The following is a 54671-nucleotide window of genomic DNA, read 5'->3' on the forward strand; positions in this document are numbered from 1 at the left end:
GTACGTTTACCTATTGATTTCATGACATTCTCCAATTGGTTACTGGAAAAGTGTCAACCTTATTTAGGACGGGTCACAATAAAGAAAAAAGCCAGCAAAGCTGGCTTTAAAATCCTAAGCTCGCCGCAATGTCATTTTTGCGGTCAAAAACCCATTGGCTATCAAATGGTCCCCAGTCTGATAATTGGTAGTAGCCATCATTATGACGTCTACCATCCTGAACAAACATGAGTTCAATACCAATTCCCGGAAGCGCTTTAATCACGTCCTGAATAGTACGACGTGGCCATCCCGTTTTCTCAATAAGTTTAGGCACATTAGGCCGCTCAAGGCTTTCCACTAACAAGGCTAAATACAAACGCCTAGCAAAAACAGGACTCAATTCCATTGATACCTCCTAATCAATACAGGACTCATTATTTCTTTTTTGCCTCGAAACGTGTTGCGTTTGATCAATAACTTTTCAATACCATGCAAATCAGAGCGTATTTTCTTGTCACGAACCCTTTTGTCACGAGGCTGGCTTCCTGTTAGGATTTGGCAAACAACGATAATTCAGCCTATATACACAAGCTTGGCTTTGTAACCCTCGCGGTTGCAGGTTCAGTAAGTGGGGGAGATAAAGGAAAAGTACTAATGACTATTATGTATGGCATCCCAAACTGCGACACAATCAAGAAAGCGCGTAAGTGGCTTGAAGCAGAAGGTGTCGAATACCAGTTTCACGATTATAAAAAGCAAGGGATCGACGCTGAACTCGTCAAGGAGTTTTGCCTATCGCTTGGTTGGGAAAATGTGTTAAATAAACGCGGCACAACCTACCGTCAACTTAGCCAAGAGCAGAAAGACACGTTGAATGAAACCAACGCTATCGCTTTATTGGTTGAACAGCCTTCAATGATTAAGCGTCCGATTGTGCGCCATAACGACAAACTAGAACTCGGCTTCAGCACTGCGAACTACGCGGCTCTTTTTGGTCAATAATTTTACTTAATAAACCGTTTCTTTTTTTAACAAGGATTTCAAGGATGACAGATAGCCCAGTTTTGGCTCTCGCAAAAGATTTAATCAGCCGCCAATCGGTAACCCCAATCGACGCAGGTTGCCAAGATTTAATGATTCAACGCTTAAAAGCACTCGGTTTTGAAATCGAATCTATGGTGTTTGAAGATACAACTAACTTCTGGGCTCGCAAAGGTACTGAAGCACCGCTATTTACCTTCGCAGGGCATACTGACGTAGTTCCAGCTGGTAAGTTAGAGCAATGGCATACTCCACCATTTGAACCAACCATTATTGATGATCATCTGCATGGACGTGGCGCTGCAGATATGAAAGGTTCACTGGCTTGTATGATTGTTGCAGTGGAACGTTTCCTAGCTGAAAATCCAAACCACAAAGGTTCAATCAGCTTTTTGATTACTTCTGATGAAGAAGGTCCGTTCATTAATGGCACAACTCGCGTTGTGGATACGTTAGTAGAACGTAATGAAATGATTGATATGTGTATTGTTGGCGAGCCATCAAGCACATTAAAAGTCGGTGATGTGGTAAAAAATGGCCGTCGTGGTTCGATTACTGGAGACATCACCATTAAAGGTACTCAAGGTCACGTGGCTTATCCGCACCTAGCGAATAACCCAGTGCATCAATCTCTTCCAGCTCTTGCTGAACTGGCAACAGTGAAATGGGATGACGGCAACGAATATTTCCCGCCAACCAGCTTCCAAATTCCAAACGTGCATGCAGGAACTGGTGCATCGAATGTCATTCCAGGTGAGTTCAATGTTCAATTCAACCTGCGTTTCAGTACGGAATTAACCGCTGAAGAGATCAAACGTCGCGTTCATTCAACTTTGGATGCTCACGGTCTGGATTATGACCTGAATTGGACACTGAATGGACTACCATTCTTAACAGATACTGGTGAACTGCTTGATGCCGTGGTTAAAGCTGTTAATGAAGTGAATCATCAAGAACCACAGTTGCTTACAACTGGTGGTACTTCTGACGGTCGTTTCATTGCTCAAATGGGTGCACAAGTGGTGGAACTTGGTCCTGTGAATGCCACTATCCACAAAGTGAACGAGTGCGTCAGCATCCATGATCTTGAACTGTTAACCGACATGTACCAAAAAACGTTGGAAAACCTTTTAGCGTGATGGAGAAACTATTCGCGTGATAATGACCGCTGAGCAATTAACAGGTAAAACTGAATCCCATTTAACGGAAGTGTTGGTTGGACAGAAATATTTTCTCGTCCATCCTGCTGTTAAAGATGATTTGCTGTCACTCAAAGAGGCAGCAGATAAAGAAGGTTTTAACTTCAATATTGCCAGCGGCTTTCGTTCCTTTGAACGCCAACTGGCGATCTGGAATCGAAAAATGTCAGGCGAAGCAAATCTCCTTGATGAAAACAGCCAAATCATCGAGTCGCAAAATCTGAGTGATGAGCAAAAAATCGCAGCGATTTTGCGTTGGTCTGCGCTACCGGGTGCAAGTCGTCATCATTGGGGAACTGATTTTGATGTCTTTGACAGAAATACCATCCCAAGTGAAGGTGGTTTGAAACTGGAACCCTGGGAGTATTTACAAGACCACCAGCAACCTTTTTACCTCTGGTTGCAAACTCATTTAGTTGAGTTTGGATTTTTCTTCCCTTATCAGGAAAATGGATCAGGTGTCGCTTTTGAACCGTGGCACATCAGCCACAACAAAGCGGCTCAGGCGTGTTTACAACAACTCACTTTAGATCAATTGTCTACGCAACTGGATTCTGCGCCCATTTTAGGGAAAGAGTGCGTGCGCCAAGAGCTTGCAAAGATCTACAATCAATACATCACTAACATCAGCACTCGTTAACGGCAATCAGCATGATAGAGTTTCTTTTTAACCCGTGGGTCATCTCAATAGTCATCGTCAGTGTGGTGATCGGTAATATTGCTGCATTGAAATACACAGCGAATATGAAATACGGTCAACAGAAGAAAAAAAGCGATTTAGACAAACTGAATGAGCTTGATAAGCAACAACACCAAGACGACAACCAGCACAAACAATAAAGGACGCAAAAGCGTCCTTTATTTTATCTAACGAGTACTCAGCATTATTTCTTATCAATTACCGCTGCGAGTACTGGAACCATATCTTTCAATAAGGCTTCTTCAACAGGCTTGCCTGATGAATCAGTCACGTTAATCGAAGTACGGTTACCTAAATCACCAAATAGGAAGGTGTAAGTTCCCGATTTTAGCGCAGTAGGTTTGACGCCAATCTCTTGCCAGAACTCATCATCCGGTGACGCATATTTCGCTTTTATCGTACCTTGAGACTGACTACGTTCTTCAATCGTAAAGCCCATATGAGGCAGAATATTTGGTAAACGAGGCCAAAGCACATCGTAAGAAGAACGCGCAATAATCACAGGTAGACCACTACGGTCTGCACCCATTGAAATTGGAATCTGTTTAACCAGCTCTTGTGCTTTTCGCGCAGCTTCTTCACGAGCGTCAAGATCATAACGAGTCGTCATTAAATTCGTCATCAAAGCGTTGTAACGCTCTTTATTGGTGGTTGAAACTCGCATCTGCTTGCCATCTTCACGCCAATCAATCAGTGACACTTTGAAGCCGTAGCGATTATTGTCTTCAACTCGAGTCACTTCATAACGAGCGCCCAGCTCGACATCTTCATCTTCTGCCACCCAAGAAACCCAATCTGTTTCAATTCTGTCATTGGTTTGAGAAAGCATATTGATTTTACGCTCAGCGATCACTTTTAAGACCGTATCCCAAACTTTATCCACTTCATCCTTACGAACCATCCACAGTGAAACTTCACCTTTTTGGCGTTCTGCACGAGCACCAGGGATTAATTCCAGAACTTGTTGCGGTGGACGAATATCAACGGTTTGGCCTACACCGCCATGATAGTTCCCCTGCGGGATCTCAAAATTTGGGTAAAACTCTGGAGTCGCTCCCTCTGGTAGCTGCCACTCACTGAAGCTTTTCGTCTCTAGGTAGGTAAAATCATCTTTGGCTTGACGGCGATGTGTCGAATTTGAACAAGCACTTAAAACCAAAACAGCTAGTGAACTAATAACTAGCTGACGCGTAAACTTCATTGAAACTCCTAAAATGCACCGAGGTGTAAAAACACCTCGGCATTGTATGGAAAGCGCCTTAAAAAATACAGGCTTCAGTCATTGCTTGGGCAACAACTGGTTGAGCTTGTTCAGAAAGAGGTGTTAAAGGTAGACGTAGATCACCAAAAGAAATCAAACCCAGTTTATGAGCGGCCCACTTAACTGGAATCGGGCTTGATTCCACAAACAGATTTTTATGCAAAGGCATCAAACGTTGATTAATGGCTTCTGCTTCGTCAAACTTACCTTCCAGCGCTAGATGCGTCATGTTCGCCATGTCTGCGGCTGCAATATTGTTAGTTACCGAAATAACGCCTTTACCACCCAGTTTAATAAACTCTAAACCTGTCGCATCATCACCGCTAAGCAGAATGAAATCATCCCCACAAAGCTCACGATGCAGTGCTACACGGCTTAGGTCACCTGTAGCATCTTTAATTGCAACGATGTTGTCTAACTTAGATAGTCGAGCCACTGTTTCCGGTTTCAAATCAACTGCCGTACGACCGGGTACGTTGTACAGAATGATTGGCACTTCTGTCTGTTCAGAAATGGCTTTGTAATGCTGGTACAAACCTTCTTGTGTTGGCTTGTTATAGTATGGAGTCACACTTAGAACACCGGCAATACCCGTATTGTTGAGCAAACGGCTGAAAGTAATGGATTCGTGAGTCGCATTTGCTCCAGTACCCGCAATCACTGGAATACGGCCATTGGAATACTCAACAATCTTCTCTACAACTTTGACATGCTCTTCGATGGTCAGTGTGGATGATTCACCTGTCGTGCCTACGGCAACGATAGCATCGGTACCAGCGTCAACATGGTAGTCAACAAGCTTCTTCAGACTTACAAAGTCGACTTCGCCATCTTGGGTAAAAGGTGTAATTAACGCTACGATACTTCCTGAAAACATGTCTATCTCCATAAATAAATGCTTTCTGCATGGTACTGCATGGGAGTTGAAAAACACAAGAGGCTAAGAATGCCTAAATGCTCCTTAAGAGTGAATATTTATCACATGTTGGAGCTTTCCCCCATTCAATCTCTTATTGGCTATTGTATATAAGCAATCCTTCCACTTGTTAGAGGTCGGTCATATTTAAATGGTCACTATCTCGCACGCTTATCTCTATACTTAATTTATGGAGTGGTTATCCCAAAAATGAGTTGGCAATTCAGAGGCAGAGCGGGTGTTTTAGCCTGATAAGTATAGATAACGATGTAACCTAAGCGCCTCAATTGCAATAACAGAATTGTCACGTTAATTAACAAAGGAAAGTAACCGCATCATTGGGTTAATTAGTGAAAAGTTGTGCTAACATGCCAGAAAATAACAAAGCGAAATATCAATATGACTCAACATCTTGTGATCACCGCAGTAGGAACTGACCGCCCAGGTATCTGTAACCAAGTTGCGAAATTAGTAACGCAAGCTGGCTGTAATATCGTAGACAGTCGAATTGCCTTATTTGGAAAAGAATTCACATTGATCATGCTGTTGTCAGGCAATGCCAATAGCATTACCCGAGTGGAGACAACGCTGCCACTACTCGGACAAGAACAAGATTTGATCACTATTATGAAGCGAACGTCACCACATGATCAGCAATCCAATGATTATATCGTTGAAGTCTATGTGGAATCGGACGACCGACTTGGTTTAACTGAGCAATTCACTCAATTCTTTGCAGACCGAAACATCGGAATGGCATCGCTCAGTGCACAAACCATCAGTAAAGATAAGCTGCAGCGTAACAAAGACCAATTCCACATTGCCATTACCGCTCACGTAGATTCGGAATATAACCTTATGCAGCTTCAAGAAGAATTTGAAGCGCAATGCACAGCTCTTGATGTACAAGGTTCGCTTAATTTTATAAAAAGCAGTCAATAAGGAAGAACAATGAACACTTTAACAGCAGGCGCGCCAGCTCCGGCGTTTTCACTATTAGACCAAGATGGTAATCAAGTTACCCTATCTGACTTTGCTGGCAAAAAAATCCTGTTTTATTTTTACCCAAAAGCCATGACGCCAGGCTGTACTGTTCAGGCACAAGGGCTACGTGATGTGAATGCTGAACTTGAAGCAATGAATGTGGTGGTACTGGGCGTGAGTATCGACCCTGTCGCTCGTCTTGGTAAATTTATCGCTCGCGACAATCTTAACTTCACCTTATTGTCAGATGAAGATCATCAGGTTGCTGAACAGTTCGGCGTCTGGGGAACCAAGAAATTTATGGGTAAGGTATATGATGGCCTGCACCGCATCAGTTTTCTGATTGACGAAAACGGTGTTATTGAACATGTCTTCGACAAATTTAAAACCAAAGATCACCATGAAGTGGTACTGAACTATCTAAAAGAAAAGCAGGCTTAATCTTTTACTGCTTTAAAAAAGCTCGAACAAAAAAGTAAAGGCCGGCAAAAATGCTGGCCTTTCTATTGAACATCTCAAGAGAGATTAGACGATAAACTTACCAAGAATCGCATCTTGCTCACGCACATTTTCTGTCTGAACTTGCATTGCGATGTTGGCTTCTTCAGCCGATTCCGAAACCTGTGTCGACAAGTCCTTGATCTTCACCGTGTTGTTATTGATTTCTTCAGCCACTAAGCTCTGTTCTTCTGCTGCTGAAGCAATTTGCATGTTCATATCGCTGATATGTTGAATTGCGCCATGGATTTTCTGCAATGCAGCATCCGCTAACTGAGCTTTGCTCACCGCTTCCTCTGCTGTTGCTTTACTTTCATGCATAGCCACAGATACTGAGTTCGCCCCTGCTTGAAGCTGTTCAATCATATTGCGAATTTCAGTGGTCGATTGTTGCGTACGTTGCGCTAGAGTTCGAACCTCATCCGCTACCACTGCAAAGCCTCGACCAGAGTCCCCCGCACGTGCAGCTTCAATAGCAGCGTTCAGTGCAAGCAAGTTAGTTTGGTCAGCAATGTCGTTGATAACTTTAAGAATCGTTTCAATGTTGGCAGTTGCAGATTCGAGACCTTTAACTTCCTCTACGGCCTGTTCAATGCGTGCTGACAGCATATCAATAGATGATGTCGTGTCACCCACCACTTTAGAACCTTCTTGAGTAGCATCATCTGCATCTTTTGCCGCTGAAGCCGCTCCTTGAGCATTATTTGCTACTTCCATTGCGGTTGCGGCCATTTCGTTCATAGCCGTCGCTAGTTGCTCAAGTTCGTGAAGCTGAGAACTCATGGCTTCAGAAGAAGAATGAACACTGCCCATGGTCTGTTCTGCACCACGTTTGATCTCTTCACCAATAGCTTTAGATTGTTTGATTTGGTTCTGCAATGTTTCCGTGAACGTATTGAAGTCCATCGCCAACTCAGCAAATTCTTTATCTGTATCCGTGCTTAAACGCTTGGTTAAATCACCCTGACCAGAAGCCACATCTTTAATCGCATGATTAAGCGTATTAAGTGGACGCATCAAGAATTTAATCAACACGGTCAAAATGATAATGCTAAGAATCACACCGATAATGGTGTAGATAATCGCACTATTTCTTAGATTATCAACCGTGGCGAACGCTTTTTCATTGTCGACTAGTGCTCCGACAAACCAGTTTTGACTCGGTAAATAGGTCAAACTAAGAAGAAAGCTTTTACCTTCAATATCGATATCTTGAGAGCCTTCTTTAATATCAATCTTCGGTAAATAAGTGGAAATGTTTTTGCCGTTATATTCTGCATTTGGGTGAGCAACGGTCATGCCATCAGAAGTAATGATGAATAGCTTACCTGCGTCAAATAAGTCAATTTTATTAACCATTTCAGCAAGCCCATTGAGCTTAAGGTCATAGAACATAGCACCAGTGAACTTACCTTGATTGTAAACTGGAGTTGCAATTGAGATGATCATTTGTTTTGTAGAGACATCTACATAGGGCTCTGTAACGGTTAATTTACCGTCTCTTTTGGCATCAATATACCAAGGGCGTTTGCGCGGATCATAACTGCTGTCGGGTTCCCAGCCATCATCGTTTTCAACCACTTTACCATCAATGTCGTAACCTAAACCAACAGCAAGAAAACTACTCTTGAGCTTTTTGGTTTCCAGCACACTTTTCACATAGTCACGATTTTCGGGATCTAACTGAAGAATATCTGTTGTTGATTGGGCGAGCGATTTCTTGCTCTCCATTTCCGACGTTACGGTATCCGCAACACCTTCGGCCATTCCTTTAATACTGCCGCCGATTAAATTCGATACTTCCTTTCGAACAGTGCTTACCTGCTGAATAGATAGTAAAGATGCTGTTACCAGCAACAATACCGATGATGCGGCCACAATCTTTTGACTAAATCTCATACGTCCCTCGTTGCACACTTGTGATTATGTGGTGTTCGTCACTTTATCGACAAAAAAAGTGATAACTTAAGCAATTTCTTTATTAGTTATATGTATTGCAACCGACGCATGTTTAATACTAATCTCAAATAGTAAAAAAGCCCAAAAATATTCAACTTTTGGGCTTAATAAATTCTCAGGGTAACGTTTAGTTATTCAGGTTTTGCTGAAGGCTGTTCTTCGCTACTAGGAAGCGCATTCCACACGGCTTTTACCAAGGTAGCGAGCGGTATTGCAAAAAATACTCCCCAGAATCCCCACAAGCCACCAAACACTAAAACCGCAACTATGATGGCAACAGGGTGCAAGTTTACCGCTTCAGAAAACAGCACCGGCACTAATACGTTACCATCCAAAGCTTGGATGATGGCGTAAGCAATCAGCAGATAATAGAACTGCGAGGTCAATTCCCACTGGAACAAGCCAACAATCGCAATTGGCACCGTAACTGCGGCAGCACCTATGTATGGAATCAATACAGAGAATCCAACAGCCACAGAAAGCAACACGGAGTAACGCAAATCTAAAACGGCGAAGGTAACGTAACTCACCGTGCCTACGATAATGATTTCCAGCACCTTACCGCGAATATAGTTAGAAATTTGTTGGTTCATTTCCACCCAAACTTTATTCGCAAGATTACGGTTACGCGGCATTATGCCACTTGCCATTTTGAGCATTTCACGTTTATCTTTGAGCAGAAAGAACACCAACAGTGGTACTAGGATCAGATAAACACCCAAAGTAGCGAGGCTGACTAACGAAGCCAGAGAACCTTTTACCAAAGACTCGCCCATACCTATCGCTTTGTCCTTGGCGTTATTCATAATTGATTCAACAATCTGTAAATTCGCCAGTTCAGGATAACGTTCAGGCAGTGTCGCTATCAGCTTTTGAAGACCGGTATACATCTTCGGTATGTCTGCCACTAAGTTAGCAACCTGATCCCAGATGGTAGGAACCAAGCCAAACAAAGCTAAAAACATCACACCGACGAAAAGCAAGATGACAAGAATAACCGCTAAGGTGCGTGGCACTTTCCAGCGGCAAAGCTGAGCAACCGGCCACTCAAGCAAATAAGCCAAAACAATAGCAACAAGCAATGGTGCTATCAGATGTCCGAAAAAGTAGATGGTGATGAAACCGAAGAAAAGAATCGCAACCAGACTTACGGCGTGCGGGTCAGAGAAACGCCGTTGATACCAACGACTAACCATTTCGAACATGTAACGATGTCTCCTTTACAACTATGAGTGAGTTATATCCATCACATTTAACGCTTTGGCAAAGATAATTCTGCTTAAGCAGATAGCTTTCTATATCTTTGAATGAGCTCGAATCACTAATGAGGATGGTTACCGAATCACCAGCTTCAAGCTGGGCAGTGTGACGTTTAGCAAGTAATAATGCCATTGGACATCGCTGTTGACGTAAATCGAGAATATTCGGTTCCATTCTTCGGCTCAATCCTTAATATATGACAGACATTGTATCGGCTTTTCCACTACGCGCCACTCTTAATATCCTAAGTTGTAGGGTCACTAAGTATTGGTTATTTATCTCTCGGGTTAACGCATAATACGTTGCAGTTTACGGTACAGTCATAGCGACTGAAGACTGAATCGTGGAAACCAATTCAAGCGGACAATGTCCTAATGGAAAATGATATTGGAGTATCAACAAAGAACATGATGTTAAAACGTACTCGTTCATTCGTTTGCCTATGTATATCAACGGCGTTATGTGCGCCTTCGCTGTCTTACGCTAACAATATAGAGCTTCCTGACATTGGTACCGTAGCGGGTTCAACTCTGACCATAGACCAAGAGCTGATCTATGGTGACGCTTATATGCGTATGCTTAGAAGCAGCAAGCCTATCGTGAATGACCCTGTGATTAACGAATACATTGACACACTTGGTCACAAATTAGTTGCGAATGCGGACGATGTAAAAACACCGTTTACCTTCTTCATGATCCGTGATCGAAATATCAACGCATTCGCCTTTTTCGGTGGTTACGTCGCGCTTCACTCTGGCTTGTTTCTTCACGCTCAATCAGAGAGTGAATTAGCTTCCGTTATTGCTCACGAAATTGCCCACGTAACCCAGCGCCATCTTGCACGAAGCATGGAAGATCAGGCTCGTCGCTCTCCTGCAACAATGGCAGCATTAGCGGGTTCGTTGCTACTTGCAATTGCAGCACCGGAAGCCGGTATTGCGGCCATTACCGCCACTACAGCGGGCAACATGCAAAGCCAGATTAACTACACTCGCAGTAACGAAAAAGAAGCGGACCGTTTTGGTATCTCTACCTTAGCGAAAGCTGGATTTGATGTAAGAGCAATGCCACGTTTCTTCGGTCGCTTAGCGGATGAGTATCGCTACGCAAGCACACCTCCGCCTATGCTTTTAACTCACCCGTTACCGGAAGATCGTATTACTGACAGCCGAGAGCGTGCTCAAAGTTTTCCGACCGTTAATCTAAAGCCTGACCTCGATTATCATTTAGCTCGTGCACGTATTGTGGCGCGTTATGCAGGCATTGATGGTGACGCTGCTTTGGATTGGTTTAATAGAACGCAAAAGAAAACCACCGTACCCGCTCTTGATGCATCTTTTGAATATGGCAAAGCCTTAGTGTATCTAGATACAAAACAGCACGACAAAGCCGAAGCGATTCTCAACAAGCTGTTAAAGGCAGACGCCAACAATCGTTTCTATCTCGATGCAATGACCGACCTTTACATCGCAACCGACCGTCTCAATGACGCACAGAATTTGTTAGAAGCCGCGTTAAAGCAAACACCAAATAATGCTGTATTGATGGTGAACTACGCTAACGTGTTACTGAAACAGCAGAAATTTAGCGAATCGATTCGCGTCCTACAGCGTTATACTCACGATAATCCAAACGATACCAACGGTTGGCATTTACTATCAGAAGCCAACAGTCGCAATGGCAATCAAGCGGAAGATTTGGCTGCTCAAGCTGAAGTCCTAGCCTTACGAGCCAACTGGAACAAAGCCATTCAACTGTATACACAAGCCAGCCAGCTCGCCAAACTAGGCAGTTTAGAACAAGCGCGATACGACGCTCGTATTGATCAGCTGATGATTCAAAGAGAACGCTTCTTATCGCTTCAATAATAAAAAGAGAAAGTAAGGAAAAACTATGTCTGTCGTGATTTATCACAATCCGAAATGCTCAAAAAGTCGTGAAACACTGGCTTTATTGGAACAAAACAGTGTCCAGCCAGAAGTCGTCAAGTATCTTGAAGCGCCACTCAGTGTTGAACTATTAAAAACACTTTACGCGCAACTAGGCGTGGCATCTGTGCGTGATATGATGCGAACCAAAGAAGATGTCTACAAAGAACTTGCTTTAGGTGATGCCAGCGTTTCTGACGACCAACTGTTCACTGCTATGGTCGAAAATCCGAAGCTGATTGAACGTCCAATCGTCGTTGCCAATGGTAAGGCTCGCTTAGGTCGTCCACCAGAACAGGTTCTAGAAATCTTATGATGACCAATGTGGTTGTACTCTATTACAGCCGACACGGTAGTACTCAATCTTTAGCAAGGCAGATTGCTCGAGGTATTAACAGTATCCCGGATTGTGAAGCGATTCTGAGAACAGTTCCGGAGATCAACAGCAATGAAACCAATGCAGAAGATCCGTATATCACTTTAGATGAGCTGAAGAACTGCGATGGTTTGGCTTTGGGCAGCCCTGCATGGTTTGGCAACATGGCCGCACCTTTGAAACACTTTTGGGACCAAACCACACCTTTGTGGCTAAACGGCGATTTGATAGATAAACCTGCTTGTGTGTTTACCTCTTCATCCACCTTACATGGCGGTCAAGAAAGTACACAACAAACCATGATGTTACCTCTGCTTCATCATGGCATGGTTATTATGGGCATCCCCTACTCTGAGCCGAAACTGCATACTTCCGTATCAGGTGGTACCCCCTACGGTGCTAGCCACGTATCGCAAATGAACAGCAAACTCTCTGAAGATGAAAGCGAACTTGCACGTCAACTCGGAAAACGTCTTGCTAAGTTAGCGCGGCAACTAAAAGAAGCATCGAATTAAAGACTGTCTCTGTTCAAAAGACGAGTCGCATTAAAGGAACGACAATGAGTGTTGATATGACCTCAAAAACCAAACAATTTCGCTGGTTAGCTCTGACAAGTAACCTCGCTTTGATTGTTTGGATAGCTTTATGGCAACTGGATTTATCGCCACACCCACATCTTAATCCATTAGCGTTAACAGTAGCGTGGCTGATTCCACTGCTGTTGCCTCTACCGGGTATCTTAGCGGGTAAACCTTATACCCACGCTTGGGCCAACTTTATTCTGATGCTGTATTTCTTACATGCTTTCACCATTTTGTATGTAGACGATGGTGAACGCTGGCTGGCAGCAGTCGAACTGTTCCTCACTTTCTCAGCATTTATGGGCAACGTGTTGTATGCAAGACATCGTGGTAAAGAGTTAGGGCTAAAATTGACAAAGCTTTCTGTCGTTGAAAAACAAGAGAAACAACGATTCGACCAAGAGTAGCAAAGACTTTAAAGAGTAAAAAGAAAGCCCCTGTTGTGATGAGTAACAGGGGCTTTCTTATATTTATTTGCGTCTATCTTGTCTTTTGATACTTAGTCGGACAGCTTAATCTAACCAAGTAAAACGCAGAGTTTTCACCATAGGAACAGGCTCCGTCACGACCGACATATCACCTTGTTGAGTTGGTGAACCGCTATCAACAGAGTTCACAGCCGCAGGCTCAGTGGTTCCAAGCGCTGGATGTTGTGGATTTTGAACTGAGCTTCCTTCTTCAGTTGGCGGTTCCACAGGTAAAGGTTGCGAAACTTCTTGCTCTGGTGCCTTCTGAACTTGAGCAATTCGTAGCACTTCTTGTTCGAAATCCTCTTCTGTCGCAAGCAAGTGAACATTGAACTCCACTTCTTGACCTTGGATTTTAAGAATGTCGAGTGAAGCCACCGAGCTCAACGCTTTTAAGCGCTTTTCTAATGAGAAAAAGTCTTCGGCATTTTTAATTGAATCAAATGACGCTTGAACAGTTTGTGAAGATTCAGAGCCAATCAGTACAGAGTTTTTCTGTGCATAGTAGTCACTGATTTGATCAATCATATCTGCCGCTGCGGCACTACCAGATGCTCTTCCTGTCATTGGCGCTTTCTGTGACTGAAGCATGTTGTAAGCATTTTGGTCATACAGTGTCCAACGCAAATCGTTGCCTTGCGCTTTAACTACAAGTACTGCATCCGTTGGATAACGATCACTTGCCAAGCTGATAGGTTTAATAAAACCACCCCACAGATCAGAAATTTCTAACCCTGTAATGTCATCAAAATCACCAACAGGAACAGTAATAGGCAAACCTCTCGCCAAGGATTCCTCTTTCAACTGTTTTAGAATCTTAGAGTCAGAATGTTCCCAACTGATCACACGTTCGTATGGGGTTTCTTCCACCAGCCAAACTAAAAGGTTAGCGCGATTTTCAGGCCAGAATGGCAACTGAGCTTGAGTAATCAGAGAACGAATTTGCGGCGCGCTGAACTGCATGGTTATTGTAGAGACATCGTTTGTCTGACCATAACTAAACTGGTTTAAATATTGGTTATATTTACTTAACGCCTTTTGAACTACTTCATTGTTTACGGAATCTTTATCGCCCGTGGCGCGAACAATAACGTTTTGCATACCCAGCGATCGAGCTTTGGCATCTGCACCTTCTTGTGTCTGATCAATAACGACTTCTGTTTTGTACAGATTTACCGTGGTGAGTGCAGAAGCTGGAAGAGACGTTAATCCCATCAGCAAAAAAGCTAAATAGCGCATATTGTTCCTACGTTCTAAGTTTCTGAAAGTTGATGATAAGCAACTATCGTTTATGGGGCAAGGTGAGTGCTCACCACTGGTAATAAAAGTTTCCAAACTTTTACTTTGGCTCGCCGAATGCAAATGACAAAAGTAGCAAAAATTGATCTAGTTTAAATGGCAAACGTTTGCAAAAGTGATAGAATCCCGCGAATTTTGTTTAGCTACAGGGAAAATACCATGAAAAATGCCATTTTGGGCACTCAGATGCTGTTTGTTGCATTTGGGGCGTTAGTGCTAGTTCCGCTGCTGACGGGACTCGATCCTAACGTTGCTTTATTCGGTGCTGGTGCCGGCACATTACTCTTCCAAATTATTACCCGTCGTTCTGTTCCTATCTTCCTCGCTTCTTCTTTTGCCTTTATTGCTCCTATCATGTTTGGTGTTCAAACATGGGGTGTTGCTGCAACTATGGGTGGCTTAGTGGCAGCAGGTGCGGTTTATATTATTCTTGGCAGCTTCATTAAACTTCGCGGTGTAGAGTTCATCCACAAAATACTGCCACCAGTCGTAGTTGGCCCTGTGATTATGGTTATCGGTCTTGGTCTAGCACCAGCGGCAGTTAACATGGCGTTAGGTAAGAGTGGTGATGGTGCATTCCAACTGGTTGACGGCGATGCTTCTCTTTGGATTTCTTGTATCTCTCTACTGGTGACTATCATCGCTAGCGTATTTGCGAAAGGTTACTTTAAGTTAATCCCAATCGTGTGCGGCATTATTGCAGGTTACGCTCTGTCTCTATTCTTTGGCGTTGTAGACTTCACTCCGGTTCGTGAAGCGGCTTGGTTCGCAATGCCTAATTTCACTTTCCCAGAGTTCAACATCAACGCAATTCTATTCATGATCCCTGTTGCAATCGCTCCTGCGGTAGAGCACGTGGGTGACATGCTGGCAATTTCGAACGTAACGGGTAAAGACTATATTAAGAAGCCGGGGCTACACCGCACTATCGCGGGTGACGGAGCGGCAACTATGCTTGCTGCATTCTTAGGTGCTCCACCAAACACGACTTATTCAGAAGTTACTGGTGCAGTAATGCTCACCAAAGCATTCAACCCGGTGATCATGACTTGGGCAGCTATCACAGCGATCGTACTTGCACTTGTCGGTAAACTAGGTGCTCTACTACAAACTATCCCTGTACCTGTAATGGGCGGCATCATGATTCTTCTGTTCGGTTCTATTGCAACTGTGGGTCTAAACACACTAATCAAAAACCACGTCGACCTACACAAATCACGCAACCTAGTGATTGTGGCTGTAACACTGGTATTTGGTATTGGCGGTATGGCTTTCGGCGTGGGCGACTTCAGCCTACAAGGCGTAAGCTTGTGCGGTATTGTTGCTATCCTACTAAACCTTCTTCTACCAAAAGATTTGGGCGAAAACCACATTGTGGATAACGCACAAATGGAAGAAGAAACACAAAATTCTTAATAGGGAAGTTACTATCTCTGCTAAAACGGCCTCTTATAAGAGGCCGTTTTTATTGCTTATTATCGATTAGGCTTCAAGACACAAGTCTACAAACTGAGCTCGCGTTAATGACGCTAAATCTTGCGGCGCTAGCTCAATCTCCAACCCTCTCTTCCCTGCACTCACACAAATGCTTGCCAGCTCAGTGGCACTGTGATGGATGAAAGTCGGTAGCGCTTTCTTTTGTCCTAAAGGACTGATTCCGCCAACCACATATCCGGTTGTCTTCTGCGCTATGTCAGGATTAGCCATATCGGCCTTTTTAGCTTTCGCCGCTTTCGCTGCCAGTTTGAGATTCAGTTTCTGATCAACGGGAATAATAGCTACAGCAAGGTTTTTCTCTTCGCCATTAAGGCAAAAAAGTAACGTTTTGAACACGGTTTTTGGATCTTGACCTAACGCTTCTGCCGCTTCTAAACCATAGCTGGCGTTGTTGGGGTTGTGTTCATATTGATGAATGGTATGAGGGACTTTTTTTTTCTTTGCTAACTGAATCGCAGGGGTCATTCTTTTTCCTTACCACAATCTAACCTTTATTCCTCAGGTGGTTAGCTTATCTCTTCTCGTATCAATTTACATTAATAAAAAAAGCGGTGTTTTCACACCGCTTATTCTGTAGCTAATCAATTTACTTATTGATTACTTATAAACAATTTCACCAGAAGGAGCATATTCGTTTACATCAATAGGGCTGTTCGCTTCTAGGTAGTCTTTAAGAACTTCAGCATCCACGAAACCTGTGTTTACGAAACCTTTACGGTCTGTAATCTTAGGATAGCCATCACCACCAGCCGCGTTGAAGCTTGGTACGGTGAAGCGGTAGGTATCGTCTAGACGAAGTTGTTTACCACCGATAAACACGTTTGATACTTGACCATCTTGCACGTGCATTGAGATACCAGCAAATTGCGCATACGCACCTGAATCGACAGGCTTAGTCGCAACAACATTTAGGTAATCAAGCACTTCCTGACCACTCATATCAACGTAAGTAAGGATGTTTGCAAATGGTTGAACTTTAAGTACATCTTTGTACGTGATATCGCCAGCTGCGATAGAGTCACGAACGCCGCCTGAGTTCATAACAGAGAAGTCTGCTTTTGCACGTTGCATATGTGCTGTAGCAATCAAACGGCCTAAGTTAGTTTGTTGGAAACGAACCACATTACGGTCACCTTCCAACTTACCATTAGACTCAGCAACTTTTGCACCTAGCTGAGCTTGGCCTTTCTCTTGGTATGGACGTAAGAACTCCAGCATTTCTTTGTTTTCTGGAATTTCAGTCGTTGCGATGACACGTTTGCTTTCACCATTAACTTTCACTTTCTTCTTCAGATTTACTGGAATCAAGTCATAGCTAACCATGTTCAGTTCACCGTTACGGAATTCGTAATCAGCACGACCAACGTATTTACCCCATTCAAATGCTTGAACGATGTAAGTGCCGTTTTGCATGTCTGGTTTACACTCATCACCCGGAGCGAAGTTTTTGTTCACTACGTTCGGGCCTTCCATACACACAGGCTCTTGAGAGTGACCACCAACGATCATATCCAAGTCGCCTTCATTCAGGTAGCGAGCCAGTACAACGTCACCCGGAGCATTAATACCGTATTCACCGTTTTGGTAGTGGCCCATATGAGTTACTGCGATGATCAGATCTGGATGCTCAGTCTTTTTCAGCTCAGCAATTACTTTCTTTGCTTCTTCTTTAGGGTCACGGAAGTCAATACCACCGATGTACTCTGGGTTACCAATTTTCGCTGTATCTTCAGTTGTTAGACCAATAACGGCAATTTTAATACCTTGCTTGTCAAACATTTGGTAAGGCTGGAACAAACGCTTGCCAGTAGACTTGTCGTAAATGTTTGCAGAAAGCATTGGAAAATCCGCCCACTCACGCTGCTTGAACAGCACTTCTAGTGGGTTATCAAACTCATGGTTACCTAATGCCATGGCATCATAACCAATCTTGGTCATCCCTTTGAAATCAGGCTCAGCGTCTTGCAGGTCTGATTCAGGAACGCCTGTGTTGATGTCACCGCCTGACAGTAGCAACAGGCTGCCGCCTTCTGCTTCAACTTGAGTACGAATATCGTCGATCAAAGTCTTACGAGCGGCCATGCCGTACTCGCCGTATTTGTTCTGCCAGAAACGACCGTGATGGTCATTGGTGTGAAGCACTGTCAGTTTGTACGTTTTATCTGCTTCCCACTCGTGAGCAGGTTGAGTCGCACAGCCTGCCAATGACGCTAAAATAGCGGTACTTAAAACCGTTTTAAGAATAAAGCCTTGTTTCATTGTCATACCTTTGAGCTGATGAATTCCACTACTAATAATTTTTAAGTCTAGATCAATCTGTCTTCTATTGAGTTAACATGCGATTGACCTTTAAAAATAGATCTAACCTTAAAATAACCTCGTACAAGTGACAGAGTTATTTCATATTTATGTCTAATAGATCACAACAGAAACGTCAAAAAATTTAGTCACTTAATTGGCCAAATAGTAAAACTAGTTGATTGAAGCCGTTTTTTTTACTTTTTCTTAATTTAGTAACATGAATTTGTGAATGAAATCGTTTGCTCAACGATTTAATAACTGTCTGACAGACATAAAAAAGCCACCCTAAGGTGGCTTTTTTTACACGAAAATTCATTAAATTAACGAATATCAATATGCTGAAAACTTTTCACTAAATCGTCCAGAGCTTTCATCTGTGCTAAGAACGGCTCAAGCTTATCAAGTGGCAAGGCTGAAGGACCGTCACAGCGCGCTTTTTCAGGGTTTGGATGCGCTTCAATAAACAAACCAGCAATACCTGTTGCTAAACCCGCTTTAGCTAGCTCAACAGTTTGCTCACGACGACCGCCAGAAGCTGCGCCCGATGGGTCACGCATTTGTAGCGAGTGAGTCACGTCGAAGATGATTGGGCTGCCATTTGACACGTTTTTCATCACTCCGAAGCCAAGCATATCAACCACTAGGTTGTCGTAACCATGGCAAGAGCCACGCTCACATAGAATAATTTTCTCGTTGCCACACTCAGCGAACTTCTCAACGATGTTGCCTACTTGACCAGGGCTCATAAACTGAGGTTTCTTCACGTTGATGACTGCACCTGTTTTTGCCATTGCTTCAACAAGATCAGTTTGACGAGCAAGGAAAGCTGGAAGCTGAATCACGTCAACCACGTCAGCAACAGGCTGAGCTTGCGCTTCTGTGTGTACGTCAGTGATGATTTTCACACCAAACGTATCTTTCAGTTCTTGGAAAATTTTCATGCCTTCTTCAAGACCTGGGCCACGGTAAGAGTGCACAGAGCTGCGGTTTGCTTTATCAAACGAAGCCTTGAACACATATGGGATACCCAGCTTGTCTGTCACTTTTACGTAGTGCTCACAGATTTGCATTGCCATATCGCGAGATTCCAGCACATTCATGCCTGCAAACAAGGTGAACGGTTTGTCGTTTGCGACAGGGATATCGCCAACGTGAACGATTTTTTGTTCCATGTTTTGTCTCTTCATTGATTAATGCAAGGTCACAGTACTATGACTGAGTGCATGCATTTGAGTTTTTAATAATTCTGCTGCTGGATCATCAGGGCAATTATCAATAAAGAACTGATAATCAGACATTGCCACCTGATGACAATCTAATTGCTGATAAATATAGCCTCTATCACGGATTTCGTATGGGTCATCCGGAACAAAAGTCAGGGCTAAATCGGTACATCTCAGAGCAAGAGTGTAACTCTCTTCACGTAATAAGGCACTTTTTAGCAAGGCAAGCCAACGGCCAATAATGGTTGGATGATCGGTCACTTTGAGATGCTCTGCTTTCAATTTAGCCAGAGGGCCTTTCATACCAATCAACCACGCTTGTAACGTATGGTTTGAGACATACTCACCAGTAAATGGGTTCAAGTAACGATTCGTTTCGTCTGGCCAGTTCACCTGCAATAAAAATTGCGTGGGAAAGGTGATTCCTTGCAGTGGAAAACCAAGTTTACGGCCGAAGTACAGAAGCAACGCGCCTAAGCTCACAGGTACGCCTTTGCGTCTCTCTAATACTTTGTCAATAAACGCATTGTCGGAGTCATAATACGCTTCACGATCACCGATGAATTCCCACTCTTTATAAAACAAGTGCAAGAATGCATCGAAACGCTCTTTTGGCTCTGCTTTATCCGCTAATCTGACTTCAGCTTCGTTTAGTAGACGGCTTAACTCTTGCTCAGCCCATTCTACTTGAGTTCCTGGATCGATGGCTTGATTAAGGATTAATGCCCCCTCAACAAGTTCCATCTCATCAAAATCTTCATCAAATAAGTCAAGCATTTAACTACTCTTTGTTCGCTAACTGGGATTATTTTGGCTAGATTAGTGATTAACCGAAAAATACTGGCATTTTTGTTACTGCAACTTTACCTGCCATACCTAACCAACCTAATGCACCGAAAAAAGCAAAGGTACGCAATAAGTTATTACGCGCCAACTTAAGGGTGAAAAAACCTAGTGCGATATAAGCCAGAACACAGGTCAGTTTTTCTGTCATCCAAGGTGCAGCGGCTGTGAATGGGATGAAACCAGTAATAAAAATTAAACCGACGCCAGATAACAATAAGAAGGTATCAACGACGTGTGGTGTGATTTTCAGAAATTTATTCTGCAGATGCTTTGAGTTCATCATCAGTAATACATAGCGAACTGACAGCAACAGAGCACTGATCGCAATCGTCAGCATATGGAAATGTTTTAAACCTTCGTACATCTTTATCCTCTTTACGCCTGATATGACTTTTTTATTCGAGATCGTTTTTATTCGATACTGTTTTTTATTTGATTTTAGTTTCTATGCGATATTGGCCTAAGGTAACGCGATCATTACCAGTATAATCCTTTTGTGTTTCAACATGGCTATAGCCGAAGCCTTGCAAAATCTCTCTTACTGCCGCGCCTTGGTCGTAACCATGTTCAAACAGTAACCAACCTTCATTTAACAGATAATCACGAGCGTTCTCGCTGATGGTCTTTATATCCGCTAACCCGTTGTCTTGAGCGATCAATGCACTTTTCGGTTCAAAGCGCACATCGCCAAGGGTTAAATGAGGATCGTTTTCTTCAATATATGGCGGGTTTGAAACCACTAAAGCAAACTTTGTACCCACTGGCACAGGAGTAAACCAGCTTCCGTTCCAAAACGACGCATTGTTAATGCCTAATCGTGCGGCATTGTCGCTTGCAAGCTGCCAAGCTTCTTCACGCAAATCAATGCCAAACACTTTACGTTGTGGCAGTTCGGAAGCCAGAGCCAACGCTATCGCGCCTGTTCCCGTTCCCAAATCCAAGATATAACCATCGATAAGCTGAGCTTTATCTAACGCCAGTTCCACCAGCCTTTCGGTATCGGGTCTTGGAATCAAAGTCGATGGCGACACTTTAAGTGGCAATGACCAAAACTCACGTTCACCAATGATATAGGCAACTGGCTCACCCGCTTTTCTGCGTTCAATCAGTGCGTCGAATTGGTTTTGCTGCTGGGTATCGAGAGATTTATCTGGCCATGTGAGAAGGTAGGAACGTGGCTTGTCTAATACATGGCAAAGTAGCACGTTAGCGTCGAGAGACGGCGAATCACTGCCGCTCTCGATCAATTGCTCTGTTGCCGCTTTTAATGCGGCCTCAATGGTTAGCAACATTGATTAGTTGTGCTCTGAAAGTGCAGCTAACTGATCCGCTTGATGCTCTTGTAGTACAGGGTCGATCAGCGCTTGTAGATCGCCTTCCATCACTTCACTTAAACGGTAAACCGTTAAGTTAATACGGTGATCAGATACGCGGCCTTGTGGGTAGTTGTAAGTACGGATACGGTCACTGCGGTCACCTGAACCTAATAGGTTACGACGTGTATCTGACACTTCAGCCGCACGCTTAGCAAGTTCAGCCTGAGCAATACGAGCGGCGAGTACAGCCATCGCTTTTGCTTTGTTCTTATGCTGTGAACGCTCGTCCTGACATTCTACCACTGTACCTGTTGGTAAGTGAGTAATACGGATTGCTGAATCCGTGGTGTTAACGTGCTGACCACCCGCGCCCGATGAACGGAATGTATCGATTTTCAGATCGCTGGCTTTAATTTCCGGAATTTCTGCTTCTGGTACTTCAGCCATTACAGCTACCGTGCATGCAGAAGTATGAACACGACCTTGTGATTCCGTTGCTGGAACACGTTGTACACGGTGACCGCCTGATTCAAACTTCAGTACGCCGTATGCGCCATCGCCGTTCACTTTCGCGATCATCTCTTTGTAACCGCCGTGTTCTGCTTCGTTTGAAGACATGACCTCGATGCGCCAGCCTCTTTTCTCTGCATAGCGGCTGTACATACGGAACAGGTCACCAGCGAAGATACCTGCTTCATCACCACCTGCACCTGCACGAATTTCCAAGAAACAGTTACGGTCATCGTTTGGATCTTTAGGCAGCAGAAGGATTTGCAGCTCGTCAGTTAGACGCTCGATAGTCGCTTTTGCTTCCTTTATCTCTTCCTGAGCCATTTCACGCATTTCAGCGTCATCTTCTTTGGTCATCTCTTCAGCTGCAGCCAAATCTTCTTGAGCTTGCTGATAAGCTTGGAAACACTTAGTGATCTCTTCAAGCTGAGAGTACTCTTTTGACAGAGCACGGAATTTATCTTGATCACCAATAACTGCAGGATCACCCAGCAGGTGTTGAACCTCTTCATAACGTTCAACAAGAGATTCAAGCTTCACTAAAATCGACGAGTTCATAATTTCTTCTTTAAATTCAGAGTTACAGATTACTGTGAGTCTTCAAGACCCAAGCTTTGTCTGATAATGGCAAGTTTTGCCGGTTCACCTAACTCCGCAGCGCTTTGCATCGCTCGGGTTGGGTTATGAATAAGTTTGTTGGTGAGCTTATTACTTAGCTCCACCAAGAGTTTTTCTGGGTCTCCGCCGGCCGCCAAAGCTTGTAAGCTTTTTGACAACAATTCTTCACGGATTTCATTGGCAGCTTTACGGTAGTCACGAATGCTATCTACCGCTTGCAATGAGCGCATCCAACTCATGAAAGCGGCGCTTTCTTCACTGACAATCGCTTCCGCCTCAATCGCTTCGACTTTACGCTGCTCAATGTTGCTATCCACGATAGATTGCAAATCATCTACAGAATACAGATAAGCATCATTAAGATCGCCAACTTGCGATTCGATATCACGAGGTACGGCAATATCGACAAACAACATAGGCTGATGGCGGCGTTTTTTCAGTGCGCTTTCTACCATACCCTTGCCTATTATAGGTAAAGGACTGGCTGTTGAACTGATAACGATATCGGCAAAATGTAGGTGATCCGGTATTTCGTTCAATGCGATCACGTCTGCATTAAATTCTTCCGCCAAACTCATTGCTCGCTCGCGGGTTCGGTTAGCCACAATAATACGTTTGCAGTTGTGGCCCGCCAGATGTTTTGCCACCAGTTCAATGGTTTCACCCGCACCGACGAGCAGTACAGTTGCATCCGACAGCGATTCGAAAATGTGTTTTGCTAGAGTACAAGCCGCGTAAGCCACCGACACTGCGCTGCCACCAATTTCAGTTTCAGTACGAACACGTTTAGCGACAGAGAATGCTTTTTGGAACCACTTATCGAGCGATGAATCAACAGCGTTGTTTTTACGAGAGTCCGCGTACGCTTGTTTCACCTGTCCAAGAATCTGCGGTTCACCCAATACCAGTGAATCCAAACCGCAAGAGACTCGCATTAGATGACGAATCGCCGCTTGGTCTTCATGAACATACAGGCTAGGTCTCAAATCTTCAGGGCTGACGTTGTGAAACTGGGTCAACCATTCGATAAGTTTGTTCTTACTTGATGATTTAACATCACAATAAATTTCAGTACGGTTACACGTCGAAAGAATGACACTTCCGTTCACGTGTGAGTCAGCAGACAACTGGCCAAGCGCCTCAGACAATTTATCTGGGCCGAAAGCCACTTTTTCTCGTAACTCAACCGAAGCCGTATTGTGATTGATACCAATAGCAAGCAAGGACATCTATCGAGGATTCTCTGGTAAGAAATGAATTAGGGGCAGAATTTTACTTTATGCCCCTTGTGATTGAAAGAGCAACGAGGATTTGTTTTCCCGACTTCGTGATATCAATGATATAGTAACGCCAGTTTCACTCACTTTGCCGGACAGATAACGAGCAATTATGATGATAAAGCCGCGTATTCTCCTCTCCTTGAGCTTTTTGCTGATTCTGTTTGGCTGTAGTTCAACACCAGAACCTATCGTTGATGTAGAGTGGCAAGCTCACCAACAAAAACTGCAACAGATTCAAACATATCAAGTTATCGGCAAGATCGGCTATATCTCACCAGATCAGCGTGAAACCTTAAACTTTCAATGGCAAAAGTCACCGAACAAGAGTCAGCTTCGTTTGACCAATTTTCTCGGTCAAACCGTACTAAGCCTTTCTATGGATGCCAAAGGTGCCAACGTTGAAACCTATGACGACCAAAAATTCAACGCCGCCAACGGCCAAATATTAATTTACCAACTCACAGGACTGGATATCCCTATCGACGATCTTCAGGGCTGGGTGCTAGGGCTACCAACAAAAGCCGATCATTTTAAGCTCAATGAAAGCAACACATTAGCTTCTCTGGACAAGACTTCTGGTCGACAAAACTGGCATGTCGATTACACTCGATATAAAGAATTCAGTTGGCAAAACGGCGACATTCCTCTACCGGATAGAATGCAGCTAACTCAGCAACAAACGTCAATAAAACTTGTTATATCTAAATGGATACTGACCCCATGATTTTTGGCAAAACGGTTTGGCCATCTCCTGCAAAGTTAAATCTATTTCTCTACATCACTGGCCGTCGTGACAATGGTTACCACGAGTTACAAACTCTATTTCAGTTTCTCAATTATGGTGATGATATAAGCATCACTGCCAACGAGAGCGGTAAGATCACCCTCACTCCTGAACTTGAAGGGGTCAAAACTGAAGACAACCTGATTTGGAAAGCGGCAACCGCATTGCAACAGAAAACGGGTTGTACTTTAGGTGCCGATATTGAATTAAATAAGATTCTGCCAATGGGTGGAGGCATCGGTGGTGGCTCTTCAAATGCAGCAACCGTGTTAGTCGCCTTAAATTTTCTATGGAAAACCAACCTCAGTGATGACGAACTCGCAGAAATAGGCTTAGCTCTGGGAGCCGATGTACCGGTGTTTATCCGTGGCTTTGCCGCTTTTGCCGAAGGTGTCGGCGAAGAGTTAACGCCTGTTGAAGCACAAGAAAAATGGTATTTAGTCGTGAGGCCGAATGTCAGCATCGCAACAAAAGATATTTTTTGTCATCCCGAATTGCCCAGAAATACGCCAAAACGAGAGCTGTTCACGCTTCTTGACACTCAATACGAAAACGATTGCGAAAAAATTGTCCGAATGCTGTATCCAGAGGTTGATAAGCAACTTTCTTGGCTGCTACAATACGCGCCGTCAAGATTGACCGGTACAGGATCGTGCGTTTTTGCTGAATTTTCAAACGAAAATGATGCAAAAAATGTTCTGTCCGAACTCCCTGACACAGTCTCAGCGTTTATCGCCCAAGGGCGAAATGTTTCTCCGCTTAAAGAGACACTGGCTAGATACAAAACAGCCAACCCCAATCTATTTAAAAACTGGACGCAACCCCGAGGTTTCCACCGTGCCTGATATGAAGCTATTTGCTGGTAATGCCACACCCGAACTAGCACAACGTATTGCTGATCGTCTATACATTTCTCTTGGAGATGCTACTGTTTCACGTTTCTCTGATGGAGAAGTTGCAGTACAAATCAATGAAAATGTTCGTGGTAGCGACGTATTTATCATCCAATCTACTTGTAAGCCAACCAACGACAACCTAATGGAACTCGTTGTAATGATTGATGCTATGCGTCGTGCTTCAGCAGGCCGTATTACTGCTGTTATTCCTTATTTTGGTTACGCTCGCCAAGACCGCCGTGTGCGTTCTGCTCGTGTGCCAATCACTGCAAAAGTTGTTGCAGACTTCCTTTCTAACGTTGGTGTTGACCGCGTACTTACTATCGACCTGCACGCAGAACAAATTCAAGGTTTCTTCGATGTACCAGTAGACAATATCTTCGGTACGCCTGTACTTCTTGAAGATATGAAAGCTCGTGGTCTAGAAGATCCAGTGGTTGTGTCTCCTGACCTAGGCGGCGTTGTACGTGCACGTGCAACAGCGAAAGCGCTTGGTGATATCGATATCGCAATCGTCGACAAACGTCGTCCACGCGCTAACGTTTCTGAAGTAATGAACCTAATTGGTGATGTTGAAGGTCGTGACTGTGTGATCGTAGACGATATGATCGATACAGGTGGCACACTATGTAAAGCAGCAGAAGCTCTGAAGAACCGTGGTGCTAAGCGTGTATTCGCTTACGCTACTCACGCAGTATTCTCTGGCAACGCAGCGAAAAACATTAAGAACTCTGTTCTTGACCAAGTTATCATCACTGACTCAATTACTCTGTCTAAAGAAATGGCAGCAACAGGTAAAGTTACTCAGTTGACTCTGTCTACCATGCTAGCAGAAGCAATTCGTCGTATTAGCAACGAAGAATCTATCTCAGCAATGTTCAACTAAGCGTTGATATTGACTGTTAAAAAAGCGCCTTCTAAACAAGGCGCTTTTTTTATCCCTCTCTCACTGCAATAAGCTAGTTTCGATTCCCCTCCTAACGTCTTTAACAACTATGAGTTAATTGCTACTCACTTGCCGTACTTCAAATAGAAAATGCAAATTAACGTTGTCAGAATGCGCTAACTAAATAGTCAAAAGGAATGAAAGAGACAACTTGTTCACCCTCTCAAAAACGCTTAAAGAACCGATTCCCTTTGAGCCTCGCGCCAAAGGGATTTTTTGTGCTATCATACCGCGCTTTTTCGTTTCCTAAGGGATCCTAGCTTTGAGTCAACCTATTAAATTACTTGTCGGTCTGGCGAATCCTGGCCCGGAATATTCTAGAACTCGACACAATGCCGGTGCATGGGTCGTAGAAGAACTGGCTCGTATTCACAATATTACGTTGAAAAATGAGCCGAAATACTTCGGTCTGACTGGCCGCATTATGGTCAATGGCGAAGATTTACGTTTGCTGATCCCAACCACTTTTATGAATTTATCAGGTAAAGCCGTTGCAGCTCTTGCAAACTTCTACCAAATTCAACCAGAAGAGATCATGGTGGCACATGATGAACTTGATCTCCCTCCGGGTGTTGCTAAGTTCAAAAAAGGCGGTGGTCATGGTGGTCACAATGGCTTAAAGGACACCATCAGCAAACTGGGCAACAACAAAGAATTTTACCGTCTACGGATTGGCATTGGTCATCCGGGACATAAAGATAAAGTCGCAGGCTATGTGTTAGGCAAAGCTCCAGCTAAAGAGCAGGAGCAATTAGATGCAACCGTCGATGAGTCGGTTCGTTGCCTCGATATCTTGTTAAAAGATGGTCTAACGAAAGCGCAAAATCGCTTACACACGTTCAAAGCTGAATAAGGTTACAGACATGGGTTTTAAATGTGGCATTGTTGGTCTACCAAACGTTGGTAAATCAACACTTTTCAATGCTCTTACAAAAGCAGGTATCGAAGCGGCTAACTTCCCGTTTTGTACCATCGAACCAAACACTGGTGTTGTACCGGTTCCAGATCTTCGTCTAGATGCACTAGCGAAAATCGTAAATCCTGAGCGTATTCTTCCAACAACAATGGAATTCGTGGATATCGCAGGTCTGGTTGCAGGTGCTTCTCGTGGTGAAGGTCTAGGTAACAAGTTCCTAGCTAACATCCGTGAAACTGACGCGATCGGTCACGTTGTACGTTGTTTCGAGAACGAAAACATCGTACACGTTGCAGGTAAAGTTTCACCAATCGAAGACATCGAAGTGATCAACTTAGAGTTGGCTATGGCTGACCTTGATTCTTGTGAACGTGCTATTCAACGTAACGCGAAGAAAGCAAAAGGCGGCGACAAAGACGCTAAGTTTGAACTAGTAGCACTCGAAAAATTACTACCGGTATTAACTGAAGGTGGTTCAGCACGTACTGTTGAACTTTCTAAAGAAGAACTGGCAGCAATTGGTTACCTGAACTTCTTAACCTTAAAGCCGACCATGTACATTGCTAACGTTGCAGAAGATGGTTTTGAAGATAACCCGTACTTAGATCTAGTACGTGAATTTGCAGCAAAAGAGAATAACGTTGTTGTTCCTGTATGTGCCGCTATTGAATCAGAGCTTTCTGAACTAGAAGATGACGAACGCGAAGAGTTCCTAGCAGACATGGGTATCGAAGAACCAGGTCTAAACCGTGTGATTCGTGCAGGTTACGAACTACTAGAACTGCACACTTACTTCACTGCAGGTGTTAAAGAAGTTCGCGCCTGGACGATTCCAATTGGTGCAACAGCTCCGAAAGCAGCAGGCAAAATTCACACTGACTTTGAAAAAGGTTTCATTCGCGCTGAAGTTGTCGGTTATGACGATTTTATCCAATTTAACGGTGAAAGCGGTGCGAAAGAAGCAGGTAAATGGCGACTAGAAGGAAAAGATTACATCGTTAAAGATGGCGATGTTGTTCACTTCCGTTTCAACGTTTAATCTGCATCAGACAGAATTGAATAAAAGCCAACCACTCGGTTGGCTTTTTTGTTTTTCTCGACATTTTCAGATAAAAAAACATGAATTTTTGCCGCTATGCAAAAGTAATAAATCTGTTGTTTTGTTAGCACTTTTTGATCACAAACACGCCTCTTTGTTTAAAAAAAAGTCGAACGATGCGTTTCAGGCGATTTATTCAAAAAAACTGTTGACGCTCAGAAAGCAGATCCGCATAATGCGCACCGTTCTCAGCAATAAGGCAACTTAGTTCCGAGAGCAAAAAATAGTAATGGCTACGTAGCTCAGCTGGTTAGAGCACATCACTCATAATGATGGGGTCACAGGTTCGAATCCCGTCGTAGCCACCATTTCCTAAGTACTTTTTGAAACAGCAATGTTGAAAGTCTTTAGGAAATAATGCGGAAATGGCGAAATTGGTAGACGCACCAGATTTAGGTTCTGGCGCCGCAAGGTGTGAGAGTTCAAGTCTCTCTTTCCGCACCATTATTTAAGATGAGTAATCATCTCTGCAGGTCTATCGCCAAGCGGTAAGGCAGCGGCTTTTGATGCCGCCATTCCCTGGTTCGAATCCAGGTAGACCTGCCATTTATTTTTAATAACTACTCAGTTATTAATTGAGCTTCAGTATTTGAAAATTTATTGGAACTCGTAGCGAGTTTGTATTATATTGTCTCGCTCAAAAATGATGGCTACGTAGCTCAGCTGGTTAGAGCACATCACTCATAATGATGGGGTCACAGGTTCGAATCCCGTCGTAGCCACCACTTATTCTAAGTTGTTTGCTTATATCTTAGTTAGATTGCAAGTAACTTTAGATACCGAGATGCGGAAGTGGCGAAATTGGTAGACGCACCAGATTTAGGTTCTGGCGCCGCAAGGTGTGAGAGTTCAAGTCTCTCCTTCCGCACCATATTATCTCGATATCTTAAAAGTTTTGCGGAAATGGCGAAATTGGTAGACGCACCAGATTTAGGTTCTGGCGCCGCAAGGTGTGAGAGTTCAAGTCTCTCTTTCCGCACCATTATTTAAGATGAGTAATCATCTCTGCAGGTCTATCGCCAAGCGGTAAGGCAGCGGCTTTTGATGCCGCCATTCCCTGGTTCGAATCCAGGTAGACCTGCCACTATTTAAGTGCTTTGTTTAAATTACAGATCACGACAACGATTAATTGAAGACCAATATTCAATTAATCTACAGATTAAGTTGCGGAAGTGGCGAAATTGGTAGACGCACCAGATTTAGGTTCTGGCGCCGCAAGGTGTGAGAGTTCAAGTCTCTCCTTCCGCACCATTATTTATTGTTGGCTACGTAGCTCAGCTGGTTAGAGCACATCACTCATAATGATGGGGTCACAGGTTCGAATCCCGTCGTAGCCACCATTTCCTAAGTACTTTTTGAAACAGCAATGTTGAAAGTCTTTAGGAAATAATGCGGAAATGGCGAAATTGGTAGACGCACCAGATTTAGGTTCTGGCGCCGCAAGGTGTGAGAGTTCAAGTCTCTCTTTCCGCACCATTATTTAAGATGAGCAATCATCTCTGCAGGTCTATCGCCAAGCGGTAAGGCAGCGGCTTTTGATGCCGCCATTCCCTGGTTCGAATCCAGGTAGACCTGCCATTACAATTAAGATAGTGGTTAGTAAGGCTTTTGATGCCCCATCTATTCTCCCTGTTTCGACTTCGAGGTAGACCTGCCATTATTTAAGTGCTTTGTTTAAATTACAGATCACGACAACGATTAATTGAAGAGCAATATTCAATTAATCTACAGATTAAGTTGCGGAAGTGGCGAAATTGGTAGACGCACCAGATTTAGGTTCTGGCGCCGCAAGGTGTGAGAGTTCAAGTCTCTCCTTCCGCACCATTATTTAGATGAGCAATCATCTCTGCAGGTCTATCGCCAAGCGGTAAGGCAGCGGCTTTTGATGCCGCCATTCCCTGGTTCGAATCCAGGTAGACCTGCCATTACAATTAAGATAGTGGTTAAAAGGCATTTTTGATGCCCCGTCTATTCTCCCTGATTCGGGTTCGAGGTAGAACTGCCATTATTGGTAAATAGCTGGTTTTAGACGAGTTATTACAACAATTAGTTGAATGCCTAATTCAATTAATTTACAGATTAAGATGCGGAAATGGCGAAATTGGTAGACGCACCAGATTTAGGTTCTGGCGCCGCAAGGTGTGAGAGTTCAAGTCTCTCTTTCCGCACCATTATTTAGATGAGCAATCATCTCTGTAGGTCTATCGCCAAGCGGTAAGGCAGCGGCTTTTGATGCCGCCATTCCCTGGTTCGAATCCAGGTAGACCTGCCACTATTTAAGTGCTTTGTTTAAATTACAGATCACTACAACGATTAATTGAAGACCAATATTCAGTTAATCTACAGATTAAGTTGCGGAAGTGGCGAAATTGGTAGACGCACCAGATTTAGGTTCTGGCGCCGCAAGGTGTGAGAGTTCAAGTCTCTCCTTCCGCACCATCATCATAAAACCCAGCCTAGGCTGGGTTTTGTTTTATCTGTCATCTTTGTAACAACTTCCTCCAGCTTATCTCTTCATTTCAAATAACCACGCCTTTATAAAAGCTTGAATCAATGACCTTGAAGACGGTTGCTCTTTGTTTAGATCTTATTTTCTCTGCGAATATTCCTTCATAAAGGCGGTGACTATAATAATGAAGCTTTGCTAGGTATAAAAAATCCAGCCGAAGCTGGATTCTTCATTACATAAATGTACTAGCTATTAGCCAAGTAAAGACAAAGCAGAGTTTGGTGCTTGTTTTGCTTGCGCCAATACCGTGCTTGAAGCTTGAGAAAGTATTTGCGACTTAGTTAATGACGTTGTTTCTTTCGCAAAGTCAGTGTCTTTGATTCGACTCTTAGAAGCATTCACGTTTTCGTTAATGTTTTCCAAATTACTGATCGCATGGTTAAAGCGGTTCTGGAATGCACCCAGCTCAGCTCGATGACTATCAACAAACTTCAGTGCCGCATCAACAATCGCTACTGATTGCTGTGCACCACCAACGCTTGTCACATCGATATCTTTAACAGTGACGTCTTTACCTTCAGCAAAGCCCAGTTCACCGGCAAGGCTGCCACCAAACGTAGCTTGGCCTTCAACTTTATCTGCCGCTGTAAACAGCTGTAGCTTGCCGTCTTCATCGACAGAAGCTTTCACCATATCAGTTTGACCATTAATGTAAGTAGCTAACTCTTCAATATCATCACCTGTTTTCGCATTGATAGAGATAGTTTTCTCACCTTCATATTTGTCATTGAGAGTAATCGTCAGATCATTGCTTCCAGATTTAACGGCCCAGTCTTTATCTTGTCCGTTTTCCGCTTTGTAGCTTACGCCACCCATTTTCTGGTTGTCACTGCGCATATTGTTCAGTGAAAGCATGACTGCTTCACCGCTATCTGCGCCAATCTGGAATGACTTAGTATCAAAGGTACCATTAAGAAGCTTACCACCGGCAAATGATGTGGTTTCCGCTATACGGTTAAGTTCATCATTCATTGACGAGATTTCTTCCTGAATCGCTACACGTTCAGATTTTGAGTTTGAGCCGTTCGCTGCTTGCAATGATAAATCACGAACACGTTGTAGGATGTTCGTTGTTTCATTCATCGCACCTTCAGCGGTTTGAGCAATAGAAATACCATCGTTCGCATTACGTACAGCAACATCAAAGCCTCGGCTTTGCACATTCAGACGGTTTGAGATCTGTAGACCTGCAGCGTCATCTTTTGCACTGTTGATCTTTGAACCTGATGACAAACGTTCCATTGACGTTTGCTGAGCAGATGTCGCACTGTTCAAATATCGTTGTGCGGTCATTGCTGACACATTGGTATTTACGTTCACTGACATAGTTGTCTCTCCTAGATTTTTCTGCGAAGCGGAACTTCGAATGCGGTTTCCGACGTCTCGAAAAACCAAAATGTTCTCTCAAAGTTATCTCTATTAGCGGCCTACAAGAGAATACCTTTAGAAAAATTAAGGATTTAGCAAAAATATGCGATGTAATGTGCAAAGAATGGTCAGAGCTATAGGATGCAGATTAGATAAACGTAAGGGGTAGCTTAAAAATATAAGATTAGGGAACAGAGAAATAACAAATTACAGGCAAAAGAAAAGCCCCTTAATATTTAATATATTTAAGTATCTATATTTATCAATTAGTTATGGTTAAATAATCGCAACAGTGGCGACAAAGTGGCGACAGATGTTAGATAACTATCGCTTTCTTTATCTGTTTGGTGAGGTTAAAGACACTGTTTCTAAACTTGATGAATGGTATTAGTTTGTTCTTCTCGTACGTTCTCCATAATTCAACACTCTTTTCAGTGTTCGACTTATTGTTCATTACTGCAGAAGCCAGTTCATACCTGTGGGAAAGAATCGCGTTTTTTGTCATCGTTAAATGCCTAATATTTAGACTGTTACCCCATCTTAACGCGAGAAATAAATTGAAAAAAGGTTTTTGAGGGCAGATTCGCTTTGAAGCCTTGCTGTGATTGGCTTGCGCTTTACCTAACTAGATCATTAAAAGTCACACAAGATCGTTCTAAAACGTCACAAAAAACAGCCCAACCATTTAAATTCAATGAGTTACACCCACTCTCGCGATCTTTTCAGATCATTGTTTTTGCAATTCTTTGCAAATAATTTCAATTTTCGAAATTTTATTTAGGCGGATTTAAGGCGTTTTCTAGGGTTTCAGTCATCCGCTAAGCCTCATATAGCGTAAGGCTTGGCGCTTTATTTGGCTTTTTCTGTCACGGGATAAATTTCGCGGAAATAAAATTGCGAAAAAAGTGATCGAAAAACCGCGCAGGCGGGTGTAGAGGAGCGCGGATTCCGTGGGTGGGACGCTCGATTCCGTGAGCGTAGCGCTCTGTGTTTGGTATGGTGGGGCGTAAGTGCGTTGGTTGGTGCATGACTGGCAAAAAGAAACGCAACCGTGTGGCTGCGCTTTGGTGTGGTTTCTGTGGCTATTCTATCGGATAAGGTGTGCCGCTAACCATCGCTTTTGCGTTGGCTTGTATCTCATCCACTACCGCATTGGCTATTGCTGTGGCTAGTTCGTCGGCTTTGGCATGGCTGCCTGTTGTGGTAAAGCCTTGACCTTGTAGTTCTGTGATGATTCGGTCTTTCAGTGATGATTTACTTAGGGCCATTACTTACCTGCCTTAACTGTGGTTGATAAATCTGAATGCGGTAGACCAGTAAATGCGCAGATACAATCGCCCTGCACTACGCCTTTACCGCCGTTCATGGTGATTAGGTCAGCGGTGAAACGCATATTTTTGGCGCTCGCTTCCCAGTCCTTTTCCATGGTTTCGAGTCGGTTACCCATTACCTTTAGCTTGTCATCTTGGGCTATGACGATGTTTCGCAGTTTACCGATCACCGTGACCAGCTCCCCGGCAGTTGATATGTGCATGTTGCCTAAGCTGCCAAGTTCTAGGTTGTCACCTGCCAGTATTTCTACTGCGCCTAATGCTTCAATGACCTTTTTGCCTATGATGTTCTCAGAGCTATGCCCTTTCACTTCAAGTGTGTGGCTACCTAGTTCAGCAATGAATTTGGCGGCTTTCTCAATCCGTTGGTGTGACTGAGTGGTAAAGGTTTGGTCTGTTTTATCGGTGATGTTACCAGCAGCATCAATGCGGCGGCTGACTTCTTCACGTTGCTGCTGAAGTTGTTCACCTGGGGCAATGGTTGGCAGTGCAAATTCACGACCGTAGATACCACGAATCATTGGGCGGTCAGCTCTGCCGTAGGCGAAAGCTATTTCGACTACTGAACCTTCCAACGGATACGCAAGCAATCCCGATTCATGACCGCTCATGTGAACCGGCAGCGGAATCGAGCGATAGACAGGAATAGTCGTGTTTGGCTGCATGTCTTCATCGAGAACTTGCACATCTATGGCGTAACGTGGTCGAAATGGGTCTGCTGTTTTCCCTGCTTTTGTACTGTCACGAACGGCTTCTACTCTGCCGAATATTGGCAGGTGATAACCGGCTGCAACTTCTGGCAAGGTATCGAAGATTTCACGCTGCTTGGCTGGCGTGGTTTTGTCCAGCCAGTAGGCTGTCATTTCATCGCCCACCAAATCTAGGCGATTAATACGTTTATCAAACGCGACTCGCCCCGGTCGAAGCATCGGGAACGGAACGAACGTGACGCTGTTACCATTCTGGCGCGATGTGAATTCCTGCGGAATGTTCATCGGTTTACCGTTGAAGTGGCTGTGGTGGTACGAACCAAAATAGATCACTTGGTCGGTGTGTTGGAACCAGACGTAATCAGGCACTGAGAACGCTTTGCCGATTTTGTCCAAGCATTGATAACCATCGCCCTGATTGACGAAATTAGGGATTACGCGACGAGTGTATTCTTCATCCGGCAGGCTGAACTCTAAGCCTGTTTTTTCGCTGATGATGTCAAACACATCGGCCATGGTTGGGTGTTCAAGGCTAATCGGCAGTTTGTTAGATAGTACGCCTGAGAGCTCTTTTACTGTCAGCTTATACGACCCATTAGCGGCAGGTGACACAGTATCAATAAAGCCCTCAAAAAACGGGGCTGTGTCTTGCTCGTAACCAATATCCAAGCGCACCAGCTCAAGCCGTTGCGGTGGTGCATCGGCTTTGATGATGAATATTGCCTTTCCGCCCAATGATAGCTTTAGGCTTACTTTGTGACTTACGAGTTCATATTCCTGATTACTGATAAAAAGGCGTTTTTCTAGTTTCATTGTGTCGCCTCCTTACCTGCTTGAAGTGCTTGTTTGAAGCGAGTATTTTCACGCTGCTCTGGCTTGGTTTGGTCTTTTTGGCGCTGCTCTTTTTGCTCGGCTACGCTGTTGTGTTCTTTGAGTTTGAACGAAACATTCCACGCCATTTGGTTGTCTTGCTGAGTCACTGAAAAGCGCCCTGTGAATTTCACGGTTTTCACTTTGAATGCGTTAGCGACATCGTTAACGATGCGATAAGCCAGACGATCACCGTTTTCGTCTTTGGCGTTGCTCATGTTTTCCAACGTGGTCAGTGATGTTAAATCTCTGAACGCGATAGAACCGGACACATCCAGCTCTGCGGCTTTTTCGCCTTGCTCTGAATCGTCGGTCGAAGATGATTGTCCGCTTTGGTCTTGTGCTTTGAATTCACGACCAAAACCAACACTGATATTCATTAGATTGAAAGTTTGACCATCTAAGGCGAACACAATAGTTCCTCCCAGAACGTAAGTGGCTCATGGCTCAGCAGTAGACTGGCGATGGTGAGCTGATGATTGTTCGGCGCACCCGCATTTTGTAGCTGAGTAGCAACGCTTTCGGTACTGCCTGAGAATGTGGTGGAATAGACACTACCCTGCAGCGCTTTCAGTGCATTTATGGCTTGCGACACTTCGGCCAACGTATTAGCACGTTTGGCGGCTAACGCCTGCAATTTACCGATCACGTTTGTGCTATCACTAGCGAGAGATTCAAGAGTGACTAATTGCGCGTTTTGCTCGCTAAAGTAGTCACCTAACGGCTGTGCGTTTAGTGGGGCAAAGGGTTTAAAGCGTGGCTGAACGATGGCAGCTGGCTGATGTAGTTTGTCACTGCTGTTATTCACCAGTGCTGTTGCCTGCCTTGCTACCTGTTGCCAATCCGGCAATGTGAGCACTGAGGTAATTTGTTGCATCTTAGTGGAAAACTCATTGATGCTTTGCGCGGTTAGCATTATCGCCACCACGTTTAACTGACCTTTTGGCCTATGGGTGTCCGCAAGGTCACGCAGTTTAGCCACCAAGGTTTTCACGGCATTGGTCGGGCTGAGATAACTGCCAGAGTCTAGCTTTTCGCCGACCTGAAACTGGTAAGGAGTCGCGCTGATAACGGTACCGCTAACCAGTAAACTGTTTAGGTCATCACCCAGCCCTAGTAATGCTTCAGCTTCTGAACTTAAAGAGTGACGCCCAAAACTGGCGTCACCTTCTAAAGCAGTTAAACGGTCTTCAGCTTCACTCATTGCAGTACCGACTTGGCTTGTTACCGCCTCGGCACTGGTTTGAATGGTTTGGGCTGTGTTAGGCCAAGTGAGTTGTGATTGTGTCCACATACACTAAGCCTCTGGCAATTCAGGCCAAGGGTTATCGGCGCGAACCTGCAAGTATGCGGCATCGGCTTGCGCTTCATATTCAGCCGCCTTAGCCTCATCACCTTCAACACGACGAATCATTCGAGCTTCGTTATTTAGGCGGTCAACTATCTGCACATAAAGACTTTCGCGAGTGTTCGCTACCTGCTGAACTTCGGCTTCATACTTGGCTTGAGTGTCAGTTTGCCAATTGCCTAACTCTTCGCTCCAAGTGACGTATTGGTGTGGTGGTTGGGAGAGTGTGTAGTCATCCGTCACCAGTGTTTTGTCGTCGAACTGTTTAGGTTCTTGGGTTTCTTTGCTGTATGCGGTGACTTTTTCAAAGCGTGTTTTTACCTGCCATGTGCATTCTGTATCGTCAGGCCAGTATTGCACTTTGCCATTTGCATCGAGCATGGCGAAGTATTCGTTTTCAGCCAGCTCAATCTCGGGTAACGGCTGTGAAGTAGTGAAGCCAACTTTCTGAGTCAGTTTTTGTGATTTGATGTACTCGCCCGAGACTGAGCTAATGTAATGTCTAAGCATAGCTGAATACTCCTTTCGGGATTACGCGGTAGTGGTCAAGGAACAAACCCATTGTGTCGGTGAAATTTGGATCTGTTTTAACTGAAAGAGAAGCATCAAAATAGAATTTCTCACCTGTAGAGGTAGAATTATCTGGAACATTATTGAGGGATGTACCGTTGTTTTTTAGTCCGTTATTTGCATTATCACCGTCGTTATAAAATGCACCTGTAGACATGCCCATATATGGCGTAGCTATAGATTGCTCACCCGTAATATTCTGAATATGATCTTCTTTCGTCGAACCCGCAGCACCGTAACCTCCAGCGACCTTGATGTTCATCATCAGCGCCCAGTCATCAGTGGTGAATGTGGTTGCACCGTCACCCGTTCCCCAGTGACCTGCGTAGGCGCGTGGGTCTGCATCAATGGTTGCCTGGTCTGTGAAAAATGCAGATGCGCTGACAATTTCAAATACGGTTGGGTAATCTGCTCGCAGTAGTTCTACACGGCCTGCTGGTAGCCAGATATCAGGGTCTGGGTCTGGTCCCACCGCTGACATTGGCATACCTTTGAAGAGCATGTGTTTGAGCCAGTCGGCGCGGGTGAGGTATTGGGTATGAGGGTCACTTGCCGATAAATGAGCTTGTGATTTTAAGTACTGCGGGTGTGGATCACTCGCCGCTTCATGCTCACCTAACCCACCTTTCACGCGCCAGTCTGTTACTGAACCATCAGCATTAATACCAGCCAGTTTCGCCACATAGTGCTGTTGATTGCCTCCGTCTAGATAATCAACCAACTCAACTTCTGATAAACGAATGGTGACAATGTTCTGCCATTCAGACAGCACGGTACCCATTCGAACAACATCTACATACAAACCGTTTGGTTTGGTGGTGATGGTCTGAATTACTTCCGCATCGAGAACGGCACGTAAACCGCCAACATAAGCAACACCTGCAGAAATAGCGTACTTGGTTGGATCGGCTTGTTGGGTTACGTCGAAACCATCAACAAAGGCGGTGTGACCGTAGTTGTCTAGGTTGGCTAGGCGCATGTCTTCTTCGATACCAAACAAACGCGCTTGGTAGTCGATTTGCCATGTTGCTGCATCTACGTTTATTCCGGCAATTTGCGCGGCTCCGGTGTATTGCTGCAGCAACGATTTGGTGCTGCTCATACCATCTTCTTTGGTTTCGTCGGCTTTGTGTACCACCATGCCGCACGAATTCGGCACGTTTTTGTCACGCAGGTAGATAGCGTTAAAGGTAAACGCAGCCACTGAACCCGGAATGACTACCGAATACACCAGAGCGTTATCACCTAACTTACCCACTTGGTCGATGTCTTGTTGGTGAACCCAGTACGCGACATCCGGCAACCCTTGTTCACGGTCAATCGGCGTTTCTAAATCTAAGTCCGGAAGGTAGGCGAAAATCATTTCGTTCATGTCTGGTGCATCACCGACACTGATTTGATTTTGCAGATACTTTTCAAACTGTAATGGAATGGCCGTCAGGCTCATGAGTTACCCCCTAGTGTGGCGATAAATATCTGTTGTTGATGTTCAATAGGTTGAGGCTTGAAAACCACCTCCACCGCTTCTTCTGTTTTGGCTTGGAACATGGCGAACGTGTGGCTGAATTCACCGTGATTAATCAGTAGATCACTTGGATAGGTCACTTGAAAACGGTAGCGTCGGCAGGTGCGCCCGTACTGTTCAATTAAGGTCTGAACAAGTTTGCTGTTTTGCGAAATGGCGTTGTCGGTCAGTTCGATGGTGCACACGTCCCAATCAATCGCGCTTTCGCGTTCTTTGAATGCCACAATGGCAATGCCTAAGCGTTCAAAAATTCTTTTGAAACCGTAGACACTGCCTGCATCTTTGGCGTTAATCGCGGCGTACTTCACTCGCTTACGAAACAGCTCAAGCGGCTCACCGTCGAACTGGGTTATGTCCCTGTCCCACGCCATGAGTCGAAGCAGTTTTTCACTGCACGTCAATGCATCAAACTGGTTAAGCGGAAACAGTAGCCATGTTCGAACCAGTTTGAAGAATGTAAACACACCACCACTAAGGTAATACGGCTCTTTGATTGCCTCGGAGGTGGTTTCACCATCCTGCCACCAAGGCGTTGGTGTTTGGCTTAGCTCTGGGGCGTGCTTATCGAAATCACTCATCGGCCAGTTCCTGCACTGTCAGGCTTTGAATGCGTGGCTGAGTTAACAGGCTCACAATGTCTTTTTGAACCACACCATCAACGCTAATACGCACCGACTCTACGTTGTCCATGTTGTTGTGAATTTCGGTACCCAACTGAGAAATACTGAATCGGCTTTCTGGCCGTGCTCTCGTCATTTCTGAATAAGCGGCTGACTCTCGAAACGCAGCGCGAATACGGTCTTCGATTTCTAAGAACTCGTCTACTTTCTGCGTATCGGTTAAGTTACTGACGAACACCACATCAGCAATCACAGCATGTTGCGTGTCTGGAATGGCTAAACAGGTGAGCACATCGCCATGGCCGTGGTGACCTTCATCCATGATGTATTCGTTCAACTGGCCTAAAACGGCTTGCGGTGTTTCGCCTACTTCCATCAATACATAAGCGTTCGCGGTACCCGGTGTGACATCACCAGTATTCTCAAAGAAAACGTTGTCACTGCGAATGCCTGCCACGTTGGAAATGATAGAGCGATAAACATCGTCAATGTGCCAGGTACCTGAACTGGTGAACGCATTTTGTAGACGCAGCGCCAGCTCATCGTTGCTTTCTTCGTTCGCGCCAAGCGTGGTTATCCAGTCCGGTTCATTAACGGCAGAAACAATGCCGGAAATTCCTTTTGGCAGAATGTTGAAATAGCCGGCTGCAAGGTTGTATTCGTCACCCGCTTGTTCTGCTTCACAGAGTATTTTGCCTACGGCTAACCCTGCCGCTATGACCGAATCTTCGATCACTAATAATTTATAAATCACGCCATCAATCGAGGTGGTTTGAATAATCTCGCCAGCCGCTACGCTGACTTCGTCTTCTGCATTTTCTTTGGTGAAGGTTATCCAGCCTTGAGTTTTCACAGCACCTTTATGTGTGACGTTGTATTCCCATGCTTTGAGCTCCAACGCCCAACGTTCTGCGGTAGCCACAAACATATTTGGCATGACGTAACCTGCGAGTAAGGTACGAATCAACCATACAACAGGCGTGACCACAGCAGAGCGAACCCAACGCCAGAAAGGCGACATATCAGAGTCGTTTGAAAGGTTACTGCCTGCGCCTGTGACTTCGGTTTTGAGCTTGGCTTCCAATGCATCTTCAGTAACCGGAATGCCTGATTCCGCTAGGATTTCCACAAAGTCAGCGGTTGGTCTTTTGCTCATGCGGTTACCTCGGTTTCTATCAGTTGGTCGTAGTCATACGCTTGCGCGGTTAGTGCGATGGTGCCTGCACTGCTTTCCGTAGCGCTGGCGGTACCCGGAATGATGCGGTTATCCAGTTCGGCTTTTTGTTCTATCTGCAACAACACATCAGCGCGTAGCACTGGGTTACGCTCTGCCACTAACTTACGGGCTAATCCGCTTTCCATGATCGCGTGTTTGATGTCCTGTGCGATGCTGTATAAATCGCTGCACTGGGTTGGTTGTTCGCCAGCGTCTACATCCCAACCGCCGTCGATCACTTTGATGTCTATATAGCTTTTATCCGGCATTGAGTTCATCCCATTCCGCTAACTCGTCAGGTGTAAAACCGCTTTGCGTGGTGATGTAGATGTCACCGTACTGGCGAGTGTTAGTAGTAGAACGGCTTTGTGTACTGTTCATGTTCTGCACCATGCTTGGGTTGAGTGCTGGCGCGTTCTCTGGCTTTTTGTAATCAATGACAGAGGTGTCCATCGTTGGGCGCTGGGCTTCTAACGCTTGCAAATCTGGCATTGGTGGAATTTGACTTGCGGCTTGTGCAGCAACATCCGCTTGTGGTGTTTGCGGCATTTCACCGGCACGCCACTCGATGTCGATGCCCGGAATCATGTTGAGTTTGTCGATCACCCAATCAATGGTATCTGCAAGCATTTTGAATACTGCTGTGTCACCGAACGAGGCTTTCAGATCATCCCACCAATAAATCATTGCACCGACTGCAACCACTAATGCCGCAATACCCGCAACTACCCATGTGATTGGGTTTGCCCAAAGCGCTGCATTGAATAGCCATGTTGAAGCCGTCATCGCAATGGTGCTAATGCGTAGCAACTTGAGCACACCGTTTAAGGTACCCATAGTTACCGCCCAACCTGCCGACATCATTTTGCCAATGCCCATTACTAACGAGAGTGAAGCGACCACACCGCCCAGCGATACCGCACCAATGGCGGCATAACTCATCATTTCGGTGAGCAACGGATATTCGCTAGTCATAGCGGTTAGCCATGTCATGCCATCGGCAATAGAACCTGTTACTGAGTTAATGGCAGGTAGAATCATGCCAAAGGCGGCAGCTCGAATAGCAAACCAAGAAGCTTCAAGGCGTTCCCATTGGTCGGTCATGGCTGATGCCATTTCCTCTGCTTTGCTCATGCCTTGGACTTGACCGAGCGATTCAATGCTAGAGGCTAACCCGTCAGTGTCGGCCATCAATAGCTTAATCATGCTGACAGCTTCATCTGAACCAAACGCTGCTTTCAAAGCATCAGATTCAGCGACATCGAGCGTGTCACCAAACTTGCCTTTTAGCTTGTCGAGAATATCGAGCATTGGCAGCATTGAGCCTTGGCTGTCAGTAAAAGAGAGGTTGAGCTTGTCTTGTGCTTTACCCACACCCGCTAGGAACGATTTGTATTTGGTACCCGCTTCACTACCGCTCATCGTGGCTTGCAAGGTACCAAGAATTGCCATCTGTTCAGACATTGCAATACCCGCAGACGTCGCGTTCGCGCCAACACTGGTGAATGCACTACTCATCTCCGAGCCAGTAGTTTTAAACATTTGCACCGCCATAGCGGTTTGCCCTGCGACCTCTTCAACCCATGCGCCTTTGCCCATTTCAGCGGCTTGGTTTTTAAAGATGCCGTACATGGTACCCATGTATGAGGTGATGGTACTGGTATCGGCTTTAGTCGCCGCAGCTAACACACCTGAAGCTTTAGTGAACTGCGAAAGCTCATTGCCATCCAAACCCGAAATAGCAGATTGAATGTCATAAGATGCGGCCACAAAGTCAGTGGCAGATTTACCGTATTCACTAGCAAACTCTAAGGCAGTTTGTGAAAGCTGTTGTAGCGCTTCATCGGTTACCCCCAGTGATTTCACTTCACCGATTTTTCGGTCCATCTCTATGGCTGGCATTAAGGCGTTTTGAATAGCAAAACCAGCTGCAACCAAACCTGCACCACCTGTCGCCATGTCTTGCAGGCCGCTTTTGCCTGTATCCATAGCGCTGTGCATCTCTTTCGAGATGCCTTGCAGTGGTTTGGTTACCTGATCAATCAGGCCTATGGTCATCAGCAGTTTTTCATTCATTTCTTAAACAGCCTTGAGATTGCATTCATGATGGCGATTTCTTCACGTTCCTTGATGTGTTCATCCAGCCAAAGAGCGCGGGCTAGGTTTTGCGGCTCGTCGTCACCATCAGGGAAGAAGTACCGCCGCAAAATAAGCGCTTGTTCCAGTCCGTTCTGGTCAATGCGCTTTACCCGCTCTTTTAGTTTTTTAGCGTAATTGTGATTCCACCTTTCGACGCGTTATGCACTTTTGCATGAAGGTCAATCGTTAAACCCGGCACTGTGTTCATTAGCTCTACTAACGCTTCTTTTTGGTCTTTATCGACTGTGCGTTCTAAGTAGGTGCGAGCTGGCTCTACTTTGTTGTCCGGCATCATGCTATTCATGTAATTGTTTGCGTCTGCCACGGTTGGTGTGAATTTGAAATCAATATCTCCAACAGTAACTACTACAGGTTTTGTCGCGAAAGTTGGTTTAGTGCTCATGGTGTTTCTCTCTCTGGTTGTTCGTGCTTAGCACGCCATTTCAAATAGTCTTCAATTTGGTTATCGCACTCTCTCAGTGCGCTTTTTAACTTGGGAATGTCTTCGCTGACCACTTCCGGCCAAGTGCCTTTTACTTCTGGTTTAAAGCACGGTACCAACAATCCGGCAGGTGGCAGTTTTACGATCACCTGCGTTGCAACAGTTTCAGTAGGGTTCGCGCAAGCGGTCAGTAACAGAACGAGGAATAGAACACTGAATATTTGCCAGTTCGGCTTTAAGTGCTGCCATGTCTGCATTGAGTTTTTCCTCTGCGGCTATGTGTTCCCGTTGTCTCTGAACTAACAGGTTGTTGGCCTGTTCGCTTTCACCCTTTAAGAATTCAATGGTGGTTAAGTTGGTTTTGTTATCCGCTTGGGCTTTGGCGAGTTTGTCACTCAGTGCTTTTTGCTCTAATTGGCTAGCATCAAGCTTTAACCACAACACCCAAACAGTGACCAACAGCGCCGCCAGTGCGCCCCACTTAATCCACTTCCATGCAGCGAGCATATTCAAGCCCTCGCCTTGTAACTAAGCCTGCCAATTTCTTACCACCGCCATACACCCAATAAGGCAACTCGTTACAGGCGGCTTGGTAATCACCTTGCAGTGCGTAGCGGTAAATTCGTGTTGATGAACGGTCAGCGTTTCGCATAAACCGAACACACCCAGTATTAAAGGCAAAGGAGGTCAGCGCATCGAACTGCCCTTGTGTCATGGGCTTATTGGCGGCAGCTTCCACTTTGCTAATACACCGTTCGGCTTGCTGTAAGTTCTTCACCCAATCAATGGCGACTTGTTCAAGCGTCACTGATTGGTCAGGCACATCAACGGTGTTACCAATGCCATTGGTGACTAAACCAGCCGGACAGGTGTATGGATTTAACTGGCAACCTTCTGCGTTGCCTGTAATTCCCAATCCTTTAGGGCTGATGCGCAGCTCGCCTAGGTTTTGTTCTTGAATGACGACTTCACCCACTGGCTGCGTTAACTGCTCGCCATAAAGTGCAGCGCCACCTGTGACCAAACCGATCACGGCTGCAACACTGCAAATTATTCGTTTAGCCATCTTCATTGATATAAATCCCTTTCTCTTTGGCGATGTTCTGCATCGCTCGTTTGTGCCAAATGTTTGCAGCCAAAGCAGCTAAACCGATAACGATAGAAACCCACTGCTCAATGGTTAACATGCCCAATAAAACGCCTGCACCGGACATGAGATAAACAATGTAATTGGTGATTTTGTCGTACCACTCGTTCACTCTTCACTCCCGTTCTGCCTGACAAGCGGTGCAGTATTGGCACCCCTCTATTGCGTCTCTGCGACCTTGTGGAATTTCTTCCCCACATTCCAAGCAGTGTGTTTGGCTTTCGGTGTTGGCAGAGGACTTTGCCCCTGCCAAGTGGTTAGCCATAGCCATTTGTTGGAATTTGGTTTCCGTCGCGCTTGCATCATCACAAAAGTCCATTGCGCCCCTTAGCTAATCAGGCCGCGTGTATCTTCTTTCGATAGATACGGCACACCGTTGATATTCACGAACAGCGGGCTAGTGACGAAACCTTTCAGTTTGCGAGTGGTTTTGTCTGCGCTTTCAGGATCAACACTGAGAAGGTCAGCCAGCACGAACTTGACGCCAAACAGTTCCACTTTGTCTTCGTCTTCACCGTTATTGGCGTAGAACATCATGTCGTCGGGCTTGATGCCGCGGTAACTGCCTGCTTTCTTAGCGGCTTTGTGGACTTTCTTAAACTGATTAAGGTCTAGCTCTATTTCCACATCACAACTGACTTTGCCGTCTGTGTAGTCATCTGGAACACCACGAGTAAAAGCCACTTGAGATTCATCGTTAATGGTTGCTGTTGCGTTTTTAACGTGAACGTATTCACCAAACAGCGTGGTATCAAAGCTGCGACCAGAATAACGGCTCATGATGTAGCTCCTTGTTTAATTGAAATAGCGATGGTGATTTTTACCGGGCAGTCATATGGCTGAACGCTCATGTAGATCTCTACGTCGGTTTTGTTCACCCACTTGATGTCGATGTCTTCATCTTCCGGCGGCAAGATTTCACCTGGCACACCTGTTAACGCCATTTCGCGCAGGTCTTTGGTGAAGTAGAGCTTCGCCGCTGCCGTACTTGATGGCGTTGAGTTAAAGGTGCGGTCAGCGATTCGAGCAATACCGCGAATTCGCACTTTACGCGCAGCTTTCATGGCGACACGAATATGACGAATGTCTTGATAGTCACCGCCTGCAACATCAAGCGTGCTGCCCGTTGTCCAGTACTGCCCTGCGTAATCTGGGTACCACATCGGCACTGAAATGCGGTTTTCGTTGAGTAGCTTTAGGGTTGCTAGGTCTAACGCTTTGCCGTTCTTATCGGTCATGAGATCAGTACTGCCAAGAACGCTACCCGTTTGCACACGCGCAGGTGAATCAGCCAGTGACACTTCTTGGTTAGCCAAACGACCTGCGTATTTGCCTAACGTGTCGCCATCTGCATGAACGTTCGCGACAACAGAGACATATTCGCTCGCAATGCCATTGACTAGTGCAACGGTGGCGGCTTGCCATTCTTCCCACGTTTGACCTGCGTCTGGGTCGTTGTTGATGATTGGAAGTTGGCACAGCACCCCCACTTCACGCCCTAATGAGCTTTTCAGTGTGGTACGAAGTGCAATTGCAGACTCGATAATGGCTTTGTCTGCATCGAAGCCAAGAACGAAGAACTCAAAGCTAGATGTTTCATTTGCTAGTTTGATGGCATCTTGCCAGTTGTCAGCTTCGTCTAGGATCATGACGCCAGCCGTCCATTCGCTCTTGCCGTTTAACTGAGCGGCTTGAACAATGGCTAAACCTTCTGCGCTTGCGCCTGTGAGTTTGGCTTTAAGGTCGGTTGTTGAATCAACGACGATGAGGTTACGGGTTGTACCTTCCACCACGCCATGAATGACATAGAGAAAGTGGTATTCCACGCCTGCAATCGGGCCGTTCATCAGGTTTAAAATTTTGATAATAACGGTAGGCCATGCCATGTTATTCGCTCCTGTTTCGCTTGAGTTCCCGTTTAATCATGATGGCTAGCCGTTTAGGGCTCACTCCGATTAATCGGCGTTCTGGTCTTCCCACTTCCCAATCACGAGCTGGCATTTTGTTTTCCAGTTCCTGAATGGTTTTTGCTGCTTCCCCCACTGTCATGTTTTCTTTTATCCATGCCAGTGTTGGCTTTTTGCCTCGCTTTTGGCGTCCTTGAGGTTTCAAGCGAAAATCAAGATCACGCAATACTTTGGCTTGTTCTTTGGTGGCTGGGTCGTTCTTGTTTGGTTCTTTGGCTTTCTTTGCCTGACGCTTACGAGCTGACAATCCGCTTTTCTGCGCTAAACCATGTTGATGTTCATATGCCACTTTGCCCCGAGCACTCGGCCAACCAACCAGCAGTGTTTTGTTATCGTCGCGCTGAAAGTGCTTGAGTTTTTGGGTAAATCCCCTAAGCATTTTCTTGCGACCTTTCTTGCGCTTTGACCATTGGCGACCTTCCGGGTCACGCTGTGCTCTGATGTTCTTGCGAGTGGTTTTCGCTATCTGAGCACCGATTCGTTTAAGCATTTTCTGGCGTGTTTTCTTATCCAGATTCAACACCGCTAGTTGCTCTTTCAGCCTCAGATAACTGCGTTCATCCGCTTCAATCTTCAGCATGTTTGATCACCACATCACGTAGGTTCTCAGCCACCCAAATTTCGTACTCTTCAATCGACCAGCGTTTCTTACGCCAGTAGATGTTCCCGTTTTCGTTTTCAACGATTTTGATAGGTTCTTCGAAGACGATTTGGATCAGCACTTCGGCGTTCTGTTCGTCTTCCACAACCACTTCAACTTCTGGGTCTTTCAGTTCACCAAGCTGTTCTTCGCGGTCTTTGTCGTTATCCATCAACCATGCAGCTACATTGGCAAACAACACCGCAGGGTCGTATTTCTTGAACGGCAATCGGTCGATAAGAAATTCAGCCGTATAACGTTGGTAAGCGATGTCCATCCCGCGCCCCATATTACGAGGCGAAAGAATCAGCTCGATATTGCCCATCTCCGCATCGAGCTTTTGCGCGATTTGCTTACCTACGCACTGTTCAATAAAAGTGCGTAACGCCTGCATTTTGTAACCAACGCGATAGCTCATATCAGCTCCATAGATGAACGTTTAAGCCCTTGCATATGACGAATGATTCGTGCCGCTTCTGCCAACAGCTCGCTTTTTATTTCCAGCGACCTTTCAGCAAGGTGATCACCTTCTTTCTTTTGGTGAACCGTTGAGAAATCCGGTAACAGATCAGCTTTAGCGCGTGCAAAGACGGCAGATTCATATTGAATAACGACACGGTTTTTCGTATCGATAACCGGAAAGGCTTCTATGTCACTGGCTTTGGCGATGCCCTCTGCCAAGTAGTTGGCTTTCAGCATTTCAAGCTCAAGGTTGACGGAAGCAACAGCATTGGCGACAGCAAAAGCAATACGTTCATCATCCTGCGCGGCAGGTGTTCCACGCTTGCGTTCAAAATCACCGGCATTCACGTCTGGCCAGAAACCATCGTTTGTGATCACCGTGTTTTGATAACTGTCGTCTGAACCGTCAAACATTTAGGCAACTCCCAACGCTTGGTCTTTTGCTCTTTCTGAAGCAATGAACATCAAGAACATGCCTACCATCAATACGCTGCCTGTAATCCAGTAGTTCCAATAAACAAACGTAAAAGCGATCATTGAAATCACTAAACTTCTGATGCGGTTTATCCGAACCTTTTTAGGATTCTCTTGAATAGCTTTAACAACAGGTTTTAAAACCTCATCACTAAAACAACCTAAACCTGCGATGATTAACACAACGACTTCAACCCATGCCCATAGCAAAAGTACATTCACTACCCCATCAGGAATTAACCCTCTTGCGTTGGTAGATAAGACACCAATTGCAATCAGCAATTTAAGGATGTAGCCAATTAGGTTTGTCATTACGTTTACCTTCTTAAATAAGTGCGCTCTAGCCACTGGGTCGACGGTATAGCAATTAACCACGCAGGTTGTTGCAACCTCGCCAGCCGAGCGCGGCGGCGTAGGAGTCTTTACACTCGGCCTTCTTGAATGGCGCGAATACGCATATCAATCTGACCGATTTTGGTTTTCACACCACACTTGCTGTGAACTTCTAATGCTTTCAGTAAGAACACTTTCGCCTTTTCAAGCTGCTCAACGGTACCAACTTGACTTGGCTGAGGAACGCCTTGGTCGTTCAGCAATAGTGAGTACCCTGCAAACTTAAGCCATTCTGCATAGAGCTTTTCAGGCACTACCCATTTACCTTCCAATAGCTTGGTAAACACGGTGCTGAAATAAGGGTCTACCGATTTACCAATGGCTTGCTGGCCCACTGACCATTCCAATACTTCACGAGCCATAAACGTGGGCCATGTGCATTTGAAGTTTTCAGGCGTTGGCAGTTCTTTCTCAATGGCTTTTTCACACCACTCCAGAGCGGTATCAAAGTCATTGGTATCAACTAACCACACAATCAAATCGGTGAAGATTGGGTTTTGGTAGCTTTCCCCTGCTTCAAGGTATTGCTCTGCAACAGGCTTGTATTTCGGGATCAGCACTTCACGCTTGTGGTTGACCTTTTGCGCGATTTGCACCAAATCTTTGAGCTTGAGTTTGTCTTGCTCAAACTCAATCAGGCGTAGGTGAAGGCTGTCCAAGTTTGCAGTGGTGTCACCCACCACTGCATGACTGGCTTGCTTCGCATTTAGTAGCGCATCACGCTGTTTTTTTAGTGGGCTAACCATAACTTACCGCCTTATACCGCTGGTTCTTCAGCAATAGTGACCGATTCAATAGCCGCGAACTTATCAAGGTCGCCAACTGCATAACCTTCCATACGTAGGTATGAGTTTTCGTATTGCTTGCGGTCTTCTTCGTTTTTCGCTTTACGCCACTGGGTACCTTTTTGCGTAAGAACTTGTAGGTTCTTCAGGCTTGTTACCCAGATTTGGTCGGCAGGGAAAAACGGAGGTGTGTACGCTGTCATACCTGCAATGGATTTCGACAGTTTCTGAGCTGCTTCATGCTCTGTTGGTTTGTCTGCGGCTTGCAGTAAGCGGTGCTGTTCGGCTGTCACCAAATCAGAGCCGACAATGACCACTAAATCCGGTGATGATTGGTGAACCTGATGGATCACATTGCGTTTTAGGTCGTTCGCTAGTGCATCCAAGTTTTTGTATGAATCAGCGGTTGCACCTGTTGGGTCAAGAATGGCAGCAGCAAGCACTTGCTCGGCTTTTTTCTCTTTCACCAGTTTTAGCCAGCCTTTGTTGACATCTTGACCTAGTGAGTTAGCAACAGGGTCTGTTGTTGCAGCGATTGAAATGCCGTTGAAACCTACTTTCAGGATGTCCAACGCAAAGTTGCGCGTCATAGCTGAGTTCATCAACTTAGTGAATTCGCCCACATTGCCAGAGTTCGCCCACTGAGTTAGCAGTTCCCATGTAATCGCAGCACATGAATCGGTTTCGACCAATTCATACTCGTTACCACCAATTCCTAATGCAGAACGGAAGCGGCCACCACTAACACGACCAGTCAGCAATTTACCTGTGCCGACATCCACCACTTGGCCTTTGATTTGGTCTACCGACAGCATTGCAATCATTTTCAAGAATGAATCTGATTCCATGATCGCTTGGCGAAGTTTGGTTTCAATAGGTGGCGCAATAGCAAACTTGTGCTCTACATTGACACCTTCAACTGCCGCCGATTTAGCAACCGCTTGGCTGTATAGCTGTAGGAATCTTGTAGCTTCGTTACTTAAACTCATTTATAGAGCCTCCACGGTTACAGCGCCTGAACCATCTTCTGCCGGACGTTGTCCGTCTGTTTCACCAGATAGCGCTTTAAATTGGTTAGCCAGTTCGTCTTGCTTAGTAGCCATGCCTTTAAGCTGTTCACTTAACTGGTTGAATTGCTCTGCCGTGATGCCAGTTTCCTGACCGCCAGAGGTTTCTTCGGTTGTTGTTTCTTCACCGCCTTCTTCAGGCTTTTGCTGTGTAGAGAAAGTGTTGAACTTCTCTTCTAGCTCACCCTGTTTGGTGCCGATGGCAGTAATACCGTCCATCATTTGCTTGAACTGTTCTTGGTTCATTGGTTCTTCGTCCTCTGGCTGAGAATCAGTTGGTTCTTGTGGCTGTTCGCCACCTGTAAAAAAGGCTTTGCAGTATGAAAAGAATTTGTCTGAGCGAGAGAAACAGTCGGCCAAGTCGATTTCTTCTAGTCCGTCTGCTTCAAAGGAGACTTCTACTCCATTACCGCGAGAGAATTTGAGTTGCGTTGTACCTGTGGAGGCTGGGGAGTCAGTCACAGCTAGACCTTCTAAATAGCAACGCCCCTCACCCTTGTAATCGGGATTCGGTTCAATAGAGGTGAAAAGCTTTTGTTCGTCTTTGTTTGCATCAATTAAGTATTGGTTTGGCGTAATTTTGGCAAACAAACGTAGCTTGTCGTCTTTCACTTCCGCTTTGAGTTCTTCAACCACGCCCCAGTTCTTACCGTCATATGGTCCCCAAGTACTGCGGTAGTGTTCCGGCCAAATTAGTGCGGTGTATTCACTTTTCGAATACAACGCTGCCATGTCGTTTATCCACGACTTGGTAATTTTGCGCCCGTCTACGGTGCTTCCTTCGGTGGCAACGATGACCCAATCACTGGTTTTCGGCATGGTTTAACGCTCTCAGTTAATGCGGTTTTCTATTGATGTGTGGCAACCATACGCCGATAGAAAAGTGCTTTCAGCCACTTGTGTTCGGGTGAATTCGGATAGAGCAAAAAACGGAATTTTCAGGAATTTTAGTAGGCGAATCAGGGTGTTTTGAGAGCGTATGATTCAGGCATGGCATATTCTCCCGAATTACGACAAGCCGCCCGAGCTCTCTATTTGAAAGCATGGACGCCACGCGAAATCGCCGACGAACTGAACCTGAACAGTGACCGTATTATTTACCACTGGGCAGATAGATACGGTTGGCGCGATATGTTGCGTGAACAAACGATTGATGAAGCTATCTCAAACCGTATCCAAACCTTGCTTGAAATCGAAAACCCAAGTAAGCCGCAACTGGATATGTTGGATCGGCTGATTAACCATCACGTCAAACTTAAGAAACTTCGTGCAAGTGAGCTGCCGAAAGAACCGAGCGAAAGTGGTCAATATTCTGCCCAAACTGGTACACAGAATGGTAAAAACGGTTCATCGACGCCTTATTCTGGTAAACAAACAGGTGAAGGTGGTAAACAAGCAGGTTCCAGTGGTAAACGTGGCAAGAAAGTTAAGAATGATGTCAGCGAGATCACTGAAGAGTGCTTTAAGCTTTGGCATGACTCTCTGTTCAAGTATCAGGTTGTTATGCGCGACAACCTGCATCAGCGTATTCGTAACATTCTTAAATCGCGTCAGATTGGTGCTACCTATTACTTTGCAGGTGAAGCGTTAGAACAAGCTATTCTCACTGGCGACAACCAGATATTCCTTTCCGCTTCTCGCGCTCAGGCTGAAGTATTCCGACGTTATATTGTGGCGTTGGCTAAAGAGTTTTTAGACTTAGAGCTTTCCGGCAACCCGATGACACTTTCCAACGGTGCCGAACTGCATTTCCTTTCTACCAATGGCAAAACCGCACAGAGTTACCACGGCCACGTTTATGTGGATGAGTATTTCTGGATTGGTAAGTTTGATGAGTTAAACAAAGTTGCTTCTGCAATGGCAACCCATAAGAAGTGGCGTAAAACCTACTTCTCTACGCCATCGAGCAAGATGCACGCTGCCTACCCGTTCTGGACAGGTGATAAATGGCGCGGCGATAAATCTACCCGTAAGAATATTGAATTCCCAACCTTTGACGAACTGCGTGACGGTGGTCGTTTATGCCCTGACCGTCAATGGCGGTATGTGGTTACGATTGTCGATGCCGCGAATGGCGGCTGTGACCTTTTCGATATTGATGAACTACGCGAAGAATACAGCGAATCAGATTTCGATAACTTGTTCATGTGTGTGTTTGTTGATGGTGCGAGTTCTATCTTCAAGTTCAACAAGATCACCAAATGCATGGTGGATACTTCGCACTGGCAAGATTTCGACCCACGCAAAGCGCGACCATTTGGTAACCGCGAAGTATGGCTGGGCTATGACCCTTCACGCTCTCGTGACAATGCGGTGTTAATGGTTGTTGCTCCGCCGATTGTTGAAGGTGAAAAGTTCCGTGTACTTGAAAAGCATTCTTGGCGCGGGCTCAGCTTCCAGCATCAGGCCAGTGAAATCAGCAAAGTATTTAAGCGCTATAACGTCACCTACCTGGGGATTGATATCACAGGTATAGGCGCAGGTGTTTACGACCTTCTGCATAAGAAGCACCCACGTGAAGCTGTAGCAATTCACTATTCAAATGAAAATAAAAACCGCTTGGTCATGAAAATGATTGATGTGATAGAAGCCGAGCGTTTGCAGTTTGACAATGAACACAAGGAAACGGCTATGGCCTTTATGGCGATTAAGCGTGTTTCAACTCAAAGCGGCAACATGATGACCTTCAAGGCAGACCGTAGCGAACTCGTCGGCCACGCCGATGATTTTTGGGCGCTTTCCCACGCGCTACTCAACGAACCCCTTGATTACAACAACCCGACTAAATCGACATGGCAGATGGCAGCATGACCAGCAAATCTAAAAAATACGCAACACAACAACACGTTTCTTCTCACGAGGAAGACGACAAAAAGTCTGTGATTGAGTTTTCCGCTTTCCCAGAGTCCGTCGATAGTAATAGTTGGATGACTGATTATTGCGAGCTGACTTACAACGATGCAGACAACTACTGGGAGCCGCCTATTTCGTTAAAAGGCTTGGCAGATATTGCCAATGCTAATGCGTATCACGGTTCAATTTTGAAAGCGCGAGCCAATTATGTGTCTGCGCGTTTTCTTGGTGGCGGCAATATTGCCGACCATCTATTGAACCGCGCTTGTTGGGACTATTTCGGTTTAGGTATGGGAGCATTTTTAATTCTTCGTAATGGGTTTAAGCAGCCTATTGGCTTATATCCGCTACCTATGATGCACATGCGTAAGCGTAAGAACGGCAACTTCGTTCAACTTCTGCGTGATTATGAGTTCAAAGATTACCGTGCGGAAGATGTGATTTTCATTAGTCAGTATGACCCACAACAACAGGTTTATGGTTTGCCGGATTACTTAGGCAGTTTGCAAAGCAGCTTGTTGAATAAAGACGCCACTATGTTTCGTCGTGCTTACTACAAGAACGGCGCTCACATGGGTTACATCTTCTATTCTACAGACCCGAATCTAAGTACTGACGATGAGAAAGCGATCAAAGATGCGATGCGTAATTCACGCGGCCCCGGTAACTTTCGCAGTATGTACGTGAATATTCCGAACGGCAAAGAGAAAGGTATTCAGTTGATTCCGGTGGGTGATATTGCCACCAAGGATGAGTTTGAGCGCATCAAGAACATTACCGCGCAGGATATTTTTGTAGGGCATCGTTTCCCACAAGGCATGGGCGGTATGACGACCCAAGTTGGCGCGAATGTACCGGACCCGATCAAGGTGAGCACGGTTTATGACAAGTATGAAGTGGTACCCGTTTGTAAGCTGTTTATGAAAGCGGTAAACGAGCACCCAGAGATTCAGCGGTATAAGCAACTGCACCTGAATTTTGATTTAACTATTGGTTATAGCGAAGCCTAAACCCTTTATACGAAACTGTACAAAAACACAGCTAGTTGACGTATGATTAGTAAGTCAGTCAATTAGCTAGGTTTTTTGTTTATGCGCGTGATATGCCCTGAATGCGGATGTAAAAGTAATATTCAGAAGTCGAACAGGCTGTCGAACAGCCATGCCGATTTGTATTGTTCATGTACTGACCCAGAATGCGGTCATTCCTTTGTTATGAACCTTTCGTTCAGCCATTCCCTTAGCCCGTCTGCGAAAACAACTAGCCAGTTGGCTTTTGATTTGGTGAAGGCGTTGCCGCCAGAACAGCGACAACAACTCAAACACCAACTTAGCATGCTATAAACGAAACGCAGGGCTTTCTTGTTCGTCTGCCATTTCAAGAATGGATTGAATCTTTTTCACTGCTTCCGTATCCAACAAATGAGGGTTGTCTTTAATCAGCAGCCCTAAGATATACACCCCCTCAACCGCACGCCTGTTCTCACTAGTACTAAGCGAAACCCCATCCAGCACGACATCAAGAGCGCGTTTAAATCGTTGTTTTTGTTCTG

General features: G+C 45.1%; 62 protein-coding genes and 16 tRNA genes (1 of these 78 running past the window's edge). 35 read left to right on the forward strand and 43 right to left on the reverse strand.

Annotated features, from left to right (window positions below):
* Window positions 1-106 precede the first annotated feature (106 nt).
* Entirely contained in the window at window positions 107-388 is a 282-nt protein-coding gene (locus ACRQQK_RS05055) for a winged helix-turn-helix domain-containing protein (protein WP_042484051.1), read from the reverse strand.
* A 248-nt stretch (window positions 389-636) separates the two neighbouring features.
* On the opposite strand from ACRQQK_RS05055, the gene ACRQQK_RS05060 reads away from it, so the two are divergent.
* The 4 genes from ACRQQK_RS05060 to ACRQQK_RS05075 are packed head-to-tail and all read left to right on the forward strand — an operon-like array spanning window position 637 to window position 3062.
* Window positions 637-984, forward strand: coding sequence for an ArsC family reductase (locus tag ACRQQK_RS05060; RefSeq protein ID WP_102940869.1), 348 nt, complete (start codon window positions 637-639; stop codon window positions 982-984).
* Window positions 985-1028: 44 nt separating this feature from the next.
* Window positions 1029-2162, forward strand: a complete 1134-nt coding sequence (gene dapE / locus ACRQQK_RS05065) for a succinyl-diaminopimelate desuccinylase (RefSeq protein ID WP_457510301.1) — start codon at window positions 1029-1031, stop codon at window positions 2160-2162.
* Between the two features lie 22 nt (window positions 2163-2184).
* The gene (locus ACRQQK_RS05070; RefSeq protein ID WP_457510377.1) at window positions 2185-2862 is read left to right on the forward strand and encodes a M15 family metallopeptidase; all 678 of its coding nucleotides are present in this window, start codon (window positions 2185-2187) and stop codon (window positions 2860-2862) included.
* An 11-nt stretch (window positions 2863-2873) separates the two neighbouring features.
* The gene (locus tag ACRQQK_RS05075; RefSeq protein ID WP_042484063.1) at window positions 2874-3062 is read left to right on the forward strand and encodes a DUF2897 family protein; all 189 of its coding nucleotides are present in this window, start codon (window positions 2874-2876) and stop codon (window positions 3060-3062) included.
* A gap of 44 nt (window positions 3063-3106) precedes the next feature.
* Here the strand turns inward: ACRQQK_RS05075 and bamC are convergent, their stop codons facing one another.
* The gene (bamC, locus tag ACRQQK_RS05080) at window positions 3107-4123 is read right to left on the reverse strand and encodes an outer membrane protein assembly factor BamC (protein ID WP_457510302.1); all 1017 of its coding nucleotides are present in this window, start codon (window positions 4121-4123) and stop codon (window positions 3107-3109) included.
* Window positions 4124-4181: 58 nt separating this feature from the next.
* Window positions 4182-5060 carry a 4-hydroxy-tetrahydrodipicolinate synthase gene (gene dapA, locus ACRQQK_RS05085; RefSeq protein ID WP_188232768.1) on the reverse strand — a complete coding sequence of 293 codons (879 nt, stop codon included), beginning with the start codon at window positions 5058-5060 and terminating at the stop codon, window positions 4182-4184.
* 438 nt (window positions 5061-5498) lie between these two features.
* Between dapA and ACRQQK_RS05090 the strand changes: the two genes are divergently transcribed.
* Entirely contained in the window at window positions 5499-6041 is a 543-nt protein-coding gene (locus tag ACRQQK_RS05090; protein ID WP_457510303.1) for a glycine cleavage system protein R, read from the forward strand.
* Window positions 6042-6050: 9 nt separating this feature from the next.
* A complete protein-coding gene (gene bcp, locus ACRQQK_RS05095) occupies window positions 6051-6524 on the forward strand; it encodes a thioredoxin-dependent thiol peroxidase (protein ID WP_457510304.1) in 474 nt (157 codons plus the stop codon).
* A gap of 84 nt (window positions 6525-6608) precedes the next feature.
* Here the strand turns inward: bcp and ACRQQK_RS05100 are convergent, their stop codons facing one another.
* The 3 genes from ACRQQK_RS05100 to ACRQQK_RS05110 form a co-directional block, all read right to left on the reverse strand.
* Window positions 6609-8480 carry a methyl-accepting chemotaxis protein gene (locus ACRQQK_RS05100; RefSeq protein WP_457510305.1) on the reverse strand — a complete coding sequence of 624 codons (1872 nt, stop codon included), beginning with the start codon at window positions 8478-8480 and terminating at the stop codon, window positions 6609-6611.
* A 191-nt stretch (window positions 8481-8671) separates the two neighbouring features.
* Window positions 8672-9745: an AI-2E family transporter gene (locus ACRQQK_RS05105; RefSeq protein WP_457510306.1), complete on the reverse strand. Its 1074-nt coding sequence runs from the start codon at window positions 9743-9745 to the stop codon at window positions 8672-8674.
* Entirely contained in the window at window positions 9729-9974 is a 246-nt protein-coding gene (locus ACRQQK_RS05110; protein ID WP_457510307.1) for a sulfurtransferase TusA family protein, read from the reverse strand. The genes ACRQQK_RS05105 and ACRQQK_RS05110 overlap by 17 nt, the downstream gene beginning before the upstream one ends.
* A 236-nt stretch (window positions 9975-10210) precedes the next feature.
* On the opposite strand from ACRQQK_RS05110, the gene bepA reads away from it, so the two are divergent.
* From bepA to ACRQQK_RS05130, 4 genes are read left to right on the forward strand one after another with little or no spacing between them, the layout of a single operon-like run.
* Window positions 10211-11668 carry a beta-barrel assembly-enhancing protease gene (gene bepA, locus ACRQQK_RS05115; protein ID WP_457510378.1) on the forward strand — a complete coding sequence of 486 codons (1458 nt, stop codon included), beginning with the start codon at window positions 10211-10213 and terminating at the stop codon, window positions 11666-11668.
* Between the two features lie 25 nt (window positions 11669-11693).
* The gene (arsC, locus tag ACRQQK_RS05120) at window positions 11694-12044 is read left to right on the forward strand and encodes an arsenate reductase (glutaredoxin) (RefSeq protein ID WP_457510308.1); all 351 of its coding nucleotides are present in this window, start codon (window positions 11694-11696) and stop codon (window positions 12042-12044) included.
* Window positions 12044-12619: an NAD(P)H:quinone oxidoreductase gene (wrbA, locus tag ACRQQK_RS05125; protein WP_457510379.1), complete on the forward strand. Its 576-nt coding sequence runs from the start codon at window positions 12044-12046 to the stop codon at window positions 12617-12619. The genes arsC and wrbA overlap by 1 nt, the downstream gene beginning before the upstream one ends.
* A gap of 44 nt (window positions 12620-12663) precedes the next feature.
* On the forward strand, window positions 12664-13092 hold the full coding sequence (locus ACRQQK_RS05130) for a DUF2069 domain-containing protein (protein WP_457510309.1): 429 nt from the start codon (window positions 12664-12666) through the stop codon (window positions 13090-13092).
* Between the two features lie 105 nt (window positions 13093-13197).
* Here ACRQQK_RS05130 and ACRQQK_RS05135 read toward each other — a convergent pair whose 3' ends face one another.
* A complete protein-coding gene (locus ACRQQK_RS05135; protein ID WP_457510310.1) occupies window positions 13198-14391 on the reverse strand; it encodes a DUF2066 domain-containing protein in 1194 nt (397 codons plus the stop codon).
* 219 nt (window positions 14392-14610) lie between these two features.
* Here ACRQQK_RS05135 and ACRQQK_RS05140 point away from each other — a divergent pair, with 219 nt between their 5' ends.
* Window positions 14611-15867 (forward strand): uracil-xanthine permease family protein, encoded by a 1257-nt coding sequence (locus ACRQQK_RS05140; protein ID WP_457510311.1) that lies wholly within the window; start codon window positions 14611-14613, stop codon window positions 15865-15867.
* Between the two features lie 66 nt (window positions 15868-15933).
* Here ACRQQK_RS05140 and ybaK read toward each other — a convergent pair whose 3' ends face one another.
* From ybaK to hemA, 8 genes are all read right to left on the reverse strand, one after another.
* Window positions 15934-16413 carry a Cys-tRNA(Pro) deacylase gene (ybaK, locus tag ACRQQK_RS05145; RefSeq protein WP_457510312.1) on the reverse strand — a complete coding sequence of 160 codons (480 nt, stop codon included), beginning with the start codon at window positions 16411-16413 and terminating at the stop codon, window positions 15934-15936.
* A gap of 132 nt (window positions 16414-16545) precedes the next feature.
* The gene (ushA, locus tag ACRQQK_RS05150; RefSeq protein ID WP_457510313.1) at window positions 16546-18207 is read right to left on the reverse strand and encodes a bifunctional UDP-sugar hydrolase/5'-nucleotidase UshA; all 1662 of its coding nucleotides are present in this window, start codon (window positions 18205-18207) and stop codon (window positions 16546-16548) included.
* A gap of 362 nt (window positions 18208-18569) precedes the next feature.
* Complete coding sequence (gene kdsA / locus ACRQQK_RS05155; RefSeq protein WP_457510314.1) at window positions 18570-19421, reverse strand: 3-deoxy-8-phosphooctulonate synthase; 852 nt, start codon at window positions 19419-19421, stop codon at window positions 18570-18572.
* An 18-nt stretch (window positions 19422-19439) separates the two neighbouring features.
* Window positions 19440-20249, reverse strand: coding sequence for a SirB1 family protein (locus tag ACRQQK_RS05160; RefSeq protein ID WP_457510315.1), 810 nt, complete (start codon window positions 20247-20249; stop codon window positions 19440-19442).
* Window positions 20250-20298: 49 nt separating this feature from the next.
* Complete coding sequence (locus ACRQQK_RS05165) at window positions 20299-20682, reverse strand: SirB2 family protein (protein ID WP_457510316.1); 384 nt, start codon at window positions 20680-20682, stop codon at window positions 20299-20301.
* A gap of 64 nt (window positions 20683-20746) precedes the next feature.
* On the reverse strand, window positions 20747-21610 hold the full coding sequence (gene prmC, locus ACRQQK_RS05170) for a peptide chain release factor N(5)-glutamine methyltransferase (RefSeq protein ID WP_457510317.1): 864 nt from the start codon (window positions 21608-21610) through the stop codon (window positions 20747-20749).
* 3 nt (window positions 21611-21613) lie between these two features.
* Complete coding sequence (gene prfA, locus ACRQQK_RS05175) at window positions 21614-22702, reverse strand: peptide chain release factor 1 (protein WP_457510318.1); 1089 nt, start codon at window positions 22700-22702, stop codon at window positions 21614-21616.
* 29 nt (window positions 22703-22731) lie between these two features.
* A complete protein-coding gene (gene hemA, locus ACRQQK_RS05180; RefSeq protein ID WP_457510319.1) occupies window positions 22732-23991 on the reverse strand; it encodes a glutamyl-tRNA reductase in 1260 nt (419 codons plus the stop codon).
* A 160-nt stretch (window positions 23992-24151) separates the two neighbouring features.
* Here hemA and lolB point away from each other — a divergent pair, with 160 nt between their 5' ends.
* The 21 genes from lolB (at window position 24152) to ACRQQK_RS05285 (ending at window position 31122) form a co-directional block, all read left to right on the forward strand.
* Entirely contained in the window at window positions 24152-24766 is a 615-nt protein-coding gene (lolB, locus tag ACRQQK_RS05185; RefSeq protein ID WP_457510320.1) for a lipoprotein insertase outer membrane protein LolB, read from the forward strand.
* The gene (ispE, locus tag ACRQQK_RS05190) at window positions 24763-25671 is read left to right on the forward strand and encodes a 4-(cytidine 5'-diphospho)-2-C-methyl-D-erythritol kinase (RefSeq protein ID WP_457510321.1); all 909 of its coding nucleotides are present in this window, start codon (window positions 24763-24765) and stop codon (window positions 25669-25671) included. Before lolB ends, ispE begins: the two co-directional genes overlap by 4 nt.
* Window positions 25664-26608, forward strand: coding sequence for a ribose-phosphate pyrophosphokinase (locus tag ACRQQK_RS05195; protein ID WP_042484128.1), 945 nt, complete (start codon window positions 25664-25666; stop codon window positions 26606-26608). Before ispE ends, ACRQQK_RS05195 begins: the two co-directional genes overlap by 8 nt.
* A 322-nt stretch (window positions 26609-26930) precedes the next feature.
* Complete coding sequence (gene pth, locus ACRQQK_RS05200; protein ID WP_457510322.1) at window positions 26931-27521, forward strand: aminoacyl-tRNA hydrolase; 591 nt, start codon at window positions 26931-26933, stop codon at window positions 27519-27521.
* Between the two features lie 10 nt (window positions 27522-27531).
* On the forward strand, window positions 27532-28623 hold the full coding sequence (ychF, locus tag ACRQQK_RS05205) for a redox-regulated ATPase YchF (protein ID WP_457510323.1): 1092 nt from the start codon (window positions 27532-27534) through the stop codon (window positions 28621-28623).
* Window positions 28624-28914: 291 nt separating this feature from the next.
* A tRNA-Met gene (locus tag ACRQQK_RS05210) sits at window positions 28915-28991 on the forward strand.
* Window positions 28992-29042: 51 nt separating this feature from the next.
* Window positions 29043-29127: transfer RNA gene (locus ACRQQK_RS05215), tRNA-Leu, on the forward strand.
* Window positions 29128-29154: 27 nt separating this feature from the next.
* Window positions 29155-29229: transfer RNA gene (locus ACRQQK_RS05220), tRNA-Gln, on the forward strand.
* A gap of 102 nt (window positions 29230-29331) precedes the next feature.
* Window positions 29332-29408 (forward strand) — tRNA-Met (locus ACRQQK_RS05225).
* Between the two features lie 61 nt (window positions 29409-29469).
* Window positions 29470-29554: transfer RNA gene (locus ACRQQK_RS05230), tRNA-Leu, on the forward strand.
* Window positions 29555-29580: 26 nt separating this feature from the next.
* Window positions 29581-29665, forward strand: a tRNA-Leu gene (locus tag ACRQQK_RS05235).
* A gap of 27 nt (window positions 29666-29692) precedes the next feature.
* A tRNA-Gln gene (locus ACRQQK_RS05240) sits at window positions 29693-29767 on the forward strand.
* Between the two features lie 82 nt (window positions 29768-29849).
* Window positions 29850-29934 (forward strand) — tRNA-Leu (locus ACRQQK_RS05245).
* Between the two features lie 12 nt (window positions 29935-29946).
* Window positions 29947-30023 (forward strand) — tRNA-Met (locus tag ACRQQK_RS05250).
* Window positions 30024-30074: 51 nt separating this feature from the next.
* Window positions 30075-30159, forward strand: a tRNA-Leu gene (locus ACRQQK_RS05255).
* Between the two features lie 27 nt (window positions 30160-30186).
* Window positions 30187-30261: transfer RNA gene (locus ACRQQK_RS05260), tRNA-Gln, on the forward strand.
* 161 nt (window positions 30262-30422) lie between these two features.
* Window positions 30423-30507, forward strand: a tRNA-Leu gene (locus ACRQQK_RS05265).
* Window positions 30508-30533: 26 nt separating this feature from the next.
* Window positions 30534-30608, forward strand: a tRNA-Gln gene (locus ACRQQK_RS05270).
* A gap of 161 nt (window positions 30609-30769) precedes the next feature.
* A tRNA-Leu gene (locus ACRQQK_RS05275) sits at window positions 30770-30854 on the forward strand.
* A gap of 26 nt (window positions 30855-30880) precedes the next feature.
* Window positions 30881-30955 (forward strand) — tRNA-Gln (locus ACRQQK_RS05280).
* An 82-nt stretch (window positions 30956-31037) separates the two neighbouring features.
* Window positions 31038-31122 (forward strand) — tRNA-Leu (locus ACRQQK_RS05285).
* Window positions 31123-31384: 262 nt separating this feature from the next.
* Here ACRQQK_RS05285 and ACRQQK_RS05290 read toward each other — a convergent pair.
* From ACRQQK_RS05290 to ACRQQK_RS05420, 27 genes are all read right to left on the reverse strand, one after another.
* Window positions 31385-32518 (reverse strand): flagellin, encoded by a 1134-nt coding sequence (locus tag ACRQQK_RS05290; RefSeq protein WP_457510324.1) that lies wholly within the window; start codon window positions 32516-32518, stop codon window positions 31385-31387.
* 1124 nt (window positions 32519-33642) lie between these two features.
* Window positions 33643-33828, reverse strand: coding sequence for a hypothetical protein (locus ACRQQK_RS05295; RefSeq protein WP_457510325.1), 186 nt, complete (start codon window positions 33826-33828; stop codon window positions 33643-33645).
* Window positions 33828-35414 carry a hypothetical protein gene (locus tag ACRQQK_RS05300; protein ID WP_457510326.1) on the reverse strand — a complete coding sequence of 529 codons (1587 nt, stop codon included), beginning with the start codon at window positions 35412-35414 and terminating at the stop codon, window positions 33828-33830. Before ACRQQK_RS05300 ends, ACRQQK_RS05295 begins: the two co-directional genes overlap by 1 nt.
* A complete protein-coding gene (locus ACRQQK_RS05305) occupies window positions 35411-35884 on the reverse strand; it encodes a baseplate complex protein (RefSeq protein ID WP_457510327.1) in 474 nt (157 codons plus the stop codon). Before ACRQQK_RS05305 ends, ACRQQK_RS05300 begins: the two co-directional genes overlap by 4 nt.
* Entirely contained in the window at window positions 35872-36765 is an 894-nt protein-coding gene (locus ACRQQK_RS05310) for a hypothetical protein (RefSeq protein ID WP_457510328.1), read from the reverse strand. The genes ACRQQK_RS05305 and ACRQQK_RS05310 overlap by 13 nt, the downstream gene beginning before the upstream one ends.
* 3 nt (window positions 36766-36768) lie before the next feature.
* Window positions 36769-37329, reverse strand: coding sequence for a phage tail protein (locus ACRQQK_RS05315; protein ID WP_457510329.1), 561 nt, complete (start codon window positions 37327-37329; stop codon window positions 36769-36771).
* The gene (locus ACRQQK_RS05320; RefSeq protein WP_457510330.1) at window positions 37322-38836 is read right to left on the reverse strand and encodes a phage tail-collar fiber domain-containing protein; all 1515 of its coding nucleotides are present in this window, start codon (window positions 38834-38836) and stop codon (window positions 37322-37324) included. The genes ACRQQK_RS05315 and ACRQQK_RS05320 overlap by 8 nt, the downstream gene beginning before the upstream one ends.
* Window positions 38833-39492 carry a phage tail protein gene (locus ACRQQK_RS05325; RefSeq protein ID WP_457510331.1) on the reverse strand — a complete coding sequence of 220 codons (660 nt, stop codon included), beginning with the start codon at window positions 39490-39492 and terminating at the stop codon, window positions 38833-38835. The genes ACRQQK_RS05320 and ACRQQK_RS05325 overlap by 4 nt, the downstream gene beginning before the upstream one ends.
* Complete coding sequence (locus tag ACRQQK_RS05330) at window positions 39485-40690, reverse strand: baseplate J/gp47 family protein (protein ID WP_457510332.1); 1206 nt, start codon at window positions 40688-40690, stop codon at window positions 39485-39487. Before ACRQQK_RS05330 ends, ACRQQK_RS05325 begins: the two co-directional genes overlap by 8 nt.
* A complete protein-coding gene (locus ACRQQK_RS05335) occupies window positions 40687-41019 on the reverse strand; it encodes a DUF2590 family protein (RefSeq protein ID WP_457510333.1) in 333 nt (110 codons plus the stop codon). Before ACRQQK_RS05335 ends, ACRQQK_RS05330 begins: the two co-directional genes overlap by 4 nt.
* Entirely contained in the window at window positions 41009-42826 is a 1818-nt protein-coding gene (locus tag ACRQQK_RS05340; protein ID WP_457510334.1) for a phage tail tape measure protein, read from the reverse strand. The genes ACRQQK_RS05335 and ACRQQK_RS05340 overlap by 11 nt, the downstream gene beginning before the upstream one ends.
* Window positions 42823-42957, reverse strand: a complete 135-nt coding sequence (locus ACRQQK_RS05345) for a DUF6890 family protein (RefSeq protein WP_373279364.1) — start codon at window positions 42955-42957, stop codon at window positions 42823-42825. The genes ACRQQK_RS05340 and ACRQQK_RS05345 overlap by 4 nt, the downstream gene beginning before the upstream one ends.
* A 50-nt stretch (window positions 42958-43007) precedes the next feature.
* Window positions 43008-43292, reverse strand: coding sequence for a putative phage tail assembly chaperone (locus tag ACRQQK_RS05350; RefSeq protein WP_102953840.1), 285 nt, complete (start codon window positions 43290-43292; stop codon window positions 43008-43010).
* Window positions 43289-43588: an Rz1-like lysis system protein LysC gene (gene lysC / locus ACRQQK_RS05355; RefSeq protein ID WP_457510335.1), complete on the reverse strand. Its 300-nt coding sequence runs from the start codon at window positions 43586-43588 to the stop codon at window positions 43289-43291. Before lysC ends, ACRQQK_RS05350 begins: the two co-directional genes overlap by 4 nt.
* Window positions 43497-43838, reverse strand: a complete 342-nt coding sequence (locus tag ACRQQK_RS05360; protein WP_457510336.1) for a hypothetical protein — start codon at window positions 43836-43838, stop codon at window positions 43497-43499. Before ACRQQK_RS05360 ends, lysC begins: the two co-directional genes overlap by 92 nt.
* On the reverse strand, window positions 43813-44403 hold the full coding sequence (locus ACRQQK_RS05365; protein ID WP_457510337.1) for a lysozyme: 591 nt from the start codon (window positions 44401-44403) through the stop codon (window positions 43813-43815). The genes ACRQQK_RS05360 and ACRQQK_RS05365 overlap by 26 nt, the downstream gene beginning before the upstream one ends.
* Window positions 44390-44590, reverse strand: coding sequence for a hypothetical protein (locus ACRQQK_RS05370; protein WP_102953838.1), 201 nt, complete (start codon window positions 44588-44590; stop codon window positions 44390-44392). Before ACRQQK_RS05370 ends, ACRQQK_RS05365 begins: the two co-directional genes overlap by 14 nt.
* Window positions 44591-44593: 3 nt before the next feature.
* The gene (locus ACRQQK_RS05375; RefSeq protein WP_457510338.1) at window positions 44594-44797 is read right to left on the reverse strand and encodes a TraR/DksA C4-type zinc finger protein; all 204 of its coding nucleotides are present in this window, start codon (window positions 44795-44797) and stop codon (window positions 44594-44596) included.
* An 8-nt stretch (window positions 44798-44805) separates the two neighbouring features.
* A complete protein-coding gene (locus ACRQQK_RS05380) occupies window positions 44806-45258 on the reverse strand; it encodes a phage protein (protein WP_457510339.1) in 453 nt (150 codons plus the stop codon).
* Window positions 45255-46364: a DUF2586 domain-containing protein gene (locus tag ACRQQK_RS05385; protein ID WP_457510340.1), complete on the reverse strand. Its 1110-nt coding sequence runs from the start codon at window positions 46362-46364 to the stop codon at window positions 45255-45257. The genes ACRQQK_RS05380 and ACRQQK_RS05385 overlap by 4 nt, the downstream gene beginning before the upstream one ends.
* A 1-nt stretch (window position 46365) precedes the next feature.
* Window positions 46366-47025 (reverse strand): phage virion morphogenesis protein, encoded by a 660-nt coding sequence (locus ACRQQK_RS05390; protein WP_457510341.1) that lies wholly within the window; start codon window positions 47023-47025, stop codon window positions 46366-46368.
* Window positions 47012-47503, reverse strand: a complete 492-nt coding sequence (locus tag ACRQQK_RS05395) for a phage tail protein (protein ID WP_457510342.1) — start codon at window positions 47501-47503, stop codon at window positions 47012-47014. Before ACRQQK_RS05395 ends, ACRQQK_RS05390 begins: the two co-directional genes overlap by 14 nt.
* Window positions 47500-47961 (reverse strand): head completion/stabilization protein, encoded by a 462-nt coding sequence (locus ACRQQK_RS05400; RefSeq protein WP_457510343.1) that lies wholly within the window; start codon window positions 47959-47961, stop codon window positions 47500-47502. The genes ACRQQK_RS05395 and ACRQQK_RS05400 overlap by 4 nt, the downstream gene beginning before the upstream one ends.
* Window positions 47962-48333: a hypothetical protein gene (locus ACRQQK_RS05405; RefSeq protein ID WP_457510344.1), complete on the reverse strand. Its 372-nt coding sequence runs from the start codon at window positions 48331-48333 to the stop codon at window positions 47962-47964.
* A gap of 110 nt (window positions 48334-48443) precedes the next feature.
* Entirely contained in the window at window positions 48444-49160 is a 717-nt protein-coding gene (gene gpM, locus ACRQQK_RS05410) for a phage terminase small subunit (RefSeq protein ID WP_457510345.1), read from the reverse strand.
* Between the two features lie 11 nt (window positions 49161-49171).
* Entirely contained in the window at window positions 49172-50188 is a 1017-nt protein-coding gene (locus tag ACRQQK_RS05415; protein WP_457510346.1) for a phage major capsid protein, P2 family, read from the reverse strand.
* Complete coding sequence (locus tag ACRQQK_RS05420; RefSeq protein ID WP_457510347.1) at window positions 50189-51085, reverse strand: GPO family capsid scaffolding protein; 897 nt, start codon at window positions 51083-51085, stop codon at window positions 50189-50191. It abuts the gene before it with no gap.
* Window positions 51086-51256: 171 nt separating this feature from the next.
* Here ACRQQK_RS05420 and ACRQQK_RS05425 point away from each other — a divergent pair, with 171 nt between their 5' ends.
* The 3 genes from ACRQQK_RS05425 to ACRQQK_RS05435 all read left to right on the forward strand — a co-directional run bounded on the left by ACRQQK_RS05425 (window position 51257) and on the right by ACRQQK_RS05435 (window position 54462).
* A complete protein-coding gene (locus ACRQQK_RS05425) occupies window positions 51257-53077 on the forward strand; it encodes a terminase large subunit domain-containing protein (RefSeq protein WP_457510348.1) in 1821 nt (606 codons plus the stop codon).
* Complete coding sequence (locus ACRQQK_RS05430; protein ID WP_457510349.1) at window positions 53059-54129, forward strand: phage portal protein; 1071 nt, start codon at window positions 53059-53061, stop codon at window positions 54127-54129. The genes ACRQQK_RS05425 and ACRQQK_RS05430 overlap by 19 nt, the downstream gene beginning before the upstream one ends.
* 81 nt (window positions 54130-54210) lie before the next feature.
* On the forward strand, window positions 54211-54462 hold the full coding sequence (locus ACRQQK_RS05435) for an ogr/Delta-like zinc finger family protein (RefSeq protein WP_102953826.1): 252 nt from the start codon (window positions 54211-54213) through the stop codon (window positions 54460-54462).
* Here ACRQQK_RS05435 and ACRQQK_RS05440 read toward each other — a convergent pair.
* A protein-coding gene (locus ACRQQK_RS05440) for a hypothetical protein (protein WP_457510350.1) crosses the window boundary here: on the reverse strand, window positions 54457-54671 show its 3' portion. It continues 121 nt past the right edge of the window; 215 of the gene's 336 nt are visible here — the last part of the coding sequence; its start codon lies beyond the right edge, outside the window; the stop codon is at window positions 54457-54459. The two genes, ACRQQK_RS05435 and ACRQQK_RS05440, sit on opposite strands and share 6 nt — an antisense overlap.

The organism is Vibrio sp. C8 (assembly GCF_054051265.1).

Bases quoted from the DNA above. Each gene is read 5' to 3' on its own strand.
- ACRQQK_RS05425 (WP_457510348.1), top strand. From the start codon at position 51,257: ATGGCATATTCTCCCGAATTACGACAAGCCGCCCGAGCTCTCTATTTG.
- ACRQQK_RS05295 (WP_457510325.1), bottom strand. From the start codon at position 33,828: ATGGCCCTAAGTAAATCATCACTGAAAGACCGAATCATCACAGAACTA.
- ACRQQK_RS05070 (WP_457510377.1), top strand. From the start codon at position 2,185: ATGACCGCTGAGCAATTAACAGGTAAAACTGAATCCCATTTAACGGAA.
- dapE (WP_457510301.1), top strand. From the start codon at position 1,029: ATGACAGATAGCCCAGTTTTGGCTCTCGCAAAAGATTTAATCAGCCGC.
- ACRQQK_RS05130 (WP_457510309.1), top strand. From the start codon at position 12,664: ATGAGTGTTGATATGACCTCAAAAACCAAACAATTTCGCTGGTTAGCT.
- prmC (WP_457510317.1), bottom strand. From the start codon at position 21,610: ATGTTGCTAACCATTGAGGCCGCATTAAAAGCGGCAACAGAGCAATTG.
- ACRQQK_RS05075 (WP_042484063.1), top strand. From the start codon at position 2,874: ATGATAGAGTTTCTTTTTAACCCGTGGGTCATCTCAATAGTCATCGTC.
- ybaK (WP_457510312.1), bottom strand. From the start codon at position 16,413: ATGACCCCTGCGATTCAGTTAGCAAAGAAAAAAAAAGTCCCTCATACC.
- ACRQQK_RS05415 (WP_457510346.1), bottom strand. From the start codon at position 50,188: ATGAGTTTAAGTAACGAAGCTACAAGATTCCTACAGCTATACAGCCAA.
- ACRQQK_RS05320 (WP_457510330.1), bottom strand. From the start codon at position 38,836: ATGAGCCTGACGGCCATTCCATTACAGTTTGAAAAGTATCTGCAAAAT.
- ychF (WP_457510323.1), top strand. From the start codon at position 27,532: ATGGGTTTTAAATGTGGCATTGTTGGTCTACCAAACGTTGGTAAATCA.
- ACRQQK_RS05315 (WP_457510329.1), bottom strand. From the start codon at position 37,329: ATGCTTAGACATTACATTAGCTCAGTCTCGGGCGAGTACATCAAATCA.
- ACRQQK_RS05110 (WP_457510307.1), bottom strand. From the start codon at position 9,974: ATGGAACCGAATATTCTCGATTTACGTCAACAGCGATGTCCAATGGCA.
- ACRQQK_RS05100 (WP_457510305.1), bottom strand. From the start codon at position 8,480: ATGAGATTTAGTCAAAAGATTGTGGCCGCATCATCGGTATTGTTGCTG.
- ACRQQK_RS05105 (WP_457510306.1), bottom strand. From the start codon at position 9,745: ATGTTCGAAATGGTTAGTCGTTGGTATCAACGGCGTTTCTCTGACCCG.
- ACRQQK_RS05325 (WP_457510331.1), bottom strand. From the start codon at position 39,492: ATGAGTGATTTCGATAAGCACGCCCCAGAGCTAAGCCAAACACCAACG.
- ACRQQK_RS05400 (WP_457510343.1), bottom strand. From the start codon at position 47,961: ATGTTTGACGGTTCAGACGACAGTTATCAAAACACGGTGATCACAAAC.
- prfA (WP_457510318.1), bottom strand. From the start codon at position 22,702: ATGAACTCGTCGATTTTAGTGAAGCTTGAATCTCTTGTTGAACGTTAT.
- ACRQQK_RS05395 (WP_457510342.1), bottom strand. From the start codon at position 47,503: ATGAGCTATCGCGTTGGTTACAAAATGCAGGCGTTACGCACTTTTATT.
- ACRQQK_RS05435 (WP_102953826.1), top strand. From the start codon at position 54,211: ATGCGCGTGATATGCCCTGAATGCGGATGTAAAAGTAATATTCAGAAG.
- ACRQQK_RS05340 (WP_457510334.1), bottom strand. From the start codon at position 42,826: ATGAATGAAAAACTGCTGATGACCATAGGCCTGATTGATCAGGTAACC.
- ACRQQK_RS05405 (WP_457510344.1), bottom strand. From the start codon at position 48,333: ATGACAAACCTAATTGGCTACATCCTTAAATTGCTGATTGCAATTGGT.
- ACRQQK_RS05060 (WP_102940869.1), top strand. From the start codon at position 637: ATGACTATTATGTATGGCATCCCAAACTGCGACACAATCAAGAAAGCG.
- ACRQQK_RS05160 (WP_457510315.1), bottom strand. From the start codon at position 20,249: ATGCTTGACTTATTTGATGAAGATTTTGATGAGATGGAACTTGTTGAG.
- ACRQQK_RS05140 (WP_457510311.1), top strand. From the start codon at position 14,611: ATGAAAAATGCCATTTTGGGCACTCAGATGCTGTTTGTTGCATTTGGG.
- ACRQQK_RS05135 (WP_457510310.1), bottom strand. From the start codon at position 14,391: ATGCGCTATTTAGCTTTTTTGCTGATGGGATTAACGTCTCTTCCAGCT.
- lolB (WP_457510320.1), top strand. From the start codon at position 24,152: ATGATGATAAAGCCGCGTATTCTCCTCTCCTTGAGCTTTTTGCTGATT.
- ACRQQK_RS05290 (WP_457510324.1), bottom strand. From the start codon at position 32,518: ATGTCAGTGAACGTAAATACCAATGTGTCAGCAATGACCGCACAACGA.
- bamC (WP_457510302.1), bottom strand. From the start codon at position 4,123: ATGAAGTTTACGCGTCAGCTAGTTATTAGTTCACTAGCTGTTTTGGTT.
- ACRQQK_RS05335 (WP_457510333.1), bottom strand. From the start codon at position 41,019: ATGCCGGATAAAAGCTATATAGACATCAAAGTGATCGACGGCGGTTGG.
- ACRQQK_RS05360 (WP_457510336.1), bottom strand. From the start codon at position 43,838: ATGCTCGCTGCATGGAAGTGGATTAAGTGGGGCGCACTGGCGGCGCTG.
- ispE (WP_457510321.1), top strand. From the start codon at position 24,763: ATGATTTTTGGCAAAACGGTTTGGCCATCTCCTGCAAAGTTAAATCTA.
- ACRQQK_RS05165 (WP_457510316.1), bottom strand. From the start codon at position 20,682: ATGTACGAAGGTTTAAAACATTTCCATATGCTGACGATTGCGATCAGT.
- wrbA (WP_457510379.1), top strand. From the start codon at position 12,044: ATGACCAATGTGGTTGTACTCTATTACAGCCGACACGGTAGTACTCAA.
- ACRQQK_RS05390 (WP_457510341.1), bottom strand. From the start codon at position 47,025: ATGCTGAAGATTGAAGCGGATGAACGCAGTTATCTGAGGCTGAAAGAG.
- hemA (WP_457510319.1), bottom strand. From the start codon at position 23,991: ATGTCCTTGCTTGCTATTGGTATCAATCACAATACGGCTTCGGTTGAG.
- ACRQQK_RS05350 (WP_102953840.1), bottom strand. From the start codon at position 43,292: ATGAGCACTAAACCAACTTTCGCGACAAAACCTGTAGTAGTTACTGTT.
- ACRQQK_RS05310 (WP_457510328.1), bottom strand. From the start codon at position 36,765: ATGTGGACACAATCACAACTCACTTGGCCTAACACAGCCCAAACCATT.
- bepA (WP_457510378.1), top strand. From the start codon at position 10,211: ATGTTAAAACGTACTCGTTCATTCGTTTGCCTATGTATATCAACGGCG.
- ACRQQK_RS05375 (WP_457510338.1), bottom strand. From the start codon at position 44,797: ATGGACTTTTGTGATGATGCAAGCGCGACGGAAACCAAATTCCAACAA.
- bcp (WP_457510304.1), top strand. From the start codon at position 6,051: ATGAACACTTTAACAGCAGGCGCGCCAGCTCCGGCGTTTTCACTATTA.
- dapA (WP_188232768.1), bottom strand. From the start codon at position 5,060: ATGTTTTCAGGAAGTATCGTAGCGTTAATTACACCTTTTACCCAAGAT.
- ACRQQK_RS05090 (WP_457510303.1), top strand. From the start codon at position 5,499: ATGACTCAACATCTTGTGATCACCGCAGTAGGAACTGACCGCCCAGGT.
- ACRQQK_RS05385 (WP_457510340.1), bottom strand. From the start codon at position 46,364: ATGGCATGGCCTACCGTTATTATCAAAATTTTAAACCTGATGAACGGC.
- ACRQQK_RS05055 (WP_042484051.1), bottom strand. From the start codon at position 388: ATGGAATTGAGTCCTGTTTTTGCTAGGCGTTTGTATTTAGCCTTGTTA.
- arsC (WP_457510308.1), top strand. From the start codon at position 11,694: ATGTCTGTCGTGATTTATCACAATCCGAAATGCTCAAAAAGTCGTGAA.
- ACRQQK_RS05420 (WP_457510347.1), bottom strand. From the start codon at position 51,085: ATGCCGAAAACCAGTGATTGGGTCATCGTTGCCACCGAAGGAAGCACC.
- ACRQQK_RS05380 (WP_457510339.1), bottom strand. From the start codon at position 45,258: ATGAGCCGTTATTCTGGTCGCAGCTTTGATACCACGCTGTTTGGTGAA.
- gpM (WP_457510345.1), bottom strand. From the start codon at position 49,160: ATGGTTAGCCCACTAAAAAAACAGCGTGATGCGCTACTAAATGCGAAG.
- kdsA (WP_457510314.1), bottom strand. From the start codon at position 19,421: ATGGAACAAAAAATCGTTCACGTTGGCGATATCCCTGTCGCAAACGAC.
- ushA (WP_457510313.1), bottom strand. From the start codon at position 18,207: ATGAAACAAGGCTTTATTCTTAAAACGGTTTTAAGTACCGCTATTTTA.
- ACRQQK_RS05330 (WP_457510332.1), bottom strand. From the start codon at position 40,690: ATGAGCAAAAGACCAACCGCTGACTTTGTGGAAATCCTAGCGGAATCA.
- ACRQQK_RS05365 (WP_457510337.1), bottom strand. From the start codon at position 44,403: ATGAAGATGGCTAAACGAATAATTTGCAGTGTTGCAGCCGTGATCGGT.
- ACRQQK_RS05430 (WP_457510349.1), top strand. From the start codon at position 53,059: ATGGCAGATGGCAGCATGACCAGCAAATCTAAAAAATACGCAACACAA.
- ACRQQK_RS05300 (WP_457510326.1), bottom strand. From the start codon at position 35,414: ATGAAACTAGAAAAACGCCTTTTTATCAGTAATCAGGAATATGAACTC.
- lysC (WP_457510335.1), bottom strand. From the start codon at position 43,588: ATGCAGACATGGCAGCACTTAAAGCCGAACTGGCAAATATTCAGTGTT.